55 protein-coding genes, 2 tRNA genes and 1 other RNA gene (1 of these 58 running past the window's edge) are annotated in these 57,278 nt (G+C 50.8%); 44 read left to right on the top strand and 14 right to left on the bottom strand.

The features are described from left to right. Positions 1-40: 40 nt before the first annotated feature. From PCI15_RS18475 to PCI15_RS18455, 5 genes are all read right to left on the bottom strand, one after another. A complete protein-coding gene (locus PCI15_RS18475; RefSeq protein ID WP_271271391.1) occupies positions 41-388 on the bottom strand; it encodes a YdbL family probable chaperone protein in 348 nt (115 codons plus the stop codon). 10 nt (positions 389-398) lie between these two features. Continuing rightward, positions 399-593, bottom strand: coding sequence for a YnbE family lipoprotein (locus PCI15_RS18470; RefSeq protein WP_271274656.1), 195 nt, complete (start codon positions 591-593; stop codon positions 399-401). An 83-nt stretch (positions 594-676) separates the two neighbouring features. Beyond that, positions 677-3,139, bottom strand: a complete 2,463-nt coding sequence (locus PCI15_RS18465; RefSeq protein WP_271271390.1) for an intermembrane phospholipid transport protein YdbH family protein — start codon at positions 3,137-3,139, stop codon at positions 677-679. A 38-nt stretch (positions 3,140-3,177) separates the two neighbouring features. Next, positions 3,178-3,579, bottom strand: coding sequence for a hypothetical protein (locus PCI15_RS18460; RefSeq protein ID WP_271271389.1), 402 nt, complete (start codon positions 3,577-3,579; stop codon positions 3,178-3,180). A 16-nt stretch (positions 3,580-3,595) separates the two neighbouring features. After that, positions 3,596-4,237 carry an O-methyltransferase gene (locus tag PCI15_RS18455; protein ID WP_271271388.1) on the bottom strand — a complete coding sequence of 214 codons (642 nt, stop codon included), beginning with the start codon at positions 4,235-4,237 and terminating at the stop codon, positions 3,596-3,598. A gap of 190 nt (positions 4,238-4,427) precedes the next feature. On the opposite strand from PCI15_RS18455, the gene PCI15_RS18450 reads away from it, so the two are divergent. The 13 genes from PCI15_RS18450 to PCI15_RS18390 all read left to right on the top strand — a co-directional run bounded on the left by PCI15_RS18450 (position 4,428) and on the right by PCI15_RS18390 (position 23,282). Then, on the top strand, positions 4,428-4,784 hold the full coding sequence (locus tag PCI15_RS18450) for a CNNM metal transporter family protein (RefSeq protein WP_271271387.1): 357 nt from the start codon (positions 4,428-4,430) through the stop codon (positions 4,782-4,784). A gap of 36 nt (positions 4,785-4,820) precedes the next feature. Continuing rightward, positions 4,821-6,533: a DNA recombination protein RmuC gene (locus PCI15_RS18445; protein WP_271271386.1), complete on the top strand. Its 1,713-nt coding sequence runs from the start codon at positions 4,821-4,823 to the stop codon at positions 6,531-6,533. Then, positions 6,533-7,189 (top strand): gamma-glutamylcyclotransferase, encoded by a 657-nt coding sequence (locus tag PCI15_RS18440; protein WP_271274655.1) that lies wholly within the window; start codon positions 6,533-6,535, stop codon positions 7,187-7,189. The genes PCI15_RS18445 and PCI15_RS18440 overlap by 1 nt, the downstream gene beginning before the upstream one ends. 994 nt (positions 7,190-8,183) lie before the next feature. Next, positions 8,184-9,422: a cell division protein FtsA gene (ftsA, locus tag PCI15_RS18435; protein ID WP_271271385.1), complete on the top strand. Its 1,239-nt coding sequence runs from the start codon at positions 8,184-8,186 to the stop codon at positions 9,420-9,422. A 153-nt stretch (positions 9,423-9,575) separates the two neighbouring features. Continuing rightward, positions 9,576-10,772: a cell division protein FtsZ gene (gene ftsZ, locus PCI15_RS18430; RefSeq protein WP_271271384.1), complete on the top strand. Its 1,197-nt coding sequence runs from the start codon at positions 9,576-9,578 to the stop codon at positions 10,770-10,772. Positions 10,773-11,050: 278 nt separating this feature from the next. After that, positions 11,051-11,138 (top strand) — tRNA-Ser (locus PCI15_RS18425). Between the two features lie 47 nt (positions 11,139-11,185). Beyond that, positions 11,186-11,314: non-coding RNA, RtT sRNA (locus PCI15_RS18420), on the top strand. A 515-nt stretch (positions 11,315-11,829) separates the two neighbouring features. Then, positions 11,830-12,639 carry a hypothetical protein gene (locus PCI15_RS18415; protein WP_271271383.1) on the top strand — a complete coding sequence of 270 codons (810 nt, stop codon included), beginning with the start codon at positions 11,830-11,832 and terminating at the stop codon, positions 12,637-12,639. 392 nt (positions 12,640-13,031) lie between these two features. Further along, positions 13,032-15,161: a type I secretion system permease/ATPase gene (locus PCI15_RS18410; protein WP_271271382.1), complete on the top strand. Its 2,130-nt coding sequence runs from the start codon at positions 13,032-13,034 to the stop codon at positions 15,159-15,161. Then, positions 15,158-16,561: an HlyD family type I secretion periplasmic adaptor subunit gene (locus PCI15_RS18405; RefSeq protein WP_271271381.1), complete on the top strand. Its 1,404-nt coding sequence runs from the start codon at positions 15,158-15,160 to the stop codon at positions 16,559-16,561. The genes PCI15_RS18410 and PCI15_RS18405 overlap by 4 nt, the downstream gene beginning before the upstream one ends. 3 nt (positions 16,562-16,564) lie before the next feature. After that, the gene (locus PCI15_RS18400; RefSeq protein WP_271271380.1) at positions 16,565-17,185 is read left to right on the top strand and encodes a response regulator transcription factor; all 621 of its coding nucleotides are present in this window, start codon (positions 16,565-16,567) and stop codon (positions 17,183-17,185) included. A gap of 101 nt (positions 17,186-17,286) precedes the next feature. Next, a complete protein-coding gene (locus PCI15_RS18395; RefSeq protein WP_271271379.1) occupies positions 17,287-22,929 on the top strand; it encodes a retention module-containing protein in 5,643 nt (1,880 codons plus the stop codon). A 20-nt stretch (positions 22,930-22,949) separates the two neighbouring features. Continuing rightward, positions 22,950-23,282, top strand: coding sequence for a hypothetical protein (locus PCI15_RS18390; RefSeq protein ID WP_271271378.1), 333 nt, complete (start codon positions 22,950-22,952; stop codon positions 23,280-23,282). 202 nt (positions 23,283-23,484) lie between these two features. Here PCI15_RS18390 and PCI15_RS18385 read toward each other — a convergent pair whose 3' ends face one another. Then, complete coding sequence (locus tag PCI15_RS18385; RefSeq protein WP_271271377.1) at positions 23,485-24,150, bottom strand: transglutaminase-like cysteine peptidase; 666 nt, start codon at positions 24,148-24,150, stop codon at positions 23,485-23,487. A 474-nt stretch (positions 24,151-24,624) separates the two neighbouring features. Here PCI15_RS18385 and PCI15_RS18380 point away from each other — a divergent pair, with 474 nt between their 5' ends. After that, on the top strand, positions 24,625-26,418 hold the full coding sequence (locus PCI15_RS18380; RefSeq protein ID WP_271271376.1) for a TolC family outer membrane protein: 1,794 nt from the start codon (positions 24,625-24,627) through the stop codon (positions 26,416-26,418). 66 nt (positions 26,419-26,484) lie between these two features. On the opposite strand, the gene PCI15_RS18375 is transcribed toward PCI15_RS18380, so the two are convergent. Continuing rightward, positions 26,485-26,988: a hypothetical protein gene (locus PCI15_RS18375; RefSeq protein ID WP_271271375.1), complete on the bottom strand. Its 504-nt coding sequence runs from the start codon at positions 26,986-26,988 to the stop codon at positions 26,485-26,487. Between the two features lie 43 nt (positions 26,989-27,031). Then, a complete protein-coding gene (locus tag PCI15_RS18370) occupies positions 27,032-27,202 on the bottom strand; it encodes a ribbon-helix-helix domain-containing protein (protein ID WP_271271374.1) in 171 nt (56 codons plus the stop codon). Between the two features lie 96 nt (positions 27,203-27,298). Between PCI15_RS18370 and PCI15_RS18365 the strand changes: the two genes are divergently transcribed. The 5 genes from PCI15_RS18365 (at position 27,299) to PCI15_RS18345 (ending at position 31,787) form a co-directional block, all read left to right on the top strand. Then, positions 27,299-27,655: a hypothetical protein gene (locus PCI15_RS18365; RefSeq protein WP_271271373.1), complete on the top strand. Its 357-nt coding sequence runs from the start codon at positions 27,299-27,301 to the stop codon at positions 27,653-27,655. 284 nt (positions 27,656-27,939) lie between these two features. Then, positions 27,940-28,599 carry a GntR family transcriptional regulator gene (locus PCI15_RS18360; protein WP_271271372.1) on the top strand — a complete coding sequence of 220 codons (660 nt, stop codon included), beginning with the start codon at positions 27,940-27,942 and terminating at the stop codon, positions 28,597-28,599. A gap of 50 nt (positions 28,600-28,649) precedes the next feature. Then, on the top strand, positions 28,650-29,966 hold the full coding sequence (locus PCI15_RS18355; protein WP_271271371.1) for an aspartate aminotransferase family protein: 1,317 nt from the start codon (positions 28,650-28,652) through the stop codon (positions 29,964-29,966). Between the two features lie 324 nt (positions 29,967-30,290). Next, positions 30,291-31,526, top strand: coding sequence for a porin (locus tag PCI15_RS18350; RefSeq protein WP_271271370.1), 1,236 nt, complete (start codon positions 30,291-30,293; stop codon positions 31,524-31,526). Positions 31,527-31,619: 93 nt separating this feature from the next. Next, positions 31,620-31,787, top strand: coding sequence for a hypothetical protein (locus PCI15_RS18345; RefSeq protein WP_271271369.1), 168 nt, complete (start codon positions 31,620-31,622; stop codon positions 31,785-31,787). Between the two features lie 87 nt (positions 31,788-31,874). Here PCI15_RS18345 and ppa read toward each other — a convergent pair whose 3' ends face one another. Together ppa and PCI15_RS18335 are read right to left on the bottom strand one after the other, a co-directional pair. Further along, positions 31,875-32,408, bottom strand: coding sequence for an inorganic diphosphatase (gene ppa, locus PCI15_RS18340; RefSeq protein WP_271271368.1), 534 nt, complete (start codon positions 32,406-32,408; stop codon positions 31,875-31,877). Positions 32,409-32,583: 175 nt separating this feature from the next. Next, entirely contained in the window at positions 32,584-33,555 is a 972-nt protein-coding gene (locus PCI15_RS18335; protein ID WP_271271367.1) for a class 1 fructose-bisphosphatase, read from the bottom strand. Positions 33,556-33,981: 426 nt separating this feature from the next. Here PCI15_RS18335 and mpl point away from each other — a divergent pair, with 426 nt between their 5' ends. The 5 genes from mpl to PCI15_RS18310 all read left to right on the top strand — a co-directional run bounded on the left by mpl (position 33,982) and on the right by PCI15_RS18310 (position 38,475). Continuing rightward, a complete protein-coding gene (gene mpl / locus PCI15_RS18330) occupies positions 33,982-35,370 on the top strand; it encodes a UDP-N-acetylmuramate:L-alanyl-gamma-D-glutamyl-meso-diaminopimelate ligase (protein ID WP_271271366.1) in 1,389 nt (462 codons plus the stop codon). Between the two features lie 44 nt (positions 35,371-35,414). Further along, a complete protein-coding gene (locus PCI15_RS18325) occupies positions 35,415-36,026 on the top strand; it encodes a flavin prenyltransferase UbiX (protein WP_271271365.1) in 612 nt (203 codons plus the stop codon). Positions 36,027-36,130: 104 nt separating this feature from the next. Next, a complete protein-coding gene (gene tsaB / locus PCI15_RS18320) occupies positions 36,131-36,835 on the top strand; it encodes a tRNA (adenosine(37)-N6)-threonylcarbamoyltransferase complex dimerization subunit type 1 TsaB (RefSeq protein ID WP_271271364.1) in 705 nt (234 codons plus the stop codon). A 25-nt stretch (positions 36,836-36,860) separates the two neighbouring features. Beyond that, positions 36,861-37,667: an undecaprenyl-diphosphate phosphatase gene (locus PCI15_RS18315; RefSeq protein WP_271271363.1), complete on the top strand. Its 807-nt coding sequence runs from the start codon at positions 36,861-36,863 to the stop codon at positions 37,665-37,667. Beyond that, positions 37,654-38,475 (top strand): class I SAM-dependent methyltransferase, encoded by an 822-nt coding sequence (locus PCI15_RS18310; protein ID WP_271271362.1) that lies wholly within the window; start codon positions 37,654-37,656, stop codon positions 38,473-38,475. Before PCI15_RS18315 ends, PCI15_RS18310 begins: the two co-directional genes overlap by 14 nt. 19 nt (positions 38,476-38,494) lie before the next feature. On the opposite strand, the gene PCI15_RS18305 is transcribed toward PCI15_RS18310, so the two are convergent. Beyond that, positions 38,495-38,704 (bottom strand): SlyX family protein, encoded by a 210-nt coding sequence (locus PCI15_RS18305; RefSeq protein WP_271271361.1) that lies wholly within the window; start codon positions 38,702-38,704, stop codon positions 38,495-38,497. A 225-nt stretch (positions 38,705-38,929) separates the two neighbouring features. Between PCI15_RS18305 and PCI15_RS18300 the strand changes: the two genes are divergently transcribed. After that, on the top strand, positions 38,930-39,364 hold the full coding sequence (locus PCI15_RS18300) for a cold-shock protein (RefSeq protein ID WP_205657909.1): 435 nt from the start codon (positions 38,930-38,932) through the stop codon (positions 39,362-39,364). Between the two features lie 61 nt (positions 39,365-39,425). On the opposite strand, the gene PCI15_RS18295 is transcribed toward PCI15_RS18300, so the two are convergent. Beyond that, positions 39,426-40,043, bottom strand: coding sequence for a DsbA family protein (locus tag PCI15_RS18295; RefSeq protein ID WP_271271360.1), 618 nt, complete (start codon positions 40,041-40,043; stop codon positions 39,426-39,428). Between the two features lie 228 nt (positions 40,044-40,271). Between PCI15_RS18295 and PCI15_RS18290 the strand changes: the two genes are divergently transcribed. After that, positions 40,272-40,348: transfer RNA gene (locus PCI15_RS18290), tRNA-Met, on the top strand. 885 nt (positions 40,349-41,233) lie between these two features. Here PCI15_RS18290 and PCI15_RS18285 read toward each other — a convergent pair. Beyond that, the gene (locus PCI15_RS18285) at positions 41,234-42,121 is read right to left on the bottom strand and encodes a LysR family transcriptional regulator (RefSeq protein WP_271271359.1); all 888 of its coding nucleotides are present in this window, start codon (positions 42,119-42,121) and stop codon (positions 41,234-41,236) included. A 116-nt stretch (positions 42,122-42,237) separates the two neighbouring features. Between PCI15_RS18285 and gstA the strand changes: the two genes are divergently transcribed. The 6 genes from gstA to PCI15_RS18255 all read left to right on the top strand — a co-directional run bounded on the left by gstA (position 42,238) and on the right by PCI15_RS18255 (position 45,304). After that, complete coding sequence (gene gstA, locus PCI15_RS18280; protein ID WP_271271358.1) at positions 42,238-42,846, top strand: glutathione transferase GstA; 609 nt, start codon at positions 42,238-42,240, stop codon at positions 42,844-42,846. Continuing rightward, positions 42,846-43,238, top strand: a complete 393-nt coding sequence (locus PCI15_RS18275; protein WP_271271357.1) for a nuclear transport factor 2 family protein — start codon at positions 42,846-42,848, stop codon at positions 43,236-43,238. The genes gstA and PCI15_RS18275 overlap by 1 nt, the downstream gene beginning before the upstream one ends. A gap of 15 nt (positions 43,239-43,253) precedes the next feature. Then, positions 43,254-43,502 (top strand): tautomerase family protein, encoded by a 249-nt coding sequence (locus tag PCI15_RS18270; RefSeq protein ID WP_271271356.1) that lies wholly within the window; start codon positions 43,254-43,256, stop codon positions 43,500-43,502. A 157-nt stretch (positions 43,503-43,659) separates the two neighbouring features. Further along, the gene (locus PCI15_RS18265) at positions 43,660-44,085 is read left to right on the top strand and encodes an organic hydroperoxide resistance protein (RefSeq protein WP_271271355.1); all 426 of its coding nucleotides are present in this window, start codon (positions 43,660-43,662) and stop codon (positions 44,083-44,085) included. Between the two features lie 77 nt (positions 44,086-44,162). Beyond that, on the top strand, positions 44,163-44,759 hold the full coding sequence (locus PCI15_RS18260) for a YceI family protein (RefSeq protein WP_271271354.1): 597 nt from the start codon (positions 44,163-44,165) through the stop codon (positions 44,757-44,759). A 98-nt stretch (positions 44,760-44,857) separates the two neighbouring features. Beyond that, the gene (locus PCI15_RS18255; RefSeq protein WP_271271353.1) at positions 44,858-45,304 is read left to right on the top strand and encodes a MarR family winged helix-turn-helix transcriptional regulator; all 447 of its coding nucleotides are present in this window, start codon (positions 44,858-44,860) and stop codon (positions 45,302-45,304) included. 251 nt (positions 45,305-45,555) lie between these two features. Here the strand turns inward: PCI15_RS18255 and PCI15_RS18250 are convergent, their stop codons facing one another. Further along, complete coding sequence (locus tag PCI15_RS18250) at positions 45,556-46,371, bottom strand: AraC family transcriptional regulator (protein ID WP_271274654.1); 816 nt, start codon at positions 46,369-46,371, stop codon at positions 45,556-45,558. A gap of 373 nt (positions 46,372-46,744) precedes the next feature. Here PCI15_RS18250 and PCI15_RS18245 point away from each other — a divergent pair, with 373 nt between their 5' ends. From PCI15_RS18245 to PCI15_RS18190, 12 genes are all read left to right on the top strand, one after another. Beyond that, positions 46,745-46,948: a Flp family type IVb pilin gene (locus PCI15_RS18245; protein WP_271271352.1), complete on the top strand. Its 204-nt coding sequence runs from the start codon at positions 46,745-46,747 to the stop codon at positions 46,946-46,948. A 101-nt stretch (positions 46,949-47,049) separates the two neighbouring features. Continuing rightward, entirely contained in the window at positions 47,050-47,601 is a 552-nt protein-coding gene (locus PCI15_RS18240) for a prepilin peptidase (protein WP_271271351.1), read from the top strand. After that, positions 47,598-49,025, top strand: a complete 1,428-nt coding sequence (locus PCI15_RS18235; protein WP_271271350.1) for a DUF8689 domain-containing protein — start codon at positions 47,598-47,600, stop codon at positions 49,023-49,025. The genes PCI15_RS18240 and PCI15_RS18235 overlap by 4 nt, the downstream gene beginning before the upstream one ends. Beyond that, positions 49,018-49,776 carry a Flp pilus assembly protein CpaB gene (cpaB, locus tag PCI15_RS18230; protein ID WP_271271349.1) on the top strand — a complete coding sequence of 253 codons (759 nt, stop codon included), beginning with the start codon at positions 49,018-49,020 and terminating at the stop codon, positions 49,774-49,776. Before PCI15_RS18235 ends, cpaB begins: the two co-directional genes overlap by 8 nt. Before the next feature lie 83 nt (positions 49,777-49,859). Next, positions 49,860-51,548 carry a type II and III secretion system protein family protein gene (locus PCI15_RS18225; RefSeq protein WP_271271348.1) on the top strand — a complete coding sequence of 563 codons (1,689 nt, stop codon included), beginning with the start codon at positions 49,860-49,862 and terminating at the stop codon, positions 51,546-51,548. A gap of 11 nt (positions 51,549-51,559) precedes the next feature. Then, positions 51,560-51,817, top strand: a complete 258-nt coding sequence (locus PCI15_RS18220) for a hypothetical protein (RefSeq protein WP_271271347.1) — start codon at positions 51,560-51,562, stop codon at positions 51,815-51,817. Positions 51,818-51,819: 2 nt separating this feature from the next. Beyond that, complete coding sequence (locus PCI15_RS18215) at positions 51,820-53,133, top strand: pilus assembly protein TadG-related protein (protein WP_271271346.1); 1,314 nt, start codon at positions 51,820-51,822, stop codon at positions 53,131-53,133. Further along, the gene (locus tag PCI15_RS18210; RefSeq protein WP_271271345.1) at positions 53,130-53,603 is read left to right on the top strand and encodes a TadE/TadG family type IV pilus assembly protein; all 474 of its coding nucleotides are present in this window, start codon (positions 53,130-53,132) and stop codon (positions 53,601-53,603) included. The genes PCI15_RS18215 and PCI15_RS18210 overlap by 4 nt, the downstream gene beginning before the upstream one ends. A gap of 31 nt (positions 53,604-53,634) precedes the next feature. Further along, positions 53,635-54,105 carry a TadE/TadG family type IV pilus assembly protein gene (locus PCI15_RS18205; RefSeq protein ID WP_271271344.1) on the top strand — a complete coding sequence of 157 codons (471 nt, stop codon included), beginning with the start codon at positions 53,635-53,637 and terminating at the stop codon, positions 54,103-54,105. 2 nt (positions 54,106-54,107) lie between these two features. Next, complete coding sequence (locus PCI15_RS18200; RefSeq protein ID WP_271271343.1) at positions 54,108-55,331, top strand: CpaE/TadZ family protein; 1,224 nt, start codon at positions 54,108-54,110, stop codon at positions 55,329-55,331. Positions 55,332-55,335: 4 nt separating this feature from the next. After that, positions 55,336-56,685 carry a TadA family conjugal transfer-associated ATPase gene (locus tag PCI15_RS18195; RefSeq protein WP_271271342.1) on the top strand — a complete coding sequence of 450 codons (1,350 nt, stop codon included), beginning with the start codon at positions 55,336-55,338 and terminating at the stop codon, positions 56,683-56,685. A gap of 41 nt (positions 56,686-56,726) precedes the next feature. Continuing rightward, a protein-coding gene (locus PCI15_RS18190; RefSeq protein WP_271271341.1) for a type II secretion system F family protein crosses the window boundary here: on the top strand, positions 56,727-57,278 show its 5' portion. 423 nt of this gene lie beyond the right edge of the window; the window shows 552 of its 975 coding nt (coding positions 1-552); its start codon is at positions 56,727-56,729; the stop codon falls past the right edge of the window.

Here is a 57,278-nt window from a genome sequence, read left to right as displayed (position 1 = left end):
AGTCTGCGCTGGTTTCACCGCGAAAGCTTTCAGATTATTGTTATTTTTTTTGCCATTGACCGTTACTGCGCTGGACATATTCGCCTTTCTTAGCGCGTTCTTGCAAGCGTTCGCCGATACGAATTTCAATTATTTTTAATTCGACACCTGCTTTTTGGGCTTTAGCTGCGTATGCGGCACGGCGTTTGCGGTTAATGTCATCAACCAGGTTTTTTACAGCAGAGTTGCCGTTTTTGATCAGCCCCAGATAGCCATTGGATAATTCGCCGACCAGTCCCTGGGATTTGGCTTCATCAAGATTTAAAGCCCAGGCGGTATTGGCAAGGCTAACCATTAAGGTGAGCAGAATAAGCGGCTTCATAACGGTTTTTAATGCACATTTGATCATTATTTAGCTCCTAGAATAAGTCACTGTTTTCTGTAAACAGGTCATCAATTTCTTTATCAACTTTCACCAGAATCTCGTGTTCAATTTTGACATTGAGATTGATTGTGATGGGTTCGTTGGGAACAGCGACCTGTACCGTTGGGGCACAGGCAGATAATAAGATGCAAATACCGAGTATTACGCCGGTACTTCGCCAGAATTTCATAACCAGTCTTATGAGCATAGGTCTCTCCAATACCTGTTAGAACCTTTCAGACGTATCCGGTTCCTGTCTGCAGGTTCCAGCACTTAACGGTAACGCTTCTCAAGGCTGCGAGTCAATTTGTTCGTGTACTGTAAAGCCTTGATTAATTGTAATAAGTTCTCTTCGATGTTGATGCCGAACTCTATTCGCTGGCCGGCATTCCAGTCCGGGTTCAGTCCCTTTAACCGGGTATTGAGCCGGGTGCTGCCATCCGGCTGATAATCGACGCCGATGTTTAGCTGTGAGTACTGCAGGTTTTCCAGCGCTTTGAAGGCCGTATCCAGCCCGGGTGTTCTTTTCGCAAGGGCTGTTAATTCCGGTGTTGGCCGGAATCTGATCCAGCCGGTTCCGGTGTTATAAATCCGGCCATCAGTGACCTGAAACCCCACGGCGGTTTTGTTCAGCGGAATACTGCCCTGTAAGGTTCCTGAGCCGGTAAGGCCTTCCTGTTGTTCCAGTGCCAGTACATCGGCAAGCTGGATATTTTTCAGGGTGAGCCGGGTATTCAATCCGAATGATTCACTGATAACAAAGTCTTCAGCCAGTACTTCACCGCCTAATAATTGTGCCTGAGGCTGGGTTAACCGCAGCTGTAGGCTTTTGGATTTTCCTTTTACCGGGCGAAGCTGATAGTGACTGCTGAACTGTTCGATGGGGATGCCGGCGGCAATATAGTCGACATTCAGGCTGCCATCATCTCGCAGGTTTCCGCTGAGACTGCGGCGAAAATCTGATTGCCAGTTGAGCCCTCCCCACGAATTCTGCTCCAGCTGGCCGCTGAGATTTTCTACCCGTTGCCGTAACCGTAATGCCAGCCGGTTGTTTTCAAAATGTAAAGCGCCCTGGTGGCTGAGGCTGCCGCCGTTCAGTGCCAGTTCTTCCGGAAGATCCGGGTAATAGCGTTTTATCAGATTCTCTGCGCCGTCCAGTGAGGTGAGTTTCAGTTGCCAGTTTGCCGTTGTTAAAGGCGGACCGGCACGGCTCTGAGTGCGGGAATTGCCCCGTATTAATTGCTGCCCGCCGGGCAGCAGCGGATCTGCCAGCAGCAGGCGAAACTGTTGTGTGAAATCGGCGGTGTGGCTTTCCTGATGCAGTTGCCACTGGCTGGTCAGGCTGGCTTCGGGTAAGGGGAAATCAGGGTGGCTGATCAGAACTTTTTTTGCCTCAAGTGTCCCGGTTATTTTCAGAGCGTCTGCCGGGCATATGTTTGCAATGCACAGGGCAAATGTATCGGTTGTTAACTGTATTGGCTGGTGGCTGACGGACCATGGTTGCTGACCGGATATGATCGCACTGTCCTGACTGTGTAACTTAAACACTGTTGCCGGCATTTGCAGTGCCAGGTCCGGATTGTTCAGGTCTGCCAACGGCACCCGAATACCGGTGGCGGGCTGCAGTGACAGGCGCAGTTTCTGGCTGTTCAGCAATGGGGTCTGTAAATCAGTCACTGTCAGCCTGGTGTCATTCACTGTGAGTTTCAGGATTTGCGGGGTGAGTGAAATATCAGCAACAAGCTCCAGCCCTGCGTGCCCGGATACATTTGCAAGCCCTGTTTCAGAAAGCGCAACCGGCGGGATAGTCAGTGAGACGGTTTGCTCGCTTTCAGGTTGCAGGCTTTGTAACGGTGCTACCGGGTTAAAGTCGGGCTGCAGGGATGTTGTGCCTGCTATATTCAGCGTACCGCTGGCCCAGGGCAGAAGAGCATCGGTGATGCCGGAGCCTGGTATTTTCTGCAGCACACTTATTAGTAGCTGTAATTCTATCCGGTGTTCGGCGGTTAAACGGATGGTGTCTCCGAGGCTCAGGTCGCCCCGGCTGCTGAGCAACGGCTGTTCGCGGTGGCGGATATCCAGATTAAACGGGCTGAGTTGAAGCGCCGGTTCCGCAGCGCTTGTTTGGTCTGTGAGTTGTGCGTTCAGAGTGGCTGTCAGGCCTTCCAGTGCCGGATAATCCGGCAGTACAATCAGCTGGCTTTGCCAGTCCAGGGTGCCGTTAACGAGAGACAGACTGGTCAGTATATGAGTGTTTTCCCCGGCCTGTTCACGCCGGATGCTGAGATTGCTGAGCCGGATATCGGCCGCCGGTAACTGGCTGATGATGGCCGGTGACAGCCAGGGTCTCAGATCCAGTGGTGCGTAAGTTGTCTCTGCGGGTGTGGGAGTCAGGCGGATATCTGCACTTTGCAGTTCAATACGTTCGAGTTTCCCCTCTGTATACAGGCGGGATATATCCCAGCTGAGGTTCAGGCCGTTCAGGTGCAGCTGAGTATTTTCACCTGTCGGTGAGGTTTGCTGAAGGCTCAGGGAGTCTATCTGCCAGCCTTTTGTGGAGGGGGCGGTGCCCTGTATTTCGGTGATTTCCCAGCGATGCTGTTGCAGCCAGCGTTCAGCGGCCCAGGGAATAAGTTGCTGCCAGTAGAAATAACTGGCAAGCAGCGTGATGATCAGTGCTGATGCAAAGGCAATAAACAGGGCTGACAGTAATATCCGGGTTGTGCGTCTAATCAATACCGTGCCTCCCTGTTCGTTGTCTTACCCTGGCTGTTTCAGTCTTCGTCCAGTTCCAGTTCGTATAGCCGGTCAACGGCGTCTTTTAAATGGAAGATAACTTCAGTGTAGATGTCGCTGTCAGAATCGATATCCAGATCACTGAGCCGGTCGGCGGTTTCTTCCAGAGATTCACCGGCATAACTGATATTTTTATCGAACAGCAGCCAGAAGATCAGGCCGTAAATTTCGTTGCGGGAGCTAACCAGGTCAAGGTCATCCAGATACTGGTCCCGGATGTATTGCAGCTGGCTGTACAGTGGCTGATCAGTCTCGGTATCACGGTAAACCGCTAACAGTTGTTCCGGGGAGCTGATTAACTGTTCGTCAGTTGCCGGCTGAAGGTCAGAGTCAGCCGGCAGGCATTCAGGTTGCTGGCCGGGACGCAGAATAAATTTCATAAAGGCGCGCTCCGGATCAGCGAATTTTACGCACTACGTTCAGGCCGTCCCGGACGGTCAGGAAGACGTTTTCGACGTCAGGGTCCTGAGCAATGCGGCGGTTGGTTTCAACCAGAATGTCATCGATATCGGATTCAGGCTGGACAACTTTACCGGACCACAGGACATTGTCGAGGATGATCAGACCGCCAACCCGGGTCATCGCTTTTACTTCTTCGTAATAGTTCAGGTAGTTACGTTTATCGGCATCGATAAAGGTGAAATCCAGTTCCAGATCCAGTTCACGGATGGTGTCCAGTGCTTTGCCGAAGATGACTTCAATCTTATGGCCGTGTTCGCTGCGGTCATAAAATGTTTTGGCAAAATCAATCGCCCGTGGGTTCGTCTCGCAACAGATCAGTTTGCCGTCTTCAGGCATGCCTTCAGCGATGGAAAGTGCCGAGTAACCGGTGAACATGCCGATTTCAAGGGCCGTTTTGGGCTGATGAATTGCACTCAGCATCTTCAGGGTACGGCCAACCAGGCGACCGGACAGTTTTTGTGGCCAGCCCATATTTTCATTGGTTTTATCGATCAGCTCCTGCAATAGCGGGGGCTCTTCACCGGTGTGAATAAACGCGTAATCTTCGATACTTTCGTTGACCAGGTACTGGCTCATAATGTCTCTCTTCGGACGGCAGTTCTGCCGGTATGTGTCAGGGCAGCAGGCAATGCCGTTTGATGCACTAAAAATTCGCCGCATAATAACATTTTGACCGGCTTTTCTGCGATGAAATTCAGTTAAAGCCTGCTGCTGTTGCAAAAATCTTTTACAATAGCGGCTCATTTTTGCCTGTCAGGAAACCTGTATGTTATTTGAGCCTTTATTTATCTTTCTGTTCAGTGGCTTCGTGTCCATGTCTGCAGCACTCAGTGCCGGTCAGCTGAATAAGCTGGCAGAGGAAGATAAGCCAGCCTTTATGCACAGTAAAAATGGTCAGGTGACGGTTATTATGATCGGTAACCTTGCTGCACTGACGCTCATTGGTGCCATGGCATATGGTTTCCGTCTGTTAGAATGGTGGATTCCGGCAAGCAGCTTAGTGCTCAGTTTTCCGGCGATATCTGTAGGGATTACCCAGCGTATTCTGGGAGATCTGAAGAACCTGTTCCTGATGTTGCCACTGAACATTGCGGCTATCGGTCTTTTATATTATTTCTGGTAAGGGGTCACCCGGGCCAGACACGGAGGTTGTTGCACCATGAATGAATTTCTTGAACAGCCAATAGTTATCCTCACGGTCGGCGCTATTGCCGGTACGCTGTTTGGTATGCTGCTGATGACGTTACGTATTCAGCAGCATAAGCGTAAGGCGCAGCTGATGCAGAGCCAGCAGTACGTCAAAATTGGCCAGCTGGAAGATAAGCTGGAAGAGGCCAAAGAGGCCCGCTCAGACGTTGATGAGAAAGTCTCTGAGCAGCAACTGTCTCTGGATGAAAAAGCTGAACAGATCCGTCGTCTGGAACTGGAAGAGGTTCGGCTGCAACAAATCAGCCTGCAAAAACAGCGTCTGGAAGATGATTACGCCCAATTACTGACCGAACAGAATGAGCTGCGTCTGAGCCAGAATCAGCATCAGGCCCGCAATGCGGAACTGCAGGCCAAATTACAGAGCGAGCGGGCGGCTCATCATGAGAAAGTGCAGCTGCTAAACGATGCCCGGGATCAGCTCAAAGGTGAATTTGAGAATCTGGCTAACAAAATCTTTTCAGAAAAGTCTAAAACCTTCAAAGATGAAAACCGCGATGCGCTTGGTAATCTGCTGACACCGCTGAAAGAACAGCTGGGAGATTTTAAGCGCCGGGTTGAAGACACCTATGATAAAGAATCACGGGATCGCCGTTCGTTATACGAGCAGATTCAGCAGCTCAAGCAGCTTAATCAGCAGATGAGTTCAGATGCGGTGAATCTCACCAATGCACTGAAGGGCGAATCGAAAACCCAGGGAAACTGGGGCGAGGTAATCTTATCCCGGGTGCTGGAGCAGTCAGGGTTGCGGGAAGGGCATGAGTATCAGACTCAGGTCAGTGTCAGTGATGGCGGCCGCCGCCTGCAGCCGGATGTGATTGTACGTTTGCCGGATGAAAAAGATGTCATTATTGATGCCAAGGTCTCCCTGACCGCGTATGAAGCATTCTGTTCAGAGGAACATGAAGCGGTTCGGGCGCGTAATCTTCGCGATCACCTGCAATCAATCCGGAATCACGTACGTGGCCTGAGTGATAAGGCATATCAGGATCTGGAAGGTATCCGCAGTCTGGATTTTGTGCTCCTGTTCGTGCCGATTGAAGGCGCTTTTCTGCTGGCGGTACAGGAAGATCCGGATTTATTTGCGTTTGCCTATGAACGCAACATTATTCTGGTCAGCCCGGCCACACTGCTGGTGACGTTGCGTACCATTAACAATATCTGGCGCTATGAGCGACAGAGCCTGAATGCACAGGAAATTGCCCGCCGGGGCGGTGAACTGCATGACAAGTTTGTGGGCTTTGTTGAATCACTGGAAGATGTGGGTAAGCATCTGGAGCGGTCATCCCAGGCATATCATACAGCCCATAAACGTCTGGTCAGCGGACGTGGCAATCTGGTTTCTCAGGTGGCATCACTGCAGCAATTGGGCGTGCGGAATAAAAAGCAGATGGAAAAACGTTTGCAGGATGAAGCCGCAGAAGCTGAACTACAGAATCTGCCGTTTGCTGGCGATGCCGGAGCTGTTACTGCAGACGAAGCTGCTCAGGCAGAAAATCCTTTGCCAGCAGAAACCTCTGCCGAAGAGAGCGGTACTCAGCTGTCGGCAGAGCCGCCAAAAGTACGCCTTGTTGATGCGGCATTCGAACCGGTGAGCCAGGATGAAAGTCTCAGTGCGGATCAGGCGGTTTCCGGAGACTCATTCCGGCGGGATGAAGAAGGGTGATGATTTCAGTTGCCGGCTACGGTTCGCTGCTGTCTGAAGCGTCAGCCCGTGAAACGGTGCCGGGTTTACAGAACTTCCGGCTGGTTAAGGTGCCGGGTTACCGGCGTATCTTTAATAAGGTTGGCATTGTCTTTATCAGCCGGCATGGCGCGGATCCGGACAGCCTGCAGATAGCGTCCTGCTCAACGCAGCCGGACCCGGACAGCACCATCATCTGCAGCCAGTTCGAATGCACCGAAGCAGACTTTCTGGAACTGTATGAGCGTGAACACCGCTTTCGCTGGATCGAAGTAGAGACCCGGCTTCTTAACGGTAGCAGTGATTCCGGACTGCCGCAGCAGGCCCGGATGTGCAGCGGCTACAGCGATACTGATTACCGGCTGAATAAATGTATAACCCCCGGTGAATACCAGCACAGAGTTGGCCAGTATTATCAGGGGCCTTTATGGCGACAGGATATTTTACCCTTTCCCCGCTATCTTTTTTTCTGTTTACAGTCTGCTGCCTCTCAGGGGCCCGAGGTTGTTGATAATTTCCTGGATACAACGTATCTGGCGGACGGTGTCACTACGCTCAGGGCGTATATTGCTGCAACGCCTGAACTGGCCGGGTGGCAGGAAGCATCCGCCAGTTACCGCTATCCTGCCGGTCAGTAAGCGCCATTACTGACCGTTATTGTGAGAATAGACATGCAGCCTATGTCTGCTTCAGTTTTTTCTATCTAATCCCTTCTGTGAATATTTCTTACTGAATTACCCTTAGCTGTGGACAGTCTGCCGAGGCCTGGTGTGTACATCTGTGCCTTTTTTCAGGGGAAGGCAGCTGTTGATATGTGAACTGTTCAGATGAACCTGTGGGTTGTTTTGCCTGTTTTGTTATTTATCAGTTATTAACAGCTGTCAGGAATAATCATAACTGGCTTTTGAATTGTATTTTTATAATCAATATTAAATATTGAATTTTTGAAAAATAATCAATATTAAGTTTTGAAAAATACAAAAGTAATCAACATTAATTTTTGATTTTTACTAAAAACGTCAAAATTAAATATTGATTAGTGCTTGTTTATTCAAAATAAGATTTTGATTTTTGATTATTTTTTGTACAAAAAATATTTAAATTGTGTTAAAAATGTACAGTAGGATCTGAATAAGTCCGGATCGCTCTGAAGTGAGCTATCACGGTGAAATTTATGCTAAAGATGGCAGATTATTGCCGATAACCAAATGCACGGCGGCATATATTTGCCTGTTGGGAAAGAATTAATTCAATATCCCAAAAAAATGCTTAAAAAATAAATCGAATGGTTTATTCTTGGCGGTAATTATTAAAAATGCCGGTTTTGAACTGGGATTGATTAAAAACTGAACTATGCTGGTTGTTAAATGCTCAGCATTTTGTGGAAAAATAGTTAGCAGAATCAACATGGCTAAATAACAGCCAGACTTTGTTGATCACGCGTTTGTTGATAAAACGTTTGTTGATAAATATTTTTCCAGAAAGTCAGCCGGGCCGGTTGTGGATACTCAGCAGGAGTACCGTGGCAACGGAAAGCAATGTTCGGAATTTAGTTTTCCACAGGGATAACAGACAGACTCGAAACATTGAATTCTCCGCAGTAATGCCGGAGCAAGAAAAGCGGTTTTAAATATGACCATGGCAAGCAATATGATCGTTGCGTTAGACATAGGCACCTCAAAGGTGGTGTGTCTTGTGGGGGAAGTCGGCCCGGACGGTACGATTGATATTGTCGGTATCGGCTCACATGCCTCACGGGGGCTGAAACGTGGCGTTGTGGTTAATATTGAGTCGACCGTGCAGTCCATACAGCGGGCTGTGGAAGAAGCTGAGCTGATGGCCGGATGCAAGATTCATTCGGTGACAGTCGGTATTGCCGGCAGCCATATTAACAGTATGAATTCCCATGGCATTGTTGCTGTACGTGACCGTGAGGTGATGGAACATGACCTTGAGCGGGTCATTGATGCTGCCCGGGCGGTGGCGATTCCGGCGGATCAGAAAATTCTTCATATCCTGCCGCAGGAATATGTGATTGATAACCAGGAAGGTATCCGTGAACCACTGGGTATGTCCGGTGTGCGCCTTGAGGCCAAGGTCCATTTGGTAACCGGCGCGGTAAATGCCGTACAGAATATCGAGAAATGTGTACAGCGTTGTGGTCTGGCAGTCGATGATAGCGTACTGGAACAACTGGCATCCAGTTACTCCGTGCTGACGGATGATGAAAAAGAACTGGGCGTCTGCATGGTGGATATGGGTGGTGGCACCACGGATATCGCTATTTTCACAGGTGGCGCAATCCGGCATACAGCCGTTATTCCGATTGCCGGTGATCAGGTGACGAACGACATCGCGATGGCGTTACGTACCCCGACGCTGAATGCGGAAGAGATTAAACAGAAGTACGCCTGTGCGCTGGCTCAGCTGGCCGGGGCTGAAGAAACAATTAAAGTACCGAGTGTCGGTGACCGGCCGGCACGGGATCTGTCCCGTCAGGCACTGGCGGAGGTTGTTGAACCCCGCTATGACGAGTTGTTCACACTGGTGCAGGCGGAACTCCGCCGCAGCGGCTTTGAAGATATGATTGCCGCAGGCATTGTGCTGACCGGCGGGACGGCAAAAATGGAAGGTGCGGTTGAACTGGCCGAAGAGATTTTCCATATGCCGGTACGTCTGGCATTGCCAAAAGGCGTAAGAGGGATGGAAGACATACTTGCCAGCCCGATTTATGCCACGGGCATTGGTCTGTTGCAGTATGCCAAACAGGACAATGTACCCCGGCAGGAAGACCTGCCGGCAGAAATACCTGCAGTGCCGAATACGCCGGCACTGCAACGGATGAAAAGCTGGTTTCAGAGGAATTTCTGAAACCGCAGGGAACTAATATTTTGATTGGTCTGCGCTCAGGGGCGGGCCTTCAGTACAAAACAAGTTGTATACGCTGGCGGAGCCGGCGCATCAATCATAATTAGAAAGACAGACCTAAGCGTACAAAGCACGCTTAAGCTGGAGGAAAGGGACATGTTTGAATTAGTTAATAGCGTACCGCAAAACGCCGTTATCAAAGTGGTTGGCGTCGGTGGCGGCGGTGGTAACGCCGTACAGCACATGGTGTCGACGGATGTGGACGGCGTAGAGTTTATCTGTGCCAACACAGACTCGCAGGCACTGGATAACATGCTGGCCAAGAGCCTGCTGCAGATCGGTGGTGAAATCACCAAAGGTCTGGGCGCCGGTGCGAATCCGGATGTGGGCCGGCAGGCAGCACTGGAAGACCGCGAAGGCATTGCTGAGATGATCCGCGGTGCCGACATGGTATTCATCACCGCTGGCATGGGCGGGGGTACCGGTACCGGTGCCGCGCCGATCGTTGCCGAAGTTGCCAAAGAAATGGGCATTCTGACGGTAGCAGTGGTCACTAAGCCATTCCCGTTTGAAGGCAAAAAGCGGGTGATGATTGCCGAACAGGGCATCAAAGAGCTGTCTGAAAATGTTGACTCTCTGATCATTATTCCGAATGAAAAGCTGATGCAGGTGCTGGGTAAGAACTGCTCCCTGATCAATGCGTTTAACGCGGCGAATGATGTACTGAAAGGTGCCGTTCAGGGCATTGCTGACCTGATTATCCGTCCGGGCATGATTAACGTGGATTTCGCCGACGTTCGTACCGTTATGTCTGAAATGGGCATGGCGATGATGGGTACCGGCACTGCACGGGGCGAAAACCGTGGGGTTGAAGCGGCCGAAGCAGCTATCCGCAGCCCGTTACTGGAAGATATCGATCTGCAGGGCGCTCGCGGTATTCTGGTAAACATCACAGCTGGCCTTGATCTGGGACTGGGTGAGTTCTCCGAAGTCGGTCAGGTTGTTGAAGAATTCGCTTCAGAAAACGCCACTGTTGTGGTGGGTACCGTAATCGATCCGGAAATGAGCGAAGAGATTAAGGTAACCGTTGTTGCAACCGGTCTGGGTGCTGCCGTTGAGCAGGAAATCCGGGTTGTGAACAGCGCGCCAAAACGTGCTGCGGTTGCCGGCGGTGCAGCAGCGGACTACAGCCAGCTGGAACTGCCAACGGTGATGCGTAATAAAGCATCAGACTCACTGCGTGCGGAAGATAATCCTGCACCGGTAGCAGAACCCGCCGAAGCAAAGAAAACTGGCACAGACGATATGGAATTCCTGGATATTCCGGCATTTCTGCGTCGCCAGGCTGACTGATCAGGTGCTGAACGGCCGGTTATAAGAGGACGTCCCTTCCCTGAATAACCGGAGCCGAGCCAGTACTGAAAGTTAAAAAAAGCCCGTTCAACCTTGTTGAACGGGCTTTTTTATGAGGAATTTTCCGGTGCACAATACAGGATGAAAAGCGGCGATTTCACTATATTCACCCTGTACTGAAAAAAAACGTAAAAACTCGTCTTACAGGTTTGATTTAGCACCGGAATTCCATTAAAGTACGCGCCACTCTGAAGTGCTGAACAGCACGGAGGAAATGCGGTGAGGTGTCCGAGTGGCCGAAGGAGCACGCCTGGAAAGTGTGTATACGGAAACGTATCGAGGGTTCGAATCCCTCCCTCACCGCCATCTAATTTAAACAATCTAGCCCTGACTAACCCTCAGGGCTTTTTTGTATCTAAAGAGTTCATGGAGGGTGAGATCCCTCGTGGGTTCGACCCGAGCGAAGCGAGAGCATGTTGCGCTCTTTGCAACACCCGTAGGGTGAGCCGCGAAGCGGTGAATGAATCCCTCCCTCACCGCCATCTAATTTAAACAATCTAGCCCTGACTAACCCTCAGAGCTTTTTTATATCTGAAATATATACAGGGAGGGTGAACCGAGCGTAGCGAGATAACATCGTAGCCTGCGACGATGGCCCGCAGGGTGAGCGTAGCGAATAGATCCCTCGAGGGTTCGAGCCGAGCGAAGCGAGACCACATCGGAGCCTGCGACGATAGCCCGAAGGGCGCAGCGTAGCTGCGTAATCCCTCCCTCACCTTAATTCCATCGGTACATCCTTTGTTGCAGCCATCTTAGCAGCCGGTTCCGGTTACATTGTTCTGATGGCTTCGTAGCTGAGTGAGGCCTCCTGAATCGTCCTTAACACCGGTATTCTGTACCTAACTTAATGGGGCTTCTGAGCGGACCGGAGAACCTCCCTCTGCCGCCAAAAACCAGGCTGCAAAATCTTATGGTCTAAGCTTATTTATATGAGCCACAGGGAAGGGCATTCATATCCAGGCAGGTGCATACACAATCGTGAATGGGAGTAATTACCATGAAACGACTATGTATATTACTGATTACATTAGGTTTATGTTTGCCGGCGCAGTTGGCGGCGGAAGATTGGTTTTATGCCAAGCGGGTTGACGATTTTACCGATCAGGAAACACATATTGCCATGGTGCGTTCAGTTAAGGAGCGCAGTCTGGCGCTGGCCAGATGCTTACAGGAAGAAGAGTTTGATCTGATTTTTTCTGTGGGTAAGTTTATTGGTATGGGTAACCGTTACCCGGTGCGCTACCGGATCGATAAGCAGGATTCGGTAGAAAGTGACTGGATTGTTTCCACCCGGGGAGATTCAGTGTTCGCCAGTGATTTTGATAAAACTCATCTGGCCCGGCAAATGTTGCTGGGTAAAGAATTGCTGGTGGAGATCACGGATGCCCGGGGTAGCTTATATACAGCACATTTACCCCTGAAGGGGGCGGGTAATACGCTGGGGCGGGTAATGGATGCCTGTTCTGTCGACAGGGAAGGGCTGAAAATCGAAGGGATTGATGTGGCTGTGCAGAAGTATATTTCCATGCTGGGTCCTAAGAATGTTGTTTGCCATAAGCAGATGCTCGGCGTACTGGGTTATGAGCTGACAGATATGTCGCCGCTTAAGTCCACGGACTTTTTCCAGCAAACCCAGCAGTTCATGGATGACAAGCTGGCCGAGTGTGCAGTGATGGACTCCCGTCTTAAACAGGCAATGTATGGTTGTAAGCGCAAGGAGTGGTTGCTGGATAATATTTATCCAGAGGCCAGCGAGAAGAACGAAGCACTGGGATACTCCTGTGGGCTAACCAGATTGCAGTATTAACGGTTTGATGAGGGGGAGCACTCTGCAGGAGGTGTAAGTAAAATTTCACCGGCATGTTTAACTTATAAACGTCAGCCATAGGTTGTTGTATACGGGGCTGAAACTGTTTGAGTGAATGGAAATGTCTTTCAGGTATTACCCCAAAATGAATCCTCTCAGCGGTACAGATACAGATACCTGCTGTAAGGGAAAAGCACTGTGTTTTCTGTTGTTTAGTCCCTTGTAAGTATGTACTCACACCGTTGGTTATTCCCGTGAAATGAAGCCTTTTGGAATGATGCAAACATAAAAAATGTGTTTCAAAGTTTATAGATTTCGTCAGATTCGACTAAGTTAAATAGACCGCTCTACTGTTAAGTAGCGCTTCTGTGACGTTTGAAACAGGGGGGAATATGCGTGCAGCGACAGGTATTGATCACTTGCTGGAATGCCTTTTGGTTCTGAGTTCCTTTCATGGGAACAGCCTTAACCGTGATACCCTTGTTGCAGGCCTGCCTCTTGAAAAACAACACCTTACTCCCTCTTTATTTGCCCGTGCGGCGGCCCGTGCGGGATTCGTCAGTAAAATTCTTACCAAGCCGTTGGAAGCGCTTAAAAGCCGTGCTTTACCTGCAGTCTTGTTGCTTGAGGGTGATGAAGCCTGTGTGCTGATGTCCTGGAGTCGCAATAAGCAGTCTGCACAGGTCATTTATCCGGAGTTTCCTGAAAGCGTGATGGAGGTTCCGGCGGAAAAGCTTGATAAGCGTTATTCTGGTGCGGTTATTTATGCTCGTCCTAAGCTTGCCTTTGATGCCCGGACGCCGGAGGTCAGCAGCCGTAAACCTTCTCACTGGTTTTGGGGAGCAATGCGGGAAAACCTCAGCCTGTACCGCGATGTATTACTGGCGGCACTGTTTATTAATATTTTTGCACTGGCATTGCCGTTATTCACAATGAATGTGTATGACCGGGTGGTGCCTAACCATGCCTTTGAGACCCTGTGGGTACTCGCACTGGGGATGGGAATTGTCCTGATCGCAGACCTTCTGCTGCGTACGATGCGAGGTTATTTTCTGGACCTTGCAGGAAAGCGGGTGGATATCCTTTTGTCTGTGCGGATTATGCAACAGGTGCTGGGGTTAAGAATGGAGTGCCGTCCGCTGTCCGTCGGAGCATTCGCTGCTAATCTGCGCTCTTTTGAAACCGTGCGGGATTTTATTACTTCCGCATCACTGACCGCTTTGATTGATCTGCCCTTTACCCTTATTTTTATTCTGGTGCTTGGCTGGATTTCACCACTGATGATGCTGCCTCCCCTGATCGGTGTGTTCCTGATTCTTTGCTACGCCATGACAACCCAGGGAAAAATGAAAACCCTCACCGAGAGCCTGTATCAGGCCAGTTCTATGCGTAATTCGGTGCTGATCGAAAGCCTTATCGGCTTGGATACGCTGAAAATTCTGACCGCTGAGGGCATGATGCAACGGCGCTGGGAAAAAGCGGCTGCTTATCTGGACCGTGTCGGGGTTCAGTTACGCTTACTGGCAACCAGCAATCTGAACTTTGCTATGTGGATACAGCAACTTGTCAGTGTCAGCGTGATTGTGATCGGTGTATATCTGATTTCCAAAGGTGAATTAAGTCTCGGGGGACTTATTGCCACCATGATGCTTGCCAACCGGGCCATGGCACCGCTCGGTCAGGCGGCATCCCTTTTAACCCAGTACCATAATGCCAGGGCAGCGCTGACAACCCTCAATGCAATTATGGAGCAGCCGGTGGAGCGGCCGGCAGAACAGAATTTTTTCAGCCGCGGTAACCTGAGGGGGGATATTGAGTTCCGTAAGGTAGGCTTTGCGTATCCGGGAGCTGATGTTCAGGCCCTCAGGGATGTGTCTTTTCGCATCAGGGCGGGTGAGCATGTGGCTATACTTGGCCGGGTAGGCTCAGGAAAAACTACTTTACAGCGCCTGATTGTGAGTTTGTATCAGGCAAGCGAAGGGGCCATTCTGGTGGACGGAATTGATGTCCGCCAGCTGGATCCGGCAGAACTGAGGCATCAGGTGGGTTTTGTGCCTCAGGATGCCACACTGTTTTACGGCACGCTCAGGGATAATCTGACGTTAGCGGACCCGATGGCCAGTGAGGAGGCTGTTGAACGGGCTGTTAAAGTGGCTGAACTGCATGACTTTATCAATACGCACCCTCAGGGATATGACATGAACGTCGGCGAGAGGGGGGAGTTTTTGTCCGGTGGGCAGAGAAAAGCCGTTGCTTTGGCCCGCTCTATTATTCATGAGCCACCATTACTGCTTCTGGATGAAGTTACCGGCTCCATGGATCATGCATCCGAAGCGGCTATTCTTAAGAACCTGCGCAGTTACGCCGTGGGCAAGACAATGCTGGTGATTACACATCACACAGCATTACTTGAACTGGTGGACCGGATTATTGTGCTCGACAGCGGTAAAGTGGTTGCTGACGGTCCCAGAGATCAGGTGGTGGAAGCGTTGCGTAAAGGGCGTATCGGGAGGGCAGTATGAATGGCTCAGCCCCGTTACCGCCAACAGAGCCCAAAGCTAACCCGTCACCGGGGCGCCGGCTTATGGACCGTGCTTTTGAACACTGGATTCCGGTAGATGAGCCAGATAATCTCAACTGGCTGGAAGATGCCGACCGGGCGATGCTGGAACAGGACCCGGTAAAAACCCGTAAATTACTTTATGTGATCATCCTGGTCGTCATCAGTCTTATTACCTGGTCTGCCTACGCGCAGATTGATGAGGTCACCCGTGGTGAAGCGCGGGTGATTCCTTCCCGGCAGGTACAGATCATTCAGTCACAGGACGGCGGTGTGGTGACTGAGCTGGCAGTGGCGGAGGGCGATATTGTCGAGCCGGGGCAGCTGCTGGTGAAACTGGATGCAACCCGGTCAGTTGCTTCCTTCCGGGAAAACCGTGCTGAGCTTATCGCTTTACAGGTAAAAGCTGAAAGGCTTCGTTCAGTGGCAGAAGAAGAACCTTTTTATCCAACCAGTGATATGGCGGACTCTGTACCGGAGGTTGTGGAACAGGAAATGGCGCTGTTCAGTTCCAGCATGGAGGCCCTTGAAGCGTCCAGAAGCATTGCCCGGCAGCAGCTGGATCAGCGTCATCAGGAACTGGTTGAAGCCCGGGCTCAAAAATCCCAGCTGGACCGCAGTTACAATTTCGCCGCCCATGAGCTGGAAGTCAGTGCGCCTCTTTTATCTTCCGGAGCGGTGTCAGAAATTGAGGTACTGAGATTACGGCGGGAAGTATCCCGGCTAACCGGTGAAAGAGCGCAGGTGTCTGCAAAGATACAGCGTATTCTGGCCACGATTGCTGAGGCAGAAAACCGTATCAGCGAAGTATCGCTGGAATTTAAAAATGACATTCGTGAAGAATTATCCCGTACGACATCACGGATCAATACCCTGACCGAAAGCAGCCGTGGCCTGCTGGACAGGGTTGAGCAGACAGCGGTTGTCTCGCCGGTCAAAGGTACAGTTAAACAATTGTTTTTTAATACTATTGGCGGAGTGATTTTACCTGGACGTGATATTGCTGAAATTGTACCTGCCGATGATGCCCTGTTACTGGAAGCGAAAATTAATCCCCGGGATATTGCATTTTTACGGCCGGGTCAGGAGGCATTAGTGAAATTTACCGCCTATGATTTCATAGTTTATGGCGGTTTAAAGGCCACCGTTGAACATATCAGTGCAGATACCGTGGTGGATGAAAACGGCGTGCCGTTTTACATCGTCAGAGTCAGAACACTGGAATCGGAGATGGGGGAAGGAAAACCGATAATTCCGGGAATGGTGGCTGAAGTGGACATTCTGACTGGTAAAAAGAGCATTCTGCATTACATGCTCAAGCCGGTGTTCAGGGCCAGACAGTATGCGTTAACGGAGCGATGAACGATGCATGTGTTCGTCAGTAAAAAAAAACTCTCGCCGGTTCGCTGGCATGAAGCCTTTCCTGATGCCCTGACGGTGAGAACCCCTCTGGAGGCACGAAGGATGCAGCAAGGCAGTGGCCTTATATGGCTGGACTTTACCTCTCTGAAACCCGCAGAAAAGACCCTTTGGCTGCAAAACAGCGCCCAGTGCCGTTCGCCGGTGGTTGTACTCTCTAACCTTCCCAATGACGATGAAGCGATGATGGTTTTCCGTTCCGGGGGCTGCGGTTATTGCCATGTGCTTGCGGTGGCTGAGCTGCTCAAAGAAATTGCGCTGGTGGTAGAGCATGGCGGTTACTGGGTGGGGGCTGAGTTTATCGGTAAAGTCCTGAAGGTCAGCGCCCGTTATATGACGGGTGAACGTTGTGACGGGGCTGTATTTTTTGATGAGCTGACAGTTCGGGAGCAGATGGTGGCGCGGCTGATTGCCAAAGGCGCATCCAACAAAGAGATTGCCGGTTCGCTGGCGGTGACAGAGCGAACCGTTAAAGCCCATGTGGCTGCAATATTTGCCAAATCCGGTGCCCGCGACCGGGTTCACCTTGTGCTCTTACTTAATGAGCATGAAATTTTTGCAGTTTAAAAACCTCCATACTGTACCTCAGGTACAGGTCTGAACTGAGACTCACCTTCTAACCTTATACATCCTGGGAATTTTTATAACGGTTAAAGGGGAGAGGTATCATGGCTTCAAATACTCCCATCGCAACAGTATCTGCAGTGTCCGGAGAGGCATTTGTCCGCAACAGTGAAGGCGAGCTGAGACTACTTCAGGTCGGAGACGTTCTGACCGACGGTGATGTTCTGGTACCTTCAGAGGGTGCGTTTGTACAACTGGCAATGACAGATGGCACATACATGTCTTTTGATCAGCCGGTCGAAGTGGCAATTACTGAAAACATGGTCAGTGTTGATGACGAAAATGTTGCGGCAAACGAGTCGGTCAGCGACGAATCTGTCGCTGCTGTACTGGCCGCCATTGAAGCGGGTCAGGATCCGACGGATGTCTTGCCTGCGCCTGCCGCCGGTGGTGCCGGTCCGAACGGTGGCGAAGGTCATGATTTTGTCGTGCTTACCCGGATAGTAGAAACCACCACGCCTTCTGTCTTTAATGGCCAGACGTTTGCTGCCGGTGACACACCGTTTATTTCGCCTGATTTACTGCCGGTAGATGAGGCGCAGCCGCCGGTTGCTGTGGATGATGCAGTCAGCCTGGATGAAGACAGCTCGGTTGTTATTAATATTCTGGGCAATGACTCAGATCCGGACGGCGACCTGGACCCAGGCAGTGTTGTTATCATCAGCCAGCCTGCTAACGGTGTCATCAGTGTTGATCCTGTCAGCGGTGCAGTAACATATACGCCGGACGAGAACTATAACGGCCCTGATTCATTTGAATATACAGTATCCGATGAGGCCGGCAATACCTCTGATCCGGCAACGGTGAGTATTACGGTAAATCCGGTTAACGATGCACCGGTTGCGACTGACAACGAATACAGTGTTGATGAGGGTGGTCAGGTATCGGGCAATATAATCGGGGATGATACCGGTGACGGTATCGACAGTGACATCGACAATGATCCGTTGATGATTGCTACTATTAATGGTCAGCCGGTGATCTTTGATCAGCAGGATCAGGCTCAGATTGCTGTGGGTGACGGGATCCTGACGATCAGTAAAGATGGCAGTTATAGCTATCAGCATAACGGAGAGGAGCCGGAGGAAGTCAGCTTCACCTATACAGTGACCGATGGTGTTCTTGAGTCTAACTCAGCCACAGTAACCCTGAACGTCCAACAGGTGAACGATGCGCCGGTGGCCACGGATAACGACTACAACGTCAACGAAGGCGGCCAGGTCGGCGGTAACATCATCACCAATAACACCGGTGACGGCGTAGACTCTGACCCTGAAAACGACCCGCTGACCATTATGGATGTGAACGGCCAGCCGGTGGTGTTCAATCAGCAAGGCGAAGCGCAGATCACCATTGGTGACGGCACCCTGACCCTGAACGAAAACGGCACCTTCACTTATGTGCATGACGGCTCTGAGCCGGCACCGACCAGCTTCACCTATATGGTGAGTGACGGCAATCTTGAATCTAACACCGCGACCGTGAGCTTAAACGTGAAGCAGGTGAACGATGCGCCGGTGGCCACGGATAACGACTACAACGTCAACGAAGGCGGCCAGATCGGCGGTAACATCATCACCAATAACACCGGTGACGGCGTAGACTCCGACCCTGAAAACGATCCGCTGACCATTATGGATGTGAACGGCCAGCCGGTGGTGTTCAATCAGCAAGGCGAAGCGCAGATCACCATTGGTGACGGCACCCTGACCCTCAATGAAAACGGCACCTTCACTTATGTGCATGACGGCTCTGAGCCGGCACCGACCAGCTTCACCTATACGGTGAGTGACGGCAATCTTGAATCTAACACCGCGACCGTGAGCTTAAACGTGAAGCAGGTGAACGATGCGCCGGTGGCCACGGATAACGACTACAACGTCAACGAAGGGGGCCAGATCGGCGGTAACATCATCACCAATAACACCGGTGACGGCGTTGACTCCGACCCAGAAAACGACCCGCTGACCATTATGGATGTGAACGGCCAGCCGGTGGTGTTCAATCAGCAAGGCGAAGCGCAGATCACCATTGGTGACGGCACCCTGACCCTGAACGAAAACGGCACCTTCACTTATGTGCATGACGGCTCCGAGCCGGCACCCACCAGCTTCACCTATACGGTGAGTGACGGCAATCTTGAATCTAACACTGCGACCGTGAGCTTAAACGTGAAGCAGGTGAACGATGCGCCGGTGGCCACGGATAACGACTACAACGTCAACGAAGGCGGCCAGATCGGCGGTAACATCATCACCAATAACACCGGTGACGGCGTTGACTCCGACCCTGAAAATGACCCGCTGACCATTATGGATGTCAACGGCCAGCCGGTGGTGTTCAATCAGCAAGGCGAAACGCAGATCACCATTGGTGACGGCACCCTGACCCTGAACGAAAACGGCACCTTCACTTATGTGCATGACGGCTCCGAGCCGGCACCGACCAGCTTCACCTATACGGTGAGTGACGGCAATCTTGAATCTAACACCGCGACCGTGAGCTTAAACGTGAAGCAGGTGAACGATGCGCCGGTGGCCACGGATAACGACTACAACGTCAACGAAGGCGGCCAGATCGGCGGTAACATCATCACCAATAACACCGGTGACGGCGTAGACTCCGACCCTGAAAACGATCCGCTGACCATTATGGATGTGAACGGCCAGCCGGTGGTGTTCAATCAGCAAGGCGAAGCGCAGATCACCATTGGTGACGGCACCCTGACCCTCAATGAAAACGGCACCTTCACTTATGTGCATGACGGCTCTGAGCCGGCACCGACCAGCTTCACCTATACGGTGAGTGACGGCAATCTTGAATCTAACACCGCGACCGTGAGCTTAAACGTGAAGCAGGTGAACGATGCGCCGGTGGCCACGGATAACGACTACAACGTCAACGAAGGCGGCCAGATCGGCGGTAACATCATCACCAATAACACCGGTGACGGCGTAGACTCCGACCCTGAAAACGATCCGCTGACCATTATGGATGTGAACGGCCAGCCGGTGGTGTTCAATCAGCAAGGCGAAGCGCAGATCACCATTGGTGACGGCACCCTGACCCTGAACGAAAACGGCACCTTCACTTATGTGCATGACGGCTCCGAGCCGGCACCCACCAGCTTCACCTATACGGTGAGTGACGGCAATCTTGAATCTAACACTGCGACCGTGAGCTTAAACGTGAAGCAGGTGAACGATGCGCCGGTGGCCACGGATAACGACTACAACGTCAACGAAGGCGGTCAGATCGGCGGTAACATCATCACCAATAACACCGGTGACGGCGTAGACTCCGACCCAGAAAACGACCCGCTGACCATTATGGATGTGAACGGCCAGCCGGTGGTGTTCAATCAGCAAGGCGAAGCGCAGATCACCATTGGTGACGGCACCCTGACTCTCAATGAAAACGGCACCTTCACTTATGTGCATGACGGCTCCGAGCCTGCACCGACCAGCTTCACCTATACGGTGAGTGACGGCAATCTTGAATCTAACACTGCGACCGTGAGCTTAAACGTGAAGCAGGTGAACGATGCGCCGGTGGCCACGGATAACGACTACAACGTCAACGAAGGCGGCCAGATCGGCGGTAACATCATCACCAATAACACCGGTGACGGCGTAGACTCCGACCCTGAAAACGATCCGCTGACCATTATGGATGTGAACGGCCAGCCGGTGGTGTTCAATCAGCAAGGCGAAGCGCAGATCACCATTGGTGACGGCACCCTGACTCTCAATGAAAACGGCACCTTCACTTATGTGCATGACGGCTCCGAGCCGGCACCCACCAGCTTCACCTATACGGTGAGTGACGGCAGTCTGGAATCAAATACGGCGACCGTAACCTTTGATGTACAACCGGTTGATGAACCGGTAACACTGGATATGACCGGCAGTGCAGGAACGGTGTATGACGTAGGCCTGCTGTCTGATACGGATAACAGTGAAACCACGAATGGCAGTTTTAAGGTGAATGCGCCGGATGGCCTGGCCTCAGTGACCATCGCCGGGAATATCCTGTTGGTGGCCGATCTGATGGCGGCCACCGATCTTATGCCGTTAACCGTGTTCAGCGATGCCAGTGAGGAAATGGTAATTACCGGATATGATGCCAATACCGGCACCATCAGTTACAGCTATAGCCTGATCACGGCTGTGACCCATGCAATTTTCAGCGATCAGACGATGACCTCTTTTGAAGTCATAGCGGAGGATTCAGACGGTTCAGTATCTGATCCGGGCTTTATCGTTATCACGCAAAATGATGATGTGCCGGAGATCATTTCTGTGGCCGACGGTATGGGGGCCAACGGTACGCTGACCATTGTCGGAACGCTGAGTGTTGACCCCTCGGCAGATACACCGCAAAGTTTCAGCTGGGGCGAATTTAACCCCAGTCAGACACTGTATGCGAACGATGAACCGCTAAGTTACAGTCAGGATAATCAGACACAGACCATTACCGGGATGCTGGCTGATGACACTGTCGTCTTCACGCTGACGGTTAATGAAGACATGAACACTTATACCTACACGCAGTATTTCCCTATCCAGACTGAAGCAACTGATGTACTGATTGGTATGGGGCTGTCAGGCGGTAACAGTGACAACTTCCGCCTGTCATCATCCGGGCTGGATGCTGATCCTATTCAGACAATCTTTTATGGTTATGAGTTTGATGATGACACCAATGAATACACGCTCAGTACAGTGAATACCAGTGCTAACAGCATGGGGGTTGGGGATGGTCAGGATGTGGACGCAGACAGTGGGCAGGAAGATCACCTGTTTATGAGTTTCGATCAGAACGTGACAGAAATGAGCCTGGGCATTGATACCAATGGCAATTCGGTAGCGACATTGCGCTATACCGTCTATACCGTGATGCCTGCAGAGCTGGCGCTACTCGGGCAGAATGGGTTTACCTATGATGATCTGCCTGATGGAGAAACCGGCATTATACAGGTGACAGATGGCGATACAGTCACTATAACGGCTGCCGGTTTGGGGCTGGATGAATTCACCTTTATTGTTTTCTCATCCGATGAGGGGCAGTACAAAATTATTCCTGATGAACTGACCGTAAATTACCTGTCAGAAAATCAGGACTTCACCCTGACTGCACCGTTTAACGTCGTCGATAACGACTTTGATTTAGCCAATGATTCAATCGTTATAGACGTCAGCGGTACCCTGGACACCCTGACCGGTACCGGCGCACAGGATGCACTGGGAGGTAATGAAGAGGCTAATACGCTCATCGGCGGCGCCGGAGATGATGTCTTAACCGGCGGATTAGGCAGCGACACCTTTGTGTGGAACCTGAACGATGGTGGCAGCCCGGGGGATCCGGCAGCAGACATCATCACTGACTTTGATACAGCCTTGCCGGGCAATGAAGGAGATGTACTTGATCTCAGTGATCTGCTCGTTGATGAACAGAACAATGACCTGACGGACTATCTGTATTTTGACCTGAATAATGATGGCGATACTGTAATTCATATCAGTACCGTAGCAGGCTTTGACGGTGGTTTTGATAACGGTGTGGTTGAACAGACAATCGAGCTGTCCGGGGTGGATCTTGTCACCGCTTTCACCGATCTCAACGGTACCGACCAGGCTGCACTGATTCAGGATCTGGTAAACAATGGTAAGCTGATAACAGATTAATAAGCATTGCAGGTATCAGGATGATCTATGTAAAGCGTGATGAACGGCAACGTATTGCCGCTGTTAGCCGGGAACCTCTGGCAGGTTTTGTCCTTTTGGATGATCAGGACTGTGAGGATATTTTCAGCCTGACGGCCGCCGTAGAAGATGATCAGCTGACCCGGATGGATAAAGCGTTAATCCGGGTCATTGAGGATCTGGTGATGTTACTGGTGGAGCAGAATCAGATCCGTTTTACAGATTTACCCGAACCTGTTCAGGACAAAATACTGATGCGCCAACAGGTGCGGAAATCCCTTAAATCACAGCTGGAAATCCTGCCGGAAACTGAGGATGAACAACTCATTTTATGATTAATAATGTATAAAAATTAGCTGCTAATATTTCTTTTTGGTATTAGCAGCGTCTTTAATTCTATTTATCTGATAAGTCGGGGGACTTATTTTCTGGGTTGTAATGCTTGGGAGGAATGCTTTTTATTTTTTTGTTGATGAAAAAAACTAAACATTTAAAAATACATGAATTATTTTGCAAGAATAATTCACTTGATATTTTTTAAAGTAAACCTTCCGCCTGCATACGTGCTTTTACATCTCCCCAACGGCGAATTCTTTTTTCAGGTGCATCAAGTCTGTTCTGGCCTGCGACCCAGAATCCTTCATTATTAAAACTAAAAATTGTTTTTAAATCAGAGCGTTCTGTACTGGGGCGAATATCAGAAATCAGATTATCCAGAACCAGAGGTGCTGAATCTTCAGGGAAATAGGTAACGACCATATGCGTCTGGCTGATTTGTCTGCCGGGAAAATTCCGGGTGGCATTCACATACGTGAGCTGTAACTGTTCTTCCGGAATGCCCAGTAAAATCAACGAAAAGTATTTGGCAATCGAGAAATCTTCGCAGTCACCCCGGGCCTTGGCCAGGGTTTCCAGCGGTGTAGCCCAGTAATCCTGTTGTTGCCATATCTGGCTGTCAGACTCAAAGCGCACCCGTTTATTGAAGAAGTTATTAATTTTGAAAAGCTTCTCTTCGGTGCTGAGGTCTGAACTGTTTTCCAGTAATGACTGCCAGTTAGTGACTGTTTCTGATGCAGTTTTTCCATATTTCTGCTCGGCCACAGATTGCAGCTTTTTAATGTCTACCTGAGCGGCAACATATTCAGGAACAGAAATACTCATAATAAAAAATAGCAGGCCGGAAAGCCGTTTTTTTAATGCCATTGTTGATTCATTGCCCGTGTAAGTTAATTAAAAATCAGATGTTTTTGGCTTAGTAACTGAAACTGCAGGTGTTTTATGCAAAATCTGTGCAAGCCGGGGCATGAATCCATTGCAGCCGGAACAGGTTAGCGGCGGATTATAAAAAAAATTAAGGAAGAAACTACGCGAAAAAATTTTTACTTACTTGCATCCACCGACTACTTTTAGACAAAGGTGAAAATTATTAATGATGGATGAGAAGAATAAGCCTGATGAGTTTCAGGGGTCGGGCGGTTTGATATTAAGCCTGTCTGCAGTGGCTGGTTGTATTTAGCAAAATACGATTTGCGTGTGGCGGGTTTCGGGGAGTATCAGATCTGGCTGGAATGCTGCACAGCATAACGTTGGGCAGCGTCAGGAAGTTTTCAGATTCCTTAACAAAAAGAAGCATCAATAGACAAACGGATTTGATTTGGTGACAGAGGGAGATGGAAGATGGCATATCGCTACTTGCTTGCCGCAATGATACTTGCGGCATCTCCGGCTTTGGCCGCGCCTGTCGGATCACTGGACGAAGCAATATCACGCTCCGTTGTGCAAAATCCGGATGTACTGGCTAGCTGGTATACCTTTGAAGCGGCTGCAGAAGAACAGCGCGCCGGAGAAGGCGGATATTACCCCAGGGTTGATCTGAACGGCCAGATCGGACACGAATGGCTGGACAGAAGTAATCAGCCCGAAATTGATTATGACCCCTGGAATGTAAGATTAACGCTCACTCAAATGTTGTTTGACGGTTTTGCGACCCGTAATGACGTGGCCCGGCTGGATCATTTACGAAAAGTCCGTTTCTATGAGTTTCGCAGCACATCGGAAGACGTAGCGCTGGAAACTGTTCGCGCCTATCTGGATACCATGCGTTTTCAGCAACTGGTAGCGCTGGCGAAAGACAACTATGTTCAGCACCGCAGTATCTTTGCTGATATTGAAGAACGCCATGAGGCGGGGATCGCCCGCCGTGTTGACCTCGAACAGGCCACTGCGCGTCTGGCGCTGGCAGAAGCCAACTTACTGACTGAAGCGACAAACTTACATGATGTTACCGCCCGTTTTCAGCGGGTAGTGGGGGAGCTGCCCGCTGCACAGCTGGATGTCCCTCAACTGCCTGAACTGCTGATACCTGATACCCGTGGGGATACTCTGGAACGGGCCTATGTGCTCAGTCCAAGACTCAATGCGGCGATTGAAAATGTTCTCGCTTCCCATGCAGCCCGAAAGGCACGTGATGCGGCGATGATGCCACGGCTGGATCTGCGGCTGCGGGGCGAGGTTGAAGATTATACCGATGGCATTGATGAACGCCGGGAAGAACAGGCCATTGAGCTGCTGATGAGTTACAACCTGTATAACGGCGGCTCAGATGCCGCCCGGCAGCGCCAGTTTGATAAGCTGGTAGATGTCGCCTATCAGCTGAGAGAGAAAGCATGCCGGGATGTGCGTCAGGATACTGTTATTGCTTATAACGACATAGGCAGTCTGCGACAGCAGGAACGGTATATCGCCCGTAACCAGGCAGCAGTCGCTGATGCCCGCGTAGCCTACCGTGAACAGTTTGATATCGGTCAGCGTACTCTGCTGGACTTACTGGATACCGAAAATGAGTATTTTGAAGTGCGACGTACCTACGTGAATACCGTGCACAACCTCAAGCTTGCTCAGGCGCGCACGTTGGCTGTGACAGGGCAATTACTGTCTGCCTATGATATGGCCGGTGTAGAGGGTGCTAAAGCGGCTCAGGATGCCATTGAACCCCGTAATGATCTTGAGGGCCGTTGCCCGCCGGAGCTGCCGGAACAGACCACCTTCGATAAAGAAGCCATTATGGCAGGTTTACTGACAGACAGCCGGTTCAGGGAAATTGATGGCAATAAACTGGCTTTCCGGATGGATGCTAAGTTTGCCTTCGATTCCGCTGTGCTGGTTAACAGCTACGATAAAGATATCAGTGATGCTGCCAGTTTCCTCAAAGAGAACCCTGAAGTGGTCGGTGTGATCGCGGGGCATACGGATTATATCGGTACCGAACAGTACAATATGGGATTGTCGCAGCGGCGTGCTCAGGCGGTTTATGATCGGCTGGTGAACGTCCACGGCATCGACCCTTCGCGGTTGGAAGTTGTGGGTTACGGAGAGTCGCAACCGATGGCGGATAACAAGACATCCGAAGGACGCCGTCTGAACCGGCGGGTGGATATGGTGATTGATAAGTCAGATAAATTTCAGCTGTAAGTCAGCTGACGCCCACTGCAGTGGCCGAACTGCAGACTGAAAACCCGGCCGGATGGCCGGGTTTTTTTAGTGTCTGACTGTCACCCCGGACAGCTGCTGAAAATCCTCATAGCCTGGCGTTAAACATCGTCTGATATGTAAAGTGTAATGGCTGGCAATATCGTGACTGAGTTTCAACGGTAACCGGCAGTCAGACGGGCGAACCAGCTGCAATAACTTTTTCAGTAAGGTGGCTGCTGTCAGCAGTTTCAGGAAGTAACGGTCACTGATTAATATGACATGTGCGCTGGCTGTTGAGCCTGGCAGTAAAGGCACCGGAGTGCCCTGCAGAAATGCTTCCAGGCTCTGGCTGTAGCGCAACAGAACATTAAGCTTATGGTGTAGCAGTTCCAGTGCTCTGGTTAGCCCGGCGGGTGATGTATTGCGTGCCGGGCTGGAGAAGGAAATCTGACACAGCTGTTCAAGACAAGCACTGTCGGTGTGCAGATGACACCAGTCATCAGAATCACCGCGGATGACCTGATAGCTGTCTGGCCGGTTAACAGAATAACCGGGATGTGTAATGTTCATATGGCGTCCCTGCCTGAATAACTAAATAAGCTTCACAGTCAGTTTAGCCGGCTTTTGTCTGGCGTGTATTGAGTGCTTCTTCAATCAGGATAGCAGCCATTTTGGATTCGGAACGGTCCTCCTGATGACGCAACTGTTGCAGCCGGCGATAAACAGCCGGTGCCAGTAAGGTTTGAATACGGATATTTTTTTCGGTGGTTTTGCCTGTGTCCATGGCTATAATTACTCCCTGAAAGTAAGAGTGAGTAACGGTTAGTTACTGGTATAATATTGCACTCATTGGAGTGCTAGTCAACTTAAAAGCATTCATATGGATATAATCGGGGCACGACTTAGGGAAGAGCGACGCCGTCTTAAAATGAGCCAGGCAGTGTTTGCCGGCTTTGGCGGTGTGGCCAGAAATGCACAGTCAAACTACGAAAAAGGCAGCCGTTTACCGGATGCCGGATACCTTGCCGCGGTTGCCGTGGAAGGCGCGGACGTCCAGTACATTCTGACAGGTAAACGCATGAATACCGTGGCAGAGCAGGCGTTAAGTCAGGATGAAAGTTTCCTGCTGGATACCTACCGCAATTTAAGTGAACGTCAGAAGGAAGCTGTCTGTCGGGTCAGTGAGGTTATGTCCGGGCCGTCTGAAACCGCTTCTGCCGGCGCTGATACCGACTGACTTATAAGGCTTTACCAACGTGCACATATCTTCAGATGTGTGCCGGGGATTCTCTGTATCTGAAATTTGTGTTTTCAGGTGTTCAGATGCAAATAATTCATGATGGTTAAATTATCCTCAGTTTTTGATTTTTCCCATTGCTTCTCAGTCGGTTATAGCGCTGAATAGCTGTGCTGCCGGTTTTCCTTAACTCTTCCTTAATATGGGATAAACCGGCAATATAAAATCTATTTGTATATATTATATATAATATGTAAAGTGCATAAAATCACCCGGATTAAACTATGAAAGTAAGCTTTCAAACCAAGCGTCAGTTAGCAACCGAAGAGTTGCGGCACGCAATACGGATCGGCCGTTATGAGCCCGGACAGGCGCTAAGGCAGAACGACGTTGCGGCGGATTTAGGACTGAGCAGTACGCCGGTAAGAGAAGCATTCAGTGAGCTGACAGCCGCCGGACTGGTGAATTATGAGCAACACCGCGGGGCGCGGGTTGCCACGATGGATGTGGCGCGGATTAAGCAAATTTACACCGCCCGTAAGATCATCGAAACACAGACTTCAAAGCTGGCCTTTGAAAATATTACAGAAGCAGAAATCGATGAATTGCACCTGCTGGCTGAACGCATGGCTGTTTATGCCAAAGCCGGGCGGTTTGAAGAACTGGTTAAAGTTGATGAAGCCTTTCATCTGCTGATTTTTGCCGCCAGCCGTAATGAATATCTGGTGGCTGCTGTACGTAACTTATGGAACAGCTTTCCCCGCTATTTTATGTGGAATATCGGGGAGCGGATTGATGAAGCCGTAGCGGAACACCGGCGGATGATCGAACTGTTATATGCGCGTGACGAAGCAGGGTTTCTGGCGACCGTCAGTGAACATCTGGATCACTCGCTGGAAACTATTCTCAGCAGGATTGGTGAGGATGGTGTTTTAGACTTCTGACCGCGGGGCAGATCCTGTTGTCAGATACTTACTCTTCAGGAGATTAAGCAATGACCCAGGAACTGCGCGCTGCAGCCAAGGAATATCTGGTCCGTTACGGCGGTGACAGCTTCGAAAACATTTTCACCCATGCGTCCGGCTGTACCGTACGTGATGATTCCGGCCGTGAAATTCTGGATTTTACCTCCGGACAGATGTGCGCCACCATTGGCCATAATCATCCGGCGATCATTGAAGCCGTTCGCCAGTGTGGCGAACGTGCTTACCATATGTTCAGCGGTATGATCCCGGATGTGGTTGCTGAACTGGGACAGACGCTGGCTGAAGACTGGCTGCCCGGCGACCTGAAAAAATCCCTGTTTATTAATACCGGTTCTGAAAGTAACGAAGCCGCTTTGCGCATGGCTAAGTTATATACCGGTGGCTTTGAAGTTATCGCGATCGGCGGCTCCTGGCATGGGGTAACCGGTGCCGCGTCGAGTGTTTCCTATGCCAGTGACCGGCGTGGCTACGGGCCGACCATTCCTGGCGTGTTTGCCATTCCAGAGCCCTACAGTTACCGGCCGCATATTCCCGGCGCCACGGATGATGAATCTGCCATGGCTGCGCTGGAACTGGGCTTTAAAATGTTTGATATGCACAGTGCTGGTGCGCCGGCGGCGATCATCGTTGAGCCGATTATCAGTGCCGGTGGCGTGATCGTGCCGCCACAGTGCTACATGGAAGGTTTGCGCAAAGCCGCTGACGAACGTGGCATGTTGCTGATCTTTGATGAAGCCCAGACTGCCTTTGGCCGTATCGGTGAGAAATTCGGTGCCAGTCATTTCGGTATTACCCCGGATATCATGAGTGTCTCGAAGAGCCTGGGGGGCGGTTTGCCGTTTGCGGCAACCATTACCACTGAAGCGATTGAACAAACAGTTCATGAGCGTGGTTTCACCTATTACACCAGCCATGTGTCTGACCCTTTGCCGGCAGCTGCCGGTCTGGCAGTGCTGCGTACCATTGTTGAAGATAATCTGGTCGAGCGGGCGCATACGGTGGGTAACTACCTGCGCGGCCGTTTACAGGGGCTGATGGATAAGTACGAGGAGATCGGTGATATCCGTGGTCTGGGTTTGCTGCTGGGAGTTGAGCTGGTGAAAGACCGGCAAACCAAAGAGGCTTACCATGAGCTGGGAGAGATCACCACGAAACGCTGCTTTGAGCTGGGGCTGAGTATGAATATCCGCCGCAGGAAAGAGCGGGGTTCTGTATGGCGAATCGCACCGCCGCTGACGGTGACTGAAGCAGAAATCGACCGGGCGATTGAAATTCTGGATCAGGCCCTGAAGGAAAGCCTCGATAAAATTGCCGCCAAAGCGTAAGCCGTAATGGCTGTCGTGTCTTCTGTAAAGCGTGTCTGTTCAGACGCGCTTTTTTAGTGCCCCGTATTTCGGTTAAGCAAGATCCCGCTTTTTCCCTTTTCTTGCTGATTTTCTGTCCGTTCGTCCAATTGATATGTCTTTGCGTCCAAATTAAAGAATTTTCAAGAACTTCGCCGTTTTTTAGTGCACTTAACCAGTACCCCTTTGAGTTATTTAACCGCTGCCGGCGGTGGAGGGACGTGCTGACAGGTTTGTTACCCCTGACTAAACCCGCAGAGCGAACCGCCATGTGCCGGTTTTTTTTTCAGACACGGGAGCTTTCCTATGGGATTACAAAAACAATTATTACCGCTTGCAGTGACGGCCAGTATAGCGCTGCTGAGTGCCGGTGCGCAGGCCAGTGCCGAAACAGATGCCCTGCGGGCACAGATTCAGGCGCTGACTGAACGGCTGGATCAGTTAGAACAACAGGCGACGGTGGCAACACAGAAGGCTGAGGCCGCAGAAGCCAAAGCGGAAGCGGCATCCGGAAAGGGCATTCTGTCCGGGAATGAAAACGTGCGGGTGACCGTTTCCGGCCATGTAAACCGTGGGTTGCTGTACGCCGATGATGGCCGGGAGAGTGAAACCTATAACGTGGATAATGACTCATCCTCAACCCGTTTGCGGGTCATTGGTGAGGCAGATGTCTCGGATGATCTGACCGTGGGTTCAGCCATTGAAGCGGAGTTTGTTTCTAACTCAAGCTTTGCGGTGAATCAGAATAATGAGACGACGGATATCAGCAACGGTAATGGTATTAACCAGCGTCGGCTGGAAGTGTATTTCGACAGCAAGCGTTACGGTAAATTATGGCTGGGGCAGGGCTCAAGTGCCTCTGACGGTACCTCTGAAGTAGACCTGTCCGGTACCGATCTGGTGGGCTATTCCAGTACCGCTGATATTGCCGGTGCGATCCTGTTCCGCAACAGCGACGGCACCCTCAGTACTACCGAGGTAGGCAATGCGTTTTCTAACTTCGATGGTCAGGGGCGGGGCGACCGGATTCGCTACGACACACCGACATTCGGTAACTTTACGGTGTCCGCCAGTGTGATTGATGGCGAAACCTGGGATACCGCGGTCCGCTATGCCGGTGAGTTGGACGGTGCAAAGCTGGCCGCTGCCGTTGCGTATTCCGAGCCGGATTCTACCACCGTGGACAGCCAGGTGAACGGGTCAGTTTCATTGTTGCTGGATAACGGCCTGAACTTTACCCTGGCGGCCGGTGAGCGGGATGTGAAGGCGGGTGATAATCCTGCGTTTTACTACGGTAAAGTGGGTTATCAGATGCAACTGTTCTCTCACGGTCTAACCGCCGTGTCAGTGGATTACAGCCAGAACGATGACCTTGCCGCCCAGGGGGATGAAGGTGAGAACTATGGTCTGCAACTGGTACAGAATTTTGATAAGTGGTCTACCGAAGGCTATCTGGGATACCGCAATTATCAGTTAGACCGTGCCGCAGGCAATGTCGATGACATAGACGCCATCATTCTGGGCGCCCGGGTGAAATTTTAATCATTCACGGATGACTGTCTGACTGAATGCAGAGCACCAAAAGCCTGGCTGTGGCTGTTCGGCAGCCGGGCTTTATATACCGGAGAAGATATTATGTGGTTAAGGTTAACAGCCGTTGTAGGGCTGAGTGTGTTGCTGACGGCCTGCTCAGCTAAACCCTTTACCTATCATGCCAATACCGAATCGCCGGCGGGGCCGGGGCTGTTTACCGGTGAGGCGGGAGAATTACGCAGTGGTAAAGCCAAACAGGATGAGCCGTGAAAGACCTGGCCGGAATACAGGGGAATTTAACCGACAGATACAAAAACACCCGCATGAGCGGGTGTTTTTATGGGTATTTCTGAATGCTTACTTGCTGGCTTCGTAAGCTTTCTGAGCTTCGATGATGGCAGCTTTAGCCGCATCAGCGTTGTCCCAGCCTTCAACTTTAACCCACTTACCTTCTTCCAGACCTTTGTAGTTCTCGAAGAAGTGCTTGATACGGTCACGTTGCAACTGTGGCAGGTCTTCGATGTCCTGAACATCTTTGTAAGCCTTGCTCAGTTTATCGTGCGGTACTGCAACCAGCTTAGCGTCTTCGCCAGCTTCGTCAGTCATGTTCAGTACGCCAACAGGACGGCAGCGGATCACCGAACCCGGAACCACCGGATAAGGGGTAATAACCAGTACGTCCAGTGCATCACCGTCGTCAGCCAGGGTGTTGTTGATGTAGCCGTAGTTCGCCGGGTAGAACATAGGAGCAGCCATGAAACGGTCAACGAAAATCGCATCAGAATCTTTGTCGATTTCGTATTTAACCGGTGAGCTTTCAGCCGGAATTTCGATGATTACGTTGATGTCATTTGGCAGGTCGTTACCAGCAGGGACTTTTTCAAAGCTCATTGTTAGCCTTCCTTAATATTTAGAAAACACTGCCGGTTAAAATGTCTGGCAGAGTGTTCGGGTTAAATCGTCTGGCCCGGATTATACACATATCCGGTTCCGGAGTTGTATTCGACTTATGACCGGCTGTTGGCTGAGAGTCATGTTCTTCAGGCAACAGCCGTGGGCCGGGCGCTTACTTTTCGCCGTGATAACCCATCATCGTGGTGACTTCCTGTTTGGAGCCCAGTGCCACCGCAACGCGCTGGTGGATCTTATCCGGTTCAACATCCAGGATATCTTTGTAACAGGTGGTGCTGCGTCCGCCGGCCTGTTCAATCAGCCAGCTCATCGGGTTGCCTTCATACATCAGGCGCAGTTTGCCCGGTTTCTCCGGCGTACGTTTGTCCCACGGGTACATAAAGATACCGCCGCGGGTCAGTACCCGGTGAACTTCAGCAACCATGGATGCTACCCAGCGCATGTTGTAACGCTTGCCCAGCGGGCCTTCTTCACCCTGCAGCAGATCAGCAACATAGTTCTGCATAGCCGGTTCCCAGAAACGCTGGTTAGACATGTTGATGGCGAATTCCTGAGTCTGTTCCGGAATCTGAACATTTTCACGGGTCAGGATGAAGTCACCGGTGTGGCTCAGGGTGAACATGTTCACACCGTTGCCGGTTGTCAGGGTCAGTACTGCGCAGGTGCCGTACAGTACGTAACCGGAAGCAACCTGCTTTCGGCCTGCCTGCAGAAAAGCTGCTTCATCACCGCCGTTCATACCTTCCGGGCATTCCAGAATGGAGAAGATAGTACCCACAGAAACGTTGATATCAATATTGGATGAACCATCCAGCGGGTCGAAGGTGACCAGATATTTACCGTCCGGGTTGCCGGCAACCGGCTCCTCTTCTTCTTCAGAAGCAACACCCGCGACCAGAGGGTTATCCAGTAGCACTGCTTTGAGGATATCGTTGGAAATGATATCAAGTTTTTTCTGCGTCTCGCCCTGAACATTAACTTCTTCAGAGGTACCCAGAATACCCGCCAGTGCGCCTTCACGCAGCTGAATGGCGATCTCTTTACAGGCAACCATCAGGGTGTCGGTAAGTTCGACCAGGTCATCGGGTGTGTTTTGGTGTTTCAGAAACTGACTAAGCAGTAGCATGGGTGCTTAAACCTTCGGGTTTGGATTGGTATGAGTTGAGAACAGTGTGTAATCGCAGCGCCAGGCGGTAAGGTTATTAACCGGTTAAAAAACGGTACTTCCTTTGCCGTGCCCCATGGCGTCCCGCAACGTTCTCGGGTTTAAAAAAATTGTGCGAATTCTACGCTAATCCGGGTCGAATTACACAGAATTCAACGCAAATTAGCTAAATTATATGTTGAATTTCTTCACCTGGCAGGGAAAGTTTTCAGTTTGCTTTACCGCAGGCATAAATCCGCATGGATGAGGGGCCTGAAATTATCTGAAAAACTCCTTCCCTCAACTGGTATGATGGGCCATTTTTTACTGATATAACGGTTGCTTAACGGTGACAGGTTTCTGTTGCTGACACTGGTACTGTGTTTACAAATCAAGGAGCAAAGCCCTGTGCACGTTCATATTTTAGGTATCTGCGGAACCTTCATGGGAAGCCTGGCTGTACTGGCAAAAGAATTGGGGTACCGGGTGACAGGCTCTGATGCCAATGTCTATCCGCCGATGAGTACCCAGCTGGAAGAGCAGGGGATTGAGCTGATTGAAGGGTACGATCCCGCGCAGCTGGAGCCGCAGCCGGACATTATCATTGTTGGCAATGCGATGACCCGCGGTAACCCCTGTGTGGAAGTCATGCTGAACAAAGGCATGCGTTATACCTCCGGTCCGCAGTGGTTGTGTGAACATGTGTTACAGGACAAGTGGGTACTGGCCGTGGCGGGCACCCACGGTAAAACAACGACAGCCACCATGCTGGCCTGGTTGCTGGAATATGCGGATATGCAGCCGGGATTCCTGATCGGGGGCATTCCGCAGAATTTTGCCTGTTCAGCCCGGCTGGGTGGCAGTCCGTTTTTTGTCATTGAAGCGGATGAATATGACACGGCATTTTTTGATAAGCGTTCCAAGTTTGTCCATTACCGCCCGCGGACGCTGGTGCTGAATAATCTGGAATTTGACCACGCGGATATTTTCCCGGATCTGGCGGCCATTCAGCGGCAGTTCCACCACGTAGTCAGAATAGTCCCGGAAAACGGTCAGGTGATTATGCCGGCGGATCAGCCGGCACTGGCAGATGTGATTGATCAGGGTTGCTGGACGCAGCAGGTACAGACGGCTGTAACCGATGGCGACATCAGTTTCAGCCGTGATGGCGAGCACTGGCAAGCCCGTCTGCTGGAAGCGGATGGGTCTGCCTTTGAGGTGCTGCATAACGGTGAGCTGCAGGGCACAGTACGCTGGAATATGACCGGTAAACACAGTGTGAATAACGGTTTGATGGCGCTGGTTGCTGCCCGTCATGTGGGCGTACAGACCGGACATGGCATCGAGGCCCTGTGTGCTTTTTCCGGTGTAAAACGCCGTATGGAATTACTTGCCGATATTAACGGAGTGCGGGTGTATGACGACTTTGCTCATCACCCAACGGCCATTGAAACCACCCTGCAGGGCATTCGTGCTCAGGTTGGCGATGAGAAAGTAATCGCAGTGATTGAACCCCGTTCAAATACCATGCGCTTAGGCAGCCACCGAGCCCGGCTGGCAGAGTCTGCCCGGCTTGCAGATGAAGTCTTCTGGTATCAGCCGGAAGGGCTGGACTGGTCATTACAGGACGTGGTTGAGGCCAGCCCGGTAACCGCGCATCTGGCAGGCACCACGGACAGCATCATTGAGCAACTGGTAAATGCCGCGCCTGGCAGCCATATTGTAATCATGAGCAATGGCGGTTTTGGTGGCATTCACACCCGGCTGGTGGCGAAGCTTCAGGAACAGGCCGGCTGAGTGGTTCGGGGATATGATTTTAATTATGAATAGCAGGAAGAGTCATGTCGGCTTATCGTGAAGCTATAACACTGGCAATCACCGGCGCTTCTGGCGCACAGTACGGTTTGCGCCTGCTTGAGTGCCTGATACAGGCGAACTGTCAGGTGATGGTGATGATTTCTCAGGCCGCACAGGTGGTGATCGCCACTGAAACCGATGAGCAGTTGCCGGGCAGCACCCAGGCGCAGGCGGAGTATCTGCAGCAGCGTTTTAATGCCAGAGACGGGCAGATACAGGTGTTCGGTAAACAGCAGTGGATGGCCTCCGTTGCATCCGGCTCCGGTGCGCCGGCGAAAATGGTTGTCTGCCCCTGCAGTACCGGTGCGTTATCGGCCATTGCCTGCGGTGCCAGTAATAACCTGATTGAACGGGCGGCGGATGTGGCGCTGAAAGAGCGCCGGCAGTTAATTCTGGTTCCCCGTGAAGCGCCGTATTCTGAAATTCATCTCGAGCATATGCTGAAACTGACCCGCATGGGCTGTGTCGTCATTCCGGCCAGCCCGGGCTTCTATAACAAACCTCAGACGGTTGAAGATATGGTTGATTTTGTGGTGGCCAGGATTCTTAATCAACTGCACATTGAACAGGATCTTCTGCCCCGTTGGGGCGAATAAGCCAGCGTGCCTGTCGGTGGCCGTTATTGTGGTGGTGCCGGGTGCAATTTATCCCGCCCGACAGTAGAATAGCGGCCTTTGTTTTCCCACCTTTGGATCGAGAAATGGCCAACATTTTAGCCCTGGATACTTCTACAGACGCCTGTTCGGTTGCGCTGAGCTATAACGGTGAGTTGCTGGAAGATTTTCGTATCATTCCCCGGCAACATACCAAACAGTTATTGCCAATGGTGGAAGAGATTCTGACCGAAGCAGGTATCAGTGTCGCACAGCTGGATGCGATTGCTTTTGGCCGGGGGCCGGGATCATTCGCCGGTATCCGTATTGCCACCGGTGCTGCCCAAGGGCTGGCGTTTGCGGCTGAGTTACCTGTGTTGCCAGTTTCGACGCTGGCGGCGATTGCACTTAAAACCACTCAGACCGAGGGCGTCAGTCAGGTGATTGCGGCGCTGGATGCGCGGATGAATGAAATCTACTGGCGTGCCTATCAGCTTGAAAATGACGTGCTGGTCGGGCTGGGTCAGGAAGTGGTCTGCCCGCCACAGGCGCTGACACTGCCGGGTGATGGCGACTGGTGTGCTGCCGGCAAAGGCTGGAGTTATCTGGCGGATATGCAGGCAGATGTTCAGCAGGCGATTACAGATCCTCAGCAGGATATTTATCCGACGGCCGGTTGCATGGTTCAGCTGGCAGCTGCTGACTTTACCGCAGGGAAGGGCATTGCGCCTGAGGACGCCCATCCGGTGTATCTGAGGGATGAAGTCACCTGGAAGAAAATTGATCAGCAAAAAAAGAAATCACAGCAGTAACACGCTCTGATTAGCAGGACAATTCATGGATTGGTTACAAATAATCACGCTGGCATTGATTCAGGGACTGACAGAATTTCTGCCGGTTTCCAGTTCAGCACACCTGATTCTGCCTTCGCAGCTGCTTAACTGGGAAGATCAGGGGCTGGCATTTGATGTCGGGGTTCATATTGGCTCTCTGGCGGCGGTGATGTTCTATTTCCGTAAGGATATCTGGAGCATGCTGAAGGCCTGGCTGGTGACCTGTACCGGGCGAAGTGCCGGGGCTGACGGTAAGCTGGCCTGGCTGGTGATTCTGGCAACCCTGCCGGCGGTGATTGCCGGTCTGATGCTGAGCAGCCTGGTGGATACTTACGGCCGCAGCATTCTGGTGATTGCCGGTACCACCCTTATTTTTGGCGGACTGCTCTGGTGGGCCGACCGCAACCGTACCGAGCAACGCCAACTGACAGATATTACTCTGAAAGATGCATTGTATATTGGCTTCTCCCAGGCGATTGCCCTGATACCGGGTACCTCCCGTTCCGGTATCACAATGACCACCGGCCTGATGCTGGGGTTCGACCGGCAGTCTGCGGCCCGTTTTTCATTTCTGCTGTCGATTCCGGTGATTTTAGGGGCCGGTGTTTTTAAAGGCATGGATCTGATGGCAACAGGCACGGCGGATCAGTGGGAAATGATTTTAGCCGGCACAGTGCTGGCGGCGATCAGTGCGCTGTCCTGTATTCACCTGTTCCTGAAGTGGCTCGACCGGATCGGTATGGGGCCGTTTGTTATTTACCGGATGTTGCTGGGTGTAACCCTGCTGGCGGTGTATTTTGCGACGGCCTGACGGATTAGCTGAACTGGAACTGGCGGTTGCTGCAACAGACCCTTACTGGCAGCCGGATGCAGAGGCGCTGGCTGAACGTCTGGGCCTGCCCTGTCTGAAAAAATATAATCTTAAATTCTGTGAATATCCGCAGCTGTTACTCTGTGGGCCGAAAGGGGTACATCTGCAGGTAACCGGAAAAAAAGCGCCGGGCCCTGTGATGGCGGATTTCGTCACCGGCGCGGTGGCTCACCGGCGCAAGTTCGGCGGCGGAAAAGGCCAGATGATTGCCAAGGCTGTTGGCATTAAAGGCAGTATCCGGCCAACGGTGGCAGATGTCACCGCAGGGCTGGGCCGGGACAGTTTCGTTCTGGCTACATTAGGCTGTGAAGTACAGATGGTGGAACGCTCGCCGGTGATCCACTGCCTGCTGGAAAGCGGCCTGAAGCTTGCGCAGGAAGATCCTGAAACCGCTGACATTGCCGTACGGATGCAGCTACAGCATGCCAACAGCATAGAGTGGCTGGCCAGCGTACCGGACAGCCAGCGGCCGGACGTTGTCTACGTGGACCCAATGTTTCCCCACACGGATAAGACGGCGCAGGTTAAGAAAGAAATGGCTGTCTTCCGTGATGTGGTCGGTGAAGATCCGGATGCCGAAGCGTTGCTGCGGGCCGCGCTGGACTGTGCTGAATACCGGGTGGTGGTGAAGCGCTCCCGCAAAGCGCCGGAAATTACCGGCCCCAGCCTTGCTGGTGTTACACCGAGTTTTCAACTGCTGGGTAAATCCAGCCGGTATGATGTTTACGCGTTAAAGAAGCTGGGCTGAGGCTTGATACGCCACTGCATTAATAATGCGGTGGCGGTACATCGGCGTCAGGCGCACTGACGGCATCCTGACCAATCAGTTTCATCTGCGCATGAATGTGTTTGAGCAGTACATTCATCCGGTCAATTTCCTGTGACTGCTTGGCGATAACATCGCTCATCTTATCCAGAGCATCTTCCTGAAACGCCAGGCGGGCTTCAAGGTCGGCTATGCGGTCTGTTTCTGACATTAGGGGCTTTTCCGTGATCGTATTCTTACTGAAGTGAATTGCGGCGACATCATAATCAGGCGGGTAAAAGAGTGCAAATCCGCTCAGATGTCAGTTAATACGGCCTAAGTATACCTAAGGTATTGAATAGTTTTATCAAAATAGGTATATAAATTGTGCAGAGTTACAAGTTTTACATCTGCAGATTATATAAATTTAACTTTTAATAATGATAAGAGATCCAGAATGAGTGTTAATCAACTGATAGTTAGTGTTGTTGTCAGTGCACTTGCAACAGTGGGAATCCTGGCTGTGATAGGGGGATTATCCGGCGAAGGCGAGTTGCCAGTAATGGATATGGTGTTAATTTTTGGTATTGTTGTAGTAAGTTGTGTTGCCGCGGGTGCGTTCAGCAAACCTGCTTCTGGCCAGACGGACATGGCTGATGACGATTATGCATCTGAAGATGATGATCGTGAACTGGGTACCGTTAAGTGGTTTAACGTATCCAAGGGCTTCGGATTTATCACCCGTGAGAATGGCGACGATGTGTTTGTACATTTTCGTAATATTCGCGGCCGTGGCCACCGTTCTTTGTCTGAAGGACAGAATGTACGCTTTAATGTGCGTGAGAGTGATAAGGGACTGCAGGCTGAAGACGTTTCAATCGTCCGTAGCTAATTTTTAAGCCAAAAAAAAGGGAGTGCCAGACACTCCCTTTTTTGTGCCTGCTGTTTGGCTTCTAGGTGATAATTCCCAGTGTTTCTGCCCTGGCCAGCAGTTGTTCTTCTGAGCAATAGCCCACTGCCAGCGGCTCAATGCCTGCTTCAGTCTGGTAAGCCAGAAAAGGAAAACCCTGCACACCGATTGAGTGGCTGAAGCGCAGATCCGACTGTAATGTCTGTTCCGTTTCGGTGCTGTGTAATATCGCAGCGAATGCCTGTTTATCTAAACCTGCTTCTTCAGCCAGCCCGGTCAGAGTGTCTGTATCGGAAGGGTTTCTTGCCTGCAGGTAATAGGCCTCCTGAATGGCTCTGATCATTTTCATACCGGCACCTGGCTGCATGCTTTCCGCACTGATAACCGCCCGGCAGGCAGGGTAAGTAGACCTTCTTGGCTGACACTGCGTCCAGAAATCATGGTTGAAGTGTGTGCCTGTGCGGGCTTCAATCTGCTGCCAGGTATACTGAATAGCCTGCCGCAGCTCCGGATCCATTGGCTGATCGTTATCAGGGGCCAGACCGCCCATGTAACACAGCACCTGAATATCCGGGTGAAGACGTTCAGTCAGTTGTTGCAGCGGATGCTGAAATGCCCAGCACCAGCTGCACATGGGATCCATGACGTAAATAAGAGCCATAAAGAAGTCCTGAAATCCTAAAAAGTTTCTAAACAGCGAACCGGGGTCCGCACTGATCAGTTTTCCTAATCTTAGAACAGCGTATCGGCCATTGTTCTGAACACTGTACCAAAAAAGAGATCTTTAACGTTTCAGAAGGAAAACCGCTGAAGCAAACGGATAACTTTAAATTTATTAAGTTTTTCTTGCATTTACAGCACCGACTCCTTACTATGCGTCCCACGTTGATGCGGGGTGGAGCAGCCTGGTAGCTCGTCGGGCTCATAACCCGAAGGTCGTCAGTTCAAATCTGGCCCCCGCTACCAACGTAAAAAAGAGAGGCTTATCTTTATAGATAGGCTTTTTTTATGCCTGAAATTTGAGATCTATCTTCAGAGCAGCGTGGTAGCTCGTCGGGCTCAGCTCTTTATAACCCCGGGCGAAGGTCGCTAGCTAAAACCTGGCCCCCGCTACCAACGTAAAAAAGAGAGGCTTATCTTTATAGATAGGCTTTTTTTATGCCTGAAATTTGAGATCTATCTTCAGAGCAGCGTGGTGGCTCGTCGGGCTCAGCTCTTTATAACCCCGGGCGAAGGTCGCCAGTTCAACTCTGGCCCCCGCTACCAACGTGATAAAACAGAAGAGGCTAACCGAAAGGTTGGCTTTTTTCGTTTCTGGGGTAGGTGTTTTAAGAACAGCTCGTCGGGCTCGCTCTTTAAAACCCCGGGCGAAGGTCGCTAGCTAAAACCTGGCCCCCGCTACCAACGTAAAAAAGAGAGGCTTATCTTTATAGATAGGCTTTTTTTATGCCTGAAATTTGAGATCTATCTTCAGAGCAGCGTGGTAGCTCGTCGGGCTCAGCTCTTTATAACCCCGGGCGAAGGTCGTCAGCTAAAACCTGGCCCCCGCTACCAACGTGATAAAACAGAAGAGGCTAACCGAAAGGTTGGCTTTTTTCGTTTCTGGGGTAGGTAATTTAAGAACAGCTCGTCGGGCTCAGCTCTTTATAACCCCGGGCGAAGGTCGTCAGCTAAGATCTGGCTCTCGGTACCAACGTAAAAAACAGAAGAGGCTAACCGAAAGGTTGGCTTTTTTCGTTTCTGGGATAAGTAAAACTAATAAAAGGAGGACGCTCGTCGGGCTCAGCGCTTTATAACCCCGGGAAAAGGTCGTTATGTGTCTGCGAAAGAGAAGGTGGCATACAGGCCCTTTCAGGGCGCTGTTTGCAGTTCTGTCAGCTGTTGCCAGATCGCCTGAGCGACGATACCCGTATCGGCATCACGCCGGCGGATCTGGAAAAGTTGCGAGTGGCGGGGGGGATAGCCTTCAACATTAAGGGGCACCAGTTTGCCGCTGGACAGTTCATCTTCAATCATATGGGTGGGGATGCCGCCCCAGCCCTGATTGGCGAGCAGGATTTCTTTCTTGGCGGCAAAGTCCGATACCGTCCAGCGGAGTCCTCCGGGCAGTAGGTCCCGGCTTTGTCTGGCGCTGCCAGAGCTGCTGTCCGCTACAATGATCTGGGTATAACTTTGCATCTCCCTGATGGTTTTCAGCCGGGGATGTTGCGCCGCTTCATGGTCGGGATGCGCAACGGGAGCAATGGTGATGCTGGCAAAGGGAATGGCTTCGACCTGATCCGCCGGAACACCGTCCATTGTGGTGATAATTATATCCGCCTGTTGTTCCAGTAGCCGCTCCAGAGGGCCGGCCATGGTTTCCCGGGAAAGGTGAATGTCTGTTGCCGGGTATTGTTGTTTAACCTGGCTGATGACATTCAGCACCGGTGTCAGTGGATAAGTGGCGGTGACGGCCAGTGAAACTGAGGCTTCATGTCTGGCATTCAGGTTTCGGGCTGTTGTTCGCAGCTGTTGCATCTGTTCAAGAGCCCGGATTGCCTGCCGGTAAAATACTTCCCCTTTGGCTGTCAGCTGCGGGCGGTAAGCCTCCCGGGATAACAGTAAAAATCCAATATCCTCTTCCAGTTTTTTCAGCATGTGGCTCACTGCCGACTGGGATTTATGCAGATGTTCGGCTGCACCCCTGAAAGTGCCTTCACTGACAATTGCCTGAAGAACCAAGAGTTGTTCGTATGTCACGCTAATAAAACCTGATCTGTTTTTTGAATCATAATATTGAAAAAACAATGTTATTTATAGTTTGTTTCTCGCGATACGCTTGCTTTCGTTGATTAAGCAATGAAAGAGGATAAGCCATGAAACTGTTTTATAAACCCGGCGCCTGTTCACTGGCATCGCATATTATTTTGCGTGAAGCCGGTGCTGATTTTGAGCTGGAAGCTGTTGATACCGACAGTGGCCGTACCGCGTCAGATCATAATTACCGGGACGTGAACCCTAAGGGATATGTACCGGCCTTGCAGCTCGCCTCGGGAGAGGTGCTGACCGAAGGTGCTGTTGTGCTGCAGTTCATCGCAGACCGGTTTGCACCGGGCCAGCTGATACCGGCCCCGGGCACGTTTGAACGGGTAAGGGTGCAGGAGTTTCTGAACTATATCGGTTCTGAACTGCATAAAGCCTTTGGCCCGTTCTTCTCAGCATCTGCCACGGAGGCTGATAAGGAGAATGCCCGGGCAAGCCTGGATGTGAAATTCGCCTATCTGAATGAAGTGTTATCTGACGGCAGGGTATATCTGCAGGGCGGGAGTTTTTCTGTGGCAGATGCTTATCTGTTTGTGGTCAGTAACTGGGCGAACTTTGTGGGGATTGATCTGCAGAACTGGCCGTTGGTAGCAGAGTTTACGGCGCGGATTGCAAAGCGACCGGCTGTGCAGGCGGCGCTGCAGGCTGAGGGGCTGGTCTGATGGCTGTGAAAGATCGTGCCATGGCGGATATCTGTGATCTGATGTCCCGATACCTTGAAGGGCTGTATCAGGCAGATACCGGTGTTCTGGCGGGTGTATTTCATCCGGATGCCCGTTACGTGAACATGACAGAAGGTGACTACATGAATAAGTCACTGGCTGAATATTTCTCCGCGGTGGAAAAACGGATTCCACCGGCTGTGCGGGGGGACACTCGCCGTGAGCGGATTATCTCGGTTGAGTTTGGCGGTGAACGGATGGCCTTTGTTAAAGCATCCATGACCATGATGGGGCGGGAGTATCTGGATTTTCTCACGCTCACCTGTGACCAGCATGGCTGGCGGATCATGAGTAAAGTTTTTTCCTATGTATCTCAGACAGAGACTGTTTAAGCGGAGTAAAGATGTATGCCTTACGTAAATATTAAAGTTACAAAAGAAGGTGGCCCGGATAACAGCGGCCCGACAGCGGCACAGAAAGCGGAACTGATTGCCGGAGTGACAGAGTTGTTATCCCGGGTGCTGAATAAAAATCCGGCTACGACATTTGTGGTGGTCGATGAAGTATCGCTGGACGACTGGGGGATCGGCGGTATGCCGGTTGTGGATTACCGGAACATGCTGGCAGAACAGGCTGATAAGGCACTCAAACAGTGAGTGCGGCGCATTCTTGCTGATAAAAGGCCGGTCTCTGACCGGCCTTTTTCTGTTAGCAAGGCAGATGTTTTCAGAGCAAAAATAAAAATATTAATTGCGCGCAATTTAATTGTGTAATATTTTGATTGCCACTGAACACTGCTACCGGAGAAAAAGCATGCAATTAGACAAAACTTTATATGTGGCTAAAGCTGAAGCAACAGGTGGGCGTGAAGGCTATATACGTTCGGATGACGGTGCGCTGGATATGCCGCTGACTACTCCTAAAGCCCTGGGCGGTGAAGGTAAGTTTGGTGTGAATCCGGAGCAACTGTTTGCTGCAGGCTATGCCGCGTGCTTCATCGGGGCGATGAAGGTAGTGGCCCAGCGTAACGGGAAAACCCTCAATTCTGCAGCTAAGGTTAATGGCGAGGTAGGTATCGGTCCAGTGGGTAAAGGGTTCAATATCAGTGTGGTGCTGAATATTGACGTCCCTGAAATGTCCCGGGGAGAACTGGAAACGCTGGTCAGTGCTGCCCATGAGGTATGCCCGTATTCCAATGCTACCCGTAATAACGTTGATGTTGTACTGAAGATCGTCTGATATACGGGCTGACAGGGAGCTGTACGGTCAGCCTTTGTCAGACAACGGATCTGAATTGTAAATCTAAGGAGAAAATAATGAATCTGAAAATGTTAACCCGCCTGTTGCCTGTATCTGCTATTGCTGCGGGCATGTTGGCAGCCAGTGTCAGTGTACAGGCAGACTGGCAACTGAATAATCAGCAGTCCAGCCTGAATTTCTTATCGGTCAAGAAAGTACATATCGCTGAAACCTTTCATATTACCCGGTTAGCCGGCCAGCTCAGCGACAGTGGCAAATTGTCAGTACAGCTGGATCTGGACAGTATCGAGACCAATATCGGCATCCGTAACGAGCGCATGCGGGAACATTTATTTGAAACGTCTAAATTTAAAACCGCCACTCTGAACAGCCAGTTACCCGCCGATGTTATGCAAACGGTGAAAAATGGCGGTTTTGTGAATGCTGAAGTGGATGCCTCACTGAGTTTTCATGGTCTGGAAAAACCCCTGAAAGTGAAAGTCAGCCTGCTGTCTGACGGTAAACAGGTACTGGCCAGCAGCAGCCAGCCTGTGGTGCTGACAGCTGAAACCTATGGCCTTACGGCGGGGATTGATAAGCTGAAATCATTGGCGGGGCTGGATTATATCGGCTATACAGTGCCGGTCAGTTTTAGCCTGGTGCTTGAGCAATAAATACCGGCAGACCCTGCTTCGTGGTATATTCCTGAACAAAGTAGCAGGGCGCGGCCCCTGCTTTTTGTGCCGCCCTCAGTGTTGGAATAGATCCGCAGATGACTGCAAATGATGACCTTTCTTTACTCGATGAGCGCCTGTGTTTTGCGCTGTATTCGACCGCTCAGGCGATAACCCGGGAGTATAAAAGCTTACTGGGTCGCCTGAATATGACCTACCCTCAGTATTTGGTGTTTCTGGCATTAACGCCGGAAGATGAAATCACCGTTAAAGCGCTGGGGGAACGTCTGTATCTGGACTCAGGTACGCTTTCTCCTTTACTGAAACGTATGCAACAGGCCGGTCTGATCCACCGTTACCGTGATGCTGAAGATGAACGGAAGGTTATGGTGAGCCTGACCGCTCAGGCCCGTGAATTAACCCCCGAAATCGCGGCTATTCAGCAGGAAGTTGCCTGCTCAACCGGTCTGAAAAAGCCTGAATTTGAACAGTTACTTGGCCAGTTGCAACAGCTTAACCGGCATTTACGTCTGGGACATGACTGACCGGAACAGGGCCTTGCTGTGATGCTGAATGGCCCAGTGCAGCCAGGTCAGAGCGGCGTCAGTATGGTGAGGTTCACCGATCCGTGTGTGTCATGGCCACCTGGTTACCCTGACCGGTTTAAGCGGAATAGTTAAGGTGTAAATCCGGTGGTTAAGGGCTGGCGATAAAGGGTAAAAATATACGGTTTTTCTACCCCTTCTAAAAAAAATACCCGGTATAGCCGGGTATTTTTTTGCTCTTAAGGAGGTCTTTACACCGGTATTTTCATTTCCATTATCCGGGTATCTATGTTCCCGATTTCACGTTTTTCTTTCAGTAACTGACGGCACTCTGACGGGCTCAGCCCCATATATTTTTTGAATACCCGGGCATAATAAGACGGGTCATTAAAGCCTACGGTGAAAGCCACATCAGCAATCGAGGCGACAGGATTGAGCAGTAAACGGGTTGATTCTTTCAGCCGGTAACCAATGAGGTATTCCTGAAAGGTCAGATCGTAAGTTTGTTTGAATAACCTGCAGAATTTATTGACCGTCAGGCCACACATTTCAGCCATATCAGACTCCAGAATTTTTTCCGGATAATGGTTTTGCACGTAATTGACGGCATGCTGCAAGGTTGATTCACCACTGGTGGGCGCCCGGAATCGCACTTCCTCTGGCAGGGGCTCGCTGTCACAGCGAATATTACGTAATTTAATGGCGTCTCTGAACTCACTGGCGGTTTTCAGTGAGTCGGTGATATGTACCATGTCTGCTTCAGAAAGCGGTTTTACATGGTAGTCCCAAACCCCGGTACGAAATGCCCAGATTGCCAACGCTTCGGAATGTTGTTCGGTGAACATCAGAATGGGGAGATCCGGGTCTGACTGCCGGGTTTGCTGTAACAGGTGCAAACTCTGTATATCCGGATAATCATACTCAAAACAGATAAGGTCCGCTTCAGCGGTGTTCAGCAAACGGGGACATGTGGAGGATTGCTTGACCGTCTGCGTATGACAGATTCCATCAAAACTGCTTGATAAACATGATTGATTTGACTGGTTTCTAAGGTCAACCCAGAGCATGGTGGCTATGTGCATAAAAGCCTCACTTTACCATTTCTATCACCCGTTCCCTGGCTATTTTTTTGTGTTGTTCAGCGCTGTTCTGTAAGCCCTGTGTAACACAGTGTAATAAATACGTTACTTAACCTTAGATCAAAAAACAAACACCTGCCAAACATAACTTTCAGCAATTTCAACAGGCTTACAGGCGAAATAAAACCTGACTGCAAAGATAGTCCTAGTGTTTTAAAAAATAGTCCTAACCCTATTTTTTGTGGCTTCCTAAGTTTGATGTACAGCGACTTCTTGCGAACCGCAACGGAGTCCAAAAAGGGAAAGTGAAATGAATTTAAGGTATGCACTGCATGCCATAACGAACACGGGGTAATGTCCTATGAACATGCAAAAAATAAAAACTCAGTTGGAAGCATTCCTTAAAGATGAAGAAGGCCTGACAACAGTTGAGTACGCGATAGCCGGTAGCCTGGTAGGTCTTGCGGTCGTAACTGCATTTACCGACCTGGGGACCCAGGTAGGAACTACGATTGGCGATCTTGAAGATGCAATCACACCAGCAGCTGCTCCTGCTCCTCAATAAAAGAGCATTGAAATCCGGAGCGCGAAGCTGCTCCCAGTAATATAAAAAGTATCAAACAGGAGGGCAATATTATGCAAGTTACGCTGATCAGCGAATTCACCATGCTGGTATTGCTGCTCCTATTTTTAGCGGTAACAGTGAGTGACATCACGCGGCATATTATTCCGAATGTACTGAATTTGATGATTCTTATATGTGGCGTTGTTTTCCAACTGGAAATGATAGGGCTGAGTGGATTAATGACCGCTCTTGGCGGTTTGTTGGTGGGTTTGCTCTTCTTTCTTCCTTTTTATATTGTCGGCGGCATGGCCGCCGGGGATGTAAAACTGATGGCCGCTGCAGCAACAATGCTTGGTCCTGCGACAGCGATATTTGCAGCAGGGCTGAGCCTGGTTGCCGGTTTGTTTCTGGCACTGTTGGTGGTGGCCTGTAAAGGTGACCTATTAGCACTGCTGAAACGCTACTTCATGATTTTTAAAACGCTGTTTTTTACCCGTCAGTTTATTTATATCAAACCGCAGGAAGGCGAAGCAGCAGCGTTACGTTTTCCTTATGCACTGGCGATTGTAACCGGAACGGTACTGGCGCTGGCGTATCAGTCTCAACTTGGGTTTGTTCACTTACGTGAATTACTCACAGGCGGTGCCTTATGAAAAAGCACCAGCAAGATCCTTTAATGAATGGTGGTGGCTCCGCATCCGGGGTTAACGGTAACGGCAACGGTAGTGGAAATGTCGTATCACCTTTCAGAATGCTGGCCCCACGGCCAACCAGTATTGAAGAAACCTGTTTGAACAAACAGTTCCTGGTTGATCTTGTCAGCAAACACCTTTATGACGCCGGCGGCCTGACCATTTCACAGCTGGTCCACAGGGTATGTCTGTCCGGTTCAATTATTGAAGAGATCCTCAATTATTTGCGTCAGGAAAGTCGTTTGGAAGTGTTGCCCCGTTTAGGGCAAAGCAAGGAGCTGTATTACAGCCTGACCGATTTAGGACGGATTGCCGGCCAGGAGGCGATGAACAAAAACGGTTATATCGGCCCGGCGCCGGTACCTGTTTCTGAATATGAGAAAGTGGTTCAGGCGCAGTCGGTTCACCGGGTCATTATTAAGCAGAAAGAAACGCAGCAGGCTTTTGAAGATATTGTTATCCGGCCTACCTTGCTGGATCAGCTGGGACCTGCGATGAATTCTGGCCGTTCAATTGTGATTTATGGGCCGCCGGGTACCGGTAAAACTTATATTACCCAGCGGCTGACCCGGTTACTGACCGATGCCTGCCTGATTCCATATGCAATTTCTGTGAATGAAAGCATCATCCAGCTCTATGACCCTCTGGTACATAAAGCTGCCGATCAGGCATCCGGCACAGACGGTAAACCAAACCTTTTATTTAATGAAGGCCATGACCCGCGTTACAAGCTGTGTAAACGTCCGGTCGTGATCAGTGGCGGGGAGCTGACCCTGGATATGCTGGAAGTGAAATATGAACCCAGCACCAAGATTTACCGTGCCCCCTTACAGCTTAAAGCCAATAACGGCATGTACATCATTGATGATATGGGCCGTCAGCGGGTGAGTCCTGTGGAGTTATTTAACCGCTGGATTTACCCCATGGAAGAACGCAAAGATTTGCTGAGTCTGGCAAACGGTAACAGTTTTGAAGTGCCGTTTGACGAGATTCTTATTTTTTCCACTAACATCAATCCACTGGAACTGGGTGATGCGGCTTTCTTACGCCGAATCGGCCATAAGATCTTTTTCGATACGCTGGACAAGTTTGCTTTTACGGAAATCTGGAAAAAAGTCTGTATCGAAAAACAGATCGAGTTTGATCAAACATTACTGACATACATTTTCGAGGAGCATTATCAGCGAGAGCAGCGACCTTTACTGCCATGTCACCCCCGAGACATACTAGGAATAGCGCAGGACAAGGCGCTGTATCTCGCTGACCCCGAAAAACTGTCTGAAGAGTTGATCGACTGGGCCTGGAAAAGTTACTTCGTAAAACTTGATCAGGAAGAAGACCAGTTTGCCGGCTCCGGCAAGCTGTCAGGAGGTCATTATGATTAAATCAAGAACCCTATTGCTGTTACTGCTGTCAGGTTTGCTGGCGGTGGCGGCAGTCTTTGTAGCCAATAACTGGTTAGCCAGGCAACAGCCACAGGTCGTCGAAAAAACAGTGGTGACTGAAACCGAAGTTGTGATGACTGCTGCGCTGGAAATCCCTTATGGCAAGAAAATTGAATCCCGACATCTGAAACGTCTTGAAATGCCGGTTGGACTGGCGCCGGACGGTGCAGTACGCAGCGCCCAGCAACTGGAAGGCATGGTGGCCAATGCCGATATTCTGCCTGGTGAAATTCTGATGCAGGCCCGTTTCAGTGAACACCTGGAAGGCAGCACTCTGGCGTCACTGATTGAGCCGAATATGCGTGCGGTAACCGTACGGGTAAATGATGTTGTGGGGGTGGGTGGATTCCTGTTACCAGGTAACCGCGTAGACGTTCTGGCCAGCCGTACGGTGAAAAAACGCACCACGACTAAAACCATTCTCAGCGACCTTAAGGTATTAGCTGTGGATCAGACCGCCAGTACCGATGAGAAAGATCCGGTGATTGTCCGTGCAGTTACCTTAGAAGTCTCACCGCTGCAGGCAGAAGACATTGTTAAAGCCCGTGATGAAGGCCCTATTCAGCTGAGCCTGCGTAACCCTAAAGATCGCGGTGTGATTAAAAAGCCGGCTGTACGTCGGGTCAGCAGTGGCTCGTACGTCACCATTATTCGCGGCACGAATGTGCAGAAAAGCAAGGTAAGGCTGTAAAGCGTCTGTTTGCGCGAATGCTTTGAATCGTCTGCTTCCGGCCCGAGTGTGGAGCCGCTACAGACAGAAGAAAGGAAGTCACTATGAAATATTCAATACAATATCCCGTTAAGCTTGTTACGGCTCTGATTGTCTTGATGTTCTTGTTTTCCGCCAGTTCAGTCGTCGCGCAGGAAACAGCACGCAGTACAACATTAAAGACGTTTGATGAGCTAACTGACCATAGCCGTCAGGTGGAAACCATTTGGGTGCCGCTTTATAAATCGCATATTCTGCGGATTAATAAGCCAGTTAAAAAGATCTCCATCGGTAATCCGGATATTGCCGATATCCTGATTATGCAGTCCGGCCAGTTATATGTACTGGGCCGGGGGCTGGGCACGACGAACGTACTCCTGTGGGATGGCAAGAATAAGCTGATCAGCGCGTTCGATATTGAGGTTACCCACGACCTGGATACCCTTAAAGCCAAGCTGTACGAGCTGCTGCCTGAAGAGAATATAGAAGTGCATTCTTCCCAGGGGGCTATTGTATTAAACGGTGAAGTCAGCAGCCTGACGCGAATGAACACCGCGGTTGAAATTGCTAAAAGTTTTACCGTCCCCACCAAAGATGATTCTGAAGATAATTCCATCTCCAGTGTGGTCAACCTGATGGGCGTCGGTGGCGCACAGCAGGTCATGCTGAAAGTAACCGTCGCTGAGGTTTCCCGCCGGGTGGCCCGCCGTCTGGGCATTAAGTTCAACGCGGTCAATTCGGGCAGCAATTTTCAGTTTGGTGCTGTCAGTGGTGGTGCGACCTTTCCTGATGCAGTATTTACTGACCTGGCGGCCGGAGCCTCCGGTGCCCGTACCCCGGTATTTACCGATGGTGGCATATTCGGTCCGGTAATTGATGAGTTTGCACCGAGTGACCTGGCTATTGCCGATAAAGGTTTGTTTGCCAGCTATATCGGTGGGGATTACCTGTTTAGCATGGCGCTGGATGCGGCTAAAGAAGATGGTTCTGCAAAAATTCTGGCTGAACCAACCCTGACAACCCTGACTGGCCAGGAAGCCTCTTTCTTATCCGGTGGCGAGTTTCCGATTCCTGTTCCGAACGAGGATGGGATTACGATCGACTTTAAAGAATTTGGTATCGGTCTGAAATTCTTACCCGTCGTGCTGGATTCCCAGCGAATCAACATGAAACTGAATATCAGCGTCAGTGAGCTGACCTCAACTGCCAGTGTCTCTGCTACACCGGGTAACACCAATGCCAGTTTCTTTGTGCCGGCCCTGACCAAGCGTTCTGCAAGCTCTACCGTTGAGCTGGCTGATGGTCAGACTATCGGTATTGCCGGTCTGCTGAATGAGAACATGCGTGAGGTCGTCAATAAATTTCCTGGTCTGGGTGATATTCCGGTACTGGGTCATCTGTTCCGCAGTCAGGAATTTGAAAAGGGTGAAACCGAGCTGGTTATTCTGGTAACGCCACAGCTGGCGAAGCCTCTGAATACCGATGAGATCGCCTTACCGACAGACAACTTTGTCGAGCCTTCCGACTTTGAATTCTACATTCTGGGTAAGAACCTGGGGGATCCTGAAGAGCAGTCTGAATCGTCTCAACAGGTTGCATCAGCGTCGGACAGTGCGCAGCTCAATGAAGCAATTGCGGATAACGAAGACGATAAAAAACCGGTACCGGCGACCAGCTTTGCGGTACCGCCTCTGCCTAAGATCAACAGTAACTCCGGCGGCATGGAAAATAATTACGGTCATTCGATTAACTAGGAGACAGCATCATGAAAACCCTGATGATTATAGCGATGGGACTGGTGATTGGTGGCTGTAGCAGCCAGCCCCGGCCTGAACTGGGCAGCAGCGTTCGGGCGATGACAGAACAGCAGACATATAACCCGGCAGCGACCCAGCAAAACGCCAGCCGGGACGGCAACTCACTGGATGGCGAAAGCGGTGTACATATCCTGCGGACTTACCGCCAGGCAGTGGGTCAGCCTCGGGAAGTTAAAAAAGAAATTCAGGTAAATATAGGTAACTGATTATGAATACCTGTAGCAAACACAGAACCCGTGCCCGGTCAGCGGTCACCGGCGCAAAGCAACAGCGGGGCATCGTGACCGTTGTTGTGGCTGTAGGTTTAATTGCGCTGGTTGCTATGGTGGGTTTGGCACTGGATACAGGACATCTGTTATTGAATAAGACCCGCTTGCAGAATGCCGTTGATGCGGCAGCACTGAGTGGAGCAAGAACGTTACAGTTGTCTGTCAGCGCGGCGCCAATGGATGATGCCCGGGCGGCTGCAATTGCAACCTTTAACGCCAACCTTTCTGATGAACTGACGTCTCATGCACCGGTACCGACGGTGACGTTTTCTGAAGATTTAACGCCCGGCTCCTTTGTGGCTGCAACTGCGGGTGAGCCTAACTATATTAAGGTTGCGACGCCTTTGGTGCCACTGACCAGCTATCTGGTGCAGGTCGTTGGAGTTGACGACAAACCTGTCGGTGCAACGGCGGTTGCAGGCTTTGGCAGCGGTGCCAGCGTCTGTGATCTGATTCCGGTCATGGTCTGTAAAGGGACTCAGGATCCGGATACCCCTACCGGCTTCAGTGAATTTGATTTTTCTGCCGGCCTGAGTGCACCGTTTGATCCTGCAACTGATACGGTAACCCTGAAAACCGGTTCCGGTTCCGGTCCGGATACGGATGTCGGTACCGGCAGCTTTCATTTAATTGATATTCCCGGATTACAGGGTGCAAATGATATCCGCTATGCCTTTGCAGAGTCCTCAAACTGTGGGGATGAGGGGCAGGAATTTGAGATTGATCTGGCGCCGGGTAACAAGGTGGGACCCACCGTGCAGGGCATTAACACCCGGTTTGGCCTGTATTCCGGTCCGTTAAACGGTAATTCTTCGGACTATCCACCAGATTACGCAAATGATACATCCCATACACCGGACTGCATCGGAATGGATCCGGACGGTCTGGGCTCAGATCCGGATAACGGCACCGGCCCGAATGCCTGCCTGGACCCGCGTAACTATGCCAATTATTACAATTCACCCAGCAGCAATATACAGCCGGAAGATCCCCGTTATCAGCGTCGCATGGTTAAGGTACCAGTTGGTGCCTGTGATGGCTCTGCAACCGGTAATGATACGGTTGAAACACTGGGCTTTGGTTGCTTTTTACTGACTGATCCAGCCACTCAGCAAGGTGGTGCTAATTCTGACAGCGGTTCGCTACGGGGGGTATTCATGCATGAATGTACTCCGCCGGCAACCGGTGTCACCCAGGGCAGTGGTGTCACAACTATCTTCCTGTTTAAAAACCCCGACGGAGAAGAGTCATGAATACCTGTTTCTCGCGTCGTTCCTTCGCCCGGAGCCGGCGGCAGCAAGGCATTGCTGCGGTCGAGTTTACAATCGCTCTGCCACTGTTACTCCTGCTAATGTTTACTTCGGTAGAAGTCGGGCGCTTTTTATACCAGTACAACACCCTGACCAAAGCGGTTGAGGGTGGGGCACGCTATCTTGCCAGTCAGGTGCGGGCGGTTGATACCCCTGCCCAGTTGGTAACCGTTAAAACCAATGCTGAAAATCTTGTCCGTTATGGCGCTCTCACGGTTGCCGCTGACAGCAAACCGCTGTTACCTGGCCCGAATGTCGTAACGGTTGTAACAGATACAGCTGCTGTCGGAGCAAATCCGATCACAGTATCGGCGACTTATTTGTATGACCCGATAATTTTTCCACTATCTATCTGGCAGGGTATTGATCTGGAAGTACCCATTACCGCTGCCGTAGGAATGCCTGTGCTCTGAAGGGATATCAGGCACTCGAGGGGGATAAAAAATGAACAATCTGAAAACCTGTAGACAGGCCGGTTTGGTGACCGTCGAGTTTGCGATTATCGGTTCGGTGTTCATCATAGTTCTGTTTGCCATTATAGAAATGGGCCGTTTTTTATATACCTGGAATGTGCTCGATGAAGTAACCCGCCGGGCAGCACGTCTGGCAGCGGTATGCCCGATGGCGCAGGAAGATAATGTACGTCAGAACGCTGCGATTAATGCACCGGGAGTGGCATCACTGAACAGCACTCATGTGAGTATTGAATACCTGGATGCCAGTCAGGTTGCCACCAACATACTTGAAGAAGTGAGATATGTGCGTACCAGCATTCAGGATTACCCGTACCAGATGCTGATACCTCTCCTGCCACTGGCCCCTTTTAATGCCTCAGCATTTACTACAACCCTGCCCAGCGAGAGTCTCGGAATTACAACCCCGGGCAGCTGGACTGTTGACTGTACGGGGGCCTGATCATGAAACCCAATAATAGCTCACTCATAAATCGCTCAGCCCGCCAGTTCAGTATTTTAATTTCTGGCAGAGATTCGCTGATGCTGGAGTATCTGAAAAATCATCTTAAGAGCGTGAGCAATAACCTGAAACTGGAATCCAGACTGGCTATCAATGGCACAGTGGATCCGCTTGATAACCTGGAGAGTAAGCCGGATCTGCTGATTCTGCATTTAAGTGATATGTGGCGTGAAGAGTTACAGGCGTTGACCCTGAATACCTCTCAGCAACGGCCGCAATTACTGATTATCGGCAATTCAGAGCAGCCTGAAATGATGCGTCTGGCGATGCAGGCCGGTGCCCGGGATTTTCTGACTGAGCCGGTGAATACCGAAGAGCTGACATCGACAATACAACGGATCGAAATTGAAAAACATGAAGCAGAACATGCTGAAAACGGCGCGCTGACAGCGGTTATCAATGCCAAAGGGGGATCCGGTGCAACGGTACTGGCCTGTAATCTGGCGCACATGATGCAGGTGCTCAGTGAAGAAGATGTCCTGCTCATGGATATGGACACTCAGTTTGGTGCACTGGCTCAGTACCTGAATATGAAACCTGAAAACGGTGTGATTGAAGCATTAAGGGTTGTTGATGAGCTGGATGTTACCGCGCTGAATGCTTACCTGCTGCGCCATGAAAGTGGCCTGCGAATAATGGGGGCAACACTGCATGAACTTTGCCTCCCCAGCCAGATTCCTGAAGCACGGATTCGTATGCTGCTGGATATCCTGCTGAAAAACTGTTCTCAGCTGGTGGTGGATGTCCCAAGGGTGATTGATCAGACAACCGCAGCGGTACTGACCCAGGCGTCACAGGTCGTGGTGGTTGTGCAGCAGGACTATATCAACATTAAAGATGCCGCCCATCTGATGAGGCTGTTACAGCAGGAAATGGGGCTGATGGATCATCAGATCATTGTTGCCGTCAACCGCATGCAAAAAAATGCTCAGATCAGTATTGATGATATTCAGAAAGCGCTGAACGCTAAGCATATCGTCACGATTACCAATGATTATAAAAATGTACTCGAGAGCCTGAATAAAGGCGAACCTCTGTACAAAGTTGCCCGCCGGGCGGCCATTACCCGCTCAATACAGTCGCTGCAGGAGAAACTGATTCATGGTTTCCCTGATCAGCAGAAAGGATTTCTGGCGCGTATGTTTTCAACTATGACCGGAGCATAACACTATGCAATTTGATGAAATGAACGGCGTTAATAATACCCAGGAAGGTCAGGCTGAGGCAGCGATTCAGAGCCATAGTTTTTCAAATACGACCAAACTGGAAAAAGAGTGGAAGAACCGGGTATACGAACAACTGCTGAAGGTCATGGATCTGTCCCTGATTGACAACCTGGAACCGGCGGATGCCCGCGAACAGATCCGTGACATTTGTCAGCAACTGATCCAGCAGGAATCGATTCCCTGTAACCAGGCGACCCGCATCCAGATCATTAAACAGATCGAAGACGAGATCATGGGGCTGGGGCCTCTGGAGCCTTTACTGGCTGATGCGAGCATCTCCGACATCTTAGTGAATGGGCCACAAAGTGTCTTTGTGGAACGGGGCGGTAAGCTGGAGCCTACCGACATTCGTTTCAATAATGATCAGCACTTGCTGAATATTATTGACCGGATTGTATCGACAGTGGGACGCCGGATTGATGAGTCTTCACCTATGGTGGATGCCCGTCTGAAAGACGGATCCCGGGTAAATGCCATCATTCCGCCACTGGCGCTGGATGGCCCGAGTATGTCTATCCGTCGCTTTGCGATAGAGCGTTTAGACATGCAGGGGCTGGTTGAACTGGGATCGATGCCGGAAGAGTTGGTACCGGTATTTGAAGGGATCGTCAAAGCCCGGCTCAACGTCCTGATTTCCGGAGGTACCGGTTCAGGTAAGACGACCTTGCTGAATATTCTCTCCGGTTATATTCCTAAAGATGAACGCATTGTCACCATTGAGGACTCGGCGGAATTACAGCTGCAGCAACCCCATACGGTTCGTCTGGAAACCCGGCCACCCAATGTGGAAGGCAAGGGGGAAGTCAGTCAGCGGGAGTTGGTCCGTAACAGCTTACGGATGCGCCCGGACCGGATCGTGATCGGTGAGGTACGGGGCGGTGAAGCACTGGATATGTTGCAGGCGATGAATACCGGCCACGATGGTTCACTGACAACGGTTCACGCCAATACACCGAGGGACGCACTGTCCCGGATCGAGAACATGGTTTCGATGAGTGGTGTGAATTTCCCTGCAAAAACGCTTCGCGCTCAGATTGCTTCAGCCATCAACATTGTGGTGCAGATTGCGCGGATGGAAGACGGTCAGCGGCGAATGGTCAGCCTGCAGGAAATCAACGGCATGGAAGGTGACATTATTACCATGACCGAACTGTTTAAATTTGAACGTCAGGGCATTGATGAAAATGGTCGGGTCAAAGGACGCTACACCGCGACCGGCATTATCCCTGCTTTCTTTGATCATCTTAAAAAACGCGGTATTGAGCTCCATTACCGGTTATTTGATGAATTTTAACCTCACGGGGCGCTACACGGTTGTGTAGCAGGAGGTGTGTTATGCCTGAACAATTTATGATTTTTGGCGGCATGGTGTTTGCTGCGGTGTTTTTTCTGATGATGGGGCTGACAATCCCTGTTTTTGGCGAAAGTCAGAAAGCCAGGAAAAATCTTCAGAAAAGAGTTCTGGAATTATCCGCAGATACCGATGCCAATACAATTACGCTGTTACTGAGGAAAAAATACCTGCGCTCGCTGTCTCCGGTTGAGCGCTGGCTGGAATCCCTTCCCGGGATGGAAAGCCTGGCGGATACGCTGGAAAAGGCCGATTTAAAGTACCGTGCTTATCAGGTTGTGTGTGGAGTTATACTGCTGACGGGGCTGGGCGCCGCGGCGGGCTGGGTGGTGACCCGTAATATCTGGGTTGCACTGGCGGTGGGCTGTATCTGCTTTGTTATACCTGTATTCAGAATTATCAGCGCGAAGCATAAACGTATCGCTATCTTTGAAGAACAGCTTCCCGATGCCATTGATATTATGAAGCGTGCTATCCGGGCCGGTCATCCGTTCTCAGAATCACTGCATCTGGTCGCAGAAGAGATGGAGGGCCCC

This window comes from Aliamphritea hakodatensis (assembly GCF_024347195.1).
GTDB lineage: Bacteria > Pseudomonadota > Gammaproteobacteria > Pseudomonadales > Balneatricaceae > Amphritea > Amphritea hakodatensis.
The sequence above is the reverse complement of the archived record's forward strand: the minus strand, read 5'-3'. Positions and strand labels throughout refer to the sequence as shown.

What these genes read in the sequence shown, in the direction of transcription:
- PCI15_RS18475 (WP_271271391.1), bottom strand. Translation starts at nt 388, where the DNA reads ATGATCAAATGTGCATTAAAAACCGTTATGAAGCCGCTTATTCTGCTC.
- PCI15_RS18470 (WP_271274656.1), bottom strand. Translation starts at nt 593, where the DNA reads ATGAAATTCTGGCGAAGTACCGGCGTAATACTCGGTATTTGCATCTTA.
- PCI15_RS18460 (WP_271271389.1), bottom strand. Translation starts at nt 3,579, where the DNA reads ATGAAATTTATTCTGCGTCCCGGCCAGCAACCTGAATGCCTGCCGGCT.
- PCI15_RS18455 (WP_271271388.1), bottom strand. Translation starts at nt 4,237, where the DNA reads ATGAGCCAGTACCTGGTCAACGAAAGTATCGAAGATTACGCGTTTATT.
- PCI15_RS18450 (WP_271271387.1), top strand. Translation starts at nt 4,428, where the DNA reads ATGTTATTTGAGCCTTTATTTATCTTTCTGTTCAGTGGCTTCGTGTCC.
- PCI15_RS18445 (WP_271271386.1), top strand. Translation starts at nt 4,821, where the DNA reads ATGAATGAATTTCTTGAACAGCCAATAGTTATCCTCACGGTCGGCGCT.
- PCI15_RS18440 (WP_271274655.1), top strand. Translation starts at nt 6,533, where the DNA reads ATGATTTCAGTTGCCGGCTACGGTTCGCTGCTGTCTGAAGCGTCAGCC.
- ftsA (WP_271271385.1), top strand. Translation starts at nt 8,184, where the DNA reads ATGACCATGGCAAGCAATATGATCGTTGCGTTAGACATAGGCACCTCA.
- ftsZ (WP_271271384.1), top strand. Translation starts at nt 9,576, where the DNA reads ATGTTTGAATTAGTTAATAGCGTACCGCAAAACGCCGTTATCAAAGTG.
- PCI15_RS18415 (WP_271271383.1), top strand. Translation starts at nt 11,830, where the DNA reads ATGAAACGACTATGTATATTACTGATTACATTAGGTTTATGTTTGCCG.
- PCI15_RS18410 (WP_271271382.1), top strand. Translation starts at nt 13,032, where the DNA reads ATGCGTGCAGCGACAGGTATTGATCACTTGCTGGAATGCCTTTTGGTT.
- PCI15_RS18405 (WP_271271381.1), top strand. Translation starts at nt 15,158, where the DNA reads ATGAATGGCTCAGCCCCGTTACCGCCAACAGAGCCCAAAGCTAACCCG.
- PCI15_RS18400 (WP_271271380.1), top strand. Translation starts at nt 16,565, where the DNA reads ATGCATGTGTTCGTCAGTAAAAAAAAACTCTCGCCGGTTCGCTGGCAT.
- PCI15_RS18395 (WP_271271379.1), top strand. Translation starts at nt 17,287, where the DNA reads ATGGCTTCAAATACTCCCATCGCAACAGTATCTGCAGTGTCCGGAGAG.
- PCI15_RS18390 (WP_271271378.1), top strand. Translation starts at nt 22,950, where the DNA reads ATGATCTATGTAAAGCGTGATGAACGGCAACGTATTGCCGCTGTTAGC.
- PCI15_RS18385 (WP_271271377.1), bottom strand. Translation starts at nt 24,150, where the DNA reads ATGGCATTAAAAAAACGGCTTTCCGGCCTGCTATTTTTTATTATGAGT.
- PCI15_RS18380 (WP_271271376.1), top strand. Translation starts at nt 24,625, where the DNA reads ATGGCATATCGCTACTTGCTTGCCGCAATGATACTTGCGGCATCTCCG.
- PCI15_RS18375 (WP_271271375.1), bottom strand. Translation starts at nt 26,988, where the DNA reads ATGAACATTACACATCCCGGTTATTCTGTTAACCGGCCAGACAGCTAT.
- PCI15_RS18370 (WP_271271374.1), bottom strand. Translation starts at nt 27,202, where the DNA reads ATGGACACAGGCAAAACCACCGAAAAAAATATCCGTATTCAAACCTTA.
- PCI15_RS18365 (WP_271271373.1), top strand. Translation starts at nt 27,299, where the DNA reads ATGGATATAATCGGGGCACGACTTAGGGAAGAGCGACGCCGTCTTAAA.
- PCI15_RS18360 (WP_271271372.1), top strand. Translation starts at nt 27,940, where the DNA reads ATGAAAGTAAGCTTTCAAACCAAGCGTCAGTTAGCAACCGAAGAGTTG.
- PCI15_RS18355 (WP_271271371.1), top strand. Translation starts at nt 28,650, where the DNA reads ATGACCCAGGAACTGCGCGCTGCAGCCAAGGAATATCTGGTCCGTTAC.
- PCI15_RS18350 (WP_271271370.1), top strand. Translation starts at nt 30,291, where the DNA reads ATGGGATTACAAAAACAATTATTACCGCTTGCAGTGACGGCCAGTATA.
- PCI15_RS18345 (WP_271271369.1), top strand. Translation starts at nt 31,620, where the DNA reads ATGTGGTTAAGGTTAACAGCCGTTGTAGGGCTGAGTGTGTTGCTGACG.
- ppa (WP_271271368.1), bottom strand. Translation starts at nt 32,408, where the DNA reads ATGAGCTTTGAAAAAGTCCCTGCTGGTAACGACCTGCCAAATGACATC.
- PCI15_RS18335 (WP_271271367.1), bottom strand. Translation starts at nt 33,555, where the DNA reads ATGCTACTGCTTAGTCAGTTTCTGAAACACCAAAACACACCCGATGAC.
- PCI15_RS18325 (WP_271271365.1), top strand. Translation starts at nt 35,415, where the DNA reads ATGTCGGCTTATCGTGAAGCTATAACACTGGCAATCACCGGCGCTTCT.
- tsaB (WP_271271364.1), top strand. Translation starts at nt 36,131, where the DNA reads ATGGCCAACATTTTAGCCCTGGATACTTCTACAGACGCCTGTTCGGTT.
- PCI15_RS18315 (WP_271271363.1), top strand. Translation starts at nt 36,861, where the DNA reads ATGGATTGGTTACAAATAATCACGCTGGCATTGATTCAGGGACTGACA.
- PCI15_RS18305 (WP_271271361.1), bottom strand. Translation starts at nt 38,704, where the DNA reads ATGTCAGAAACAGACCGCATAGCCGACCTTGAAGCCCGCCTGGCGTTT.
- PCI15_RS18300 (WP_205657909.1), top strand. Translation starts at nt 38,930, where the DNA reads ATGAGTGTTAATCAACTGATAGTTAGTGTTGTTGTCAGTGCACTTGCA.
- PCI15_RS18295 (WP_271271360.1), bottom strand. Translation starts at nt 40,043, where the DNA reads ATGGCTCTTATTTACGTCATGGATCCCATGTGCAGCTGGTGCTGGGCA.
- gstA (WP_271271358.1), top strand. Translation starts at nt 42,238, where the DNA reads ATGAAACTGTTTTATAAACCCGGCGCCTGTTCACTGGCATCGCATATT.
- PCI15_RS18275 (WP_271271357.1), top strand. Translation starts at nt 42,846, where the DNA reads ATGGCTGTGAAAGATCGTGCCATGGCGGATATCTGTGATCTGATGTCC.
- PCI15_RS18270 (WP_271271356.1), top strand. Translation starts at nt 43,254, where the DNA reads ATGCCTTACGTAAATATTAAAGTTACAAAAGAAGGTGGCCCGGATAAC.
- PCI15_RS18265 (WP_271271355.1), top strand. Translation starts at nt 43,660, where the DNA reads ATGCAATTAGACAAAACTTTATATGTGGCTAAAGCTGAAGCAACAGGT.
- PCI15_RS18260 (WP_271271354.1), top strand. Translation starts at nt 44,163, where the DNA reads ATGAATCTGAAAATGTTAACCCGCCTGTTGCCTGTATCTGCTATTGCT.
- PCI15_RS18255 (WP_271271353.1), top strand. Translation starts at nt 44,858, where the DNA reads ATGACTGCAAATGATGACCTTTCTTTACTCGATGAGCGCCTGTGTTTT.
- PCI15_RS18250 (WP_271274654.1), bottom strand. Translation starts at nt 46,371, where the DNA reads ATGCTCTGGGTTGACCTTAGAAACCAGTCAAATCAATCATGTTTATCA.
- PCI15_RS18245 (WP_271271352.1), top strand. Translation starts at nt 46,745, where the DNA reads ATGAACATGCAAAAAATAAAAACTCAGTTGGAAGCATTCCTTAAAGAT.
- PCI15_RS18240 (WP_271271351.1), top strand. Translation starts at nt 47,050, where the DNA reads ATGCTGGTATTGCTGCTCCTATTTTTAGCGGTAACAGTGAGTGACATC.
- PCI15_RS18235 (WP_271271350.1), top strand. Translation starts at nt 47,598, where the DNA reads ATGAAAAAGCACCAGCAAGATCCTTTAATGAATGGTGGTGGCTCCGCA.
- cpaB (WP_271271349.1), top strand. Translation starts at nt 49,018, where the DNA reads ATGATTAAATCAAGAACCCTATTGCTGTTACTGCTGTCAGGTTTGCTG.
- PCI15_RS18225 (WP_271271348.1), top strand. Translation starts at nt 49,860, where the DNA reads ATGAAATATTCAATACAATATCCCGTTAAGCTTGTTACGGCTCTGATT.
- PCI15_RS18220 (WP_271271347.1), top strand. Translation starts at nt 51,560, where the DNA reads ATGAAAACCCTGATGATTATAGCGATGGGACTGGTGATTGGTGGCTGT.
- PCI15_RS18215 (WP_271271346.1), top strand. Translation starts at nt 51,820, where the DNA reads ATGAATACCTGTAGCAAACACAGAACCCGTGCCCGGTCAGCGGTCACC.
- PCI15_RS18210 (WP_271271345.1), top strand. Translation starts at nt 53,130, where the DNA reads ATGAATACCTGTTTCTCGCGTCGTTCCTTCGCCCGGAGCCGGCGGCAG.
- PCI15_RS18205 (WP_271271344.1), top strand. Translation starts at nt 53,635, where the DNA reads ATGAACAATCTGAAAACCTGTAGACAGGCCGGTTTGGTGACCGTCGAG.
- PCI15_RS18200 (WP_271271343.1), top strand. Translation starts at nt 54,108, where the DNA reads ATGAAACCCAATAATAGCTCACTCATAAATCGCTCAGCCCGCCAGTTC.
- PCI15_RS18195 (WP_271271342.1), top strand. Translation starts at nt 55,336, where the DNA reads ATGCAATTTGATGAAATGAACGGCGTTAATAATACCCAGGAAGGTCAG.